The following is a 55,859-nucleotide window of genomic DNA, read 5'->3' as shown; positions in this document are numbered from 1 at the left end:
ACGGTGCGTTCCGCTGAGGAAAGGTATTTAAATCACGGCCCCGGACGATTCGAGGAGAGAACCGTCGTGGTCGATGAGGACGTCCGGACTGCCGTCGCCCGTCCCCCCGTCGTCGACGTGGCCGGTCCGAGCGGCTTCTCGGGTGCGACTGAACTCGATTTCGAGTAATACGACATCATGCAGGGACAAGCCCAACAGCAGGCGTACGACCGCGGAATCACGATCTTCTCACCTGATGGCCGCCTCTATCAGGTCGAGTACGCCCGGGAGGCCGTCAAGCGGGGTACGGCGAGCATCGGCGTCCGGACGCCGGAGGGCGTCGTCCTCGCGGCCGACAAGCGCTCTCGCTCGCCACTGATGGAGCCGACGAGCGTCGAGAAGATCCACAAGGCGGACGACCACGTCGGCATCGCCTCGGCGGGCCACGTCGCCGACGCCCGACAGCTCATCGACTTCGCGCGCCGGCAGGCGCAGATCAACCACCTCCGCTACGGCGAGCCGATCGGCATCGAGACGCTCACCAAGGAGATCACCGACCATATCCAGCAGTACACGCAGGTCGGCGGGGCCCGCCCGTTCGGCGTCGCACTGCTGATCGCGGGCGTCGAGAGCGGCACGCCACGGCTGTACGAGACGGATCCCTCCGGGACGCCGTACGAGTGGAAGGCCGTCTCGATCGGCGCTAACCGCGGCGACCTCCAGGAGTACCTCGAAGAACAGTACACGGACGATCTCTCGCTCGATCAGGGCGTCGAACTCGCGCTGCGGGCGATCGCCTCGACGAACGACGACGAGCTCGCGCCCGAGGGCGTCGACGTGGCGAAGGTACCGGCCGAGGACGCCACTTTCGTCCAGCTGTCGAACGACCACATCGAAACCCACCTCGCGGAGCTCGATCTCCTCCCCGACGAGGAGGCCGAAGACGACGAATCCGACGGCGCGGACGAGTAGCTCCCGCAGATACCACACCGGTTCCGGCCGTGGCAGGCTGCCATCTCTTTCGCCCCGGGCCCATCCATTTTCGGCGCTCGAAGCCCGTCTACCGACCGGTGCCCGGCACGACTCCGGAGTCGACTCGAGTGACGACGGGACCAGCCGTGTCGCGGTCGCTGTCGGAGTAGACGAACGGACGAACGGGGGAAGACAGCGCGGCGAGCCGCCGAGCGGCGTCGTACCTCCGGTCAGCTGATTCGGTCGCCCACCGGAGGCAGTGTCGGCCCGTGGCTCATCGGTTCGGTCCCATGCGGCCACCACCGCCCCCCGAGACGAGGACCACGCGTCCCGGCACGGGGTCTCAGAGGTCGTACTCCTCGTACGCGAGATTCATCAGCCACTGCGAGAACGCGTCGCTGTTCGCGTTGACTTCCTCCTCCCCGATGAACGGCGAGAGCAGATCCCCGGCCATCAGCAGCGAGAACTGGAGGTCGCGGACGGGCGGTTCGAGGTAGTAGGTGTTGTGGCCCTGGTAGACGGTCTCCTCGCGCTGGATGAGTTCGAGCCCTTCGAGCTTCTCTGCGATCCGGCTCCCCTGCCGCGAGGAGATGTCCAGCGCCTTCCAGAAGTCGCTCTGGTGGATCCCACCCTCCTCGCGGATGAGTTCGAGTGCCTGGCGCTCGTCGTCGGAGAGGTCCGCCTCGGCTTCGGCCGCGCTCATACACGTAGGACGTTCCGCGACCCGTTTAAACTTGACCTTCGCCGGCGTCGGCCCGCTCGCCGACGGCCGCCGCGACCGGTTCGTAGGACGTCTCACACGGCGGTCCATGCGCGAACTGGTAGTCGACGCGGCCGTCGTCGTGGACCGTCACGAGCGACGAGGAGCGAGTGCCGTACTCCCCGGCCGTGTCGGGGCCGTCGCTGTGGACGCAGACGCCGTAGTCGTGGTCGGCGAGGACGACCGATGCGCGGTCGAGCCACTCCCCGGGTCGTTCACCGGGCTCCGGCCAGAGCGTCTCCTGAACCCGAGTGGCGCTGTCGGCCTGTTCGGGACCCATCTCGGGGCGGTGTTCGGGCTCGAAGAACTCCCCGTCGGCCCCGACGTTGACGACGACGTGGACGCCGGGTGAGAGGTTCCGCACCCGTGCCTTGCCGTCCCACTCGACGAGCACCGCGGCGTTCTCGTCGGCGAGGACCAGGTTGAAACCGTCGTAGCGGTGCTCGCGGAGGGCGTTCTCGACGATCCGGGCGGCCGCCTCGGCGGAGGTCGCCCCGAGGGCGTCGCGGACGAGCAGTCCCCGGGAGCGCTCGCCGCCACCCGCGACGGAGACCCACCGGTTCGTGATACCGACGAAGACGCCGGCGTCGTTCACCCCGATCCACGTCCCGCCGGCCTCGGCGTCGCGCGGAGCGACGAAGCCAGGGGTGCCCCCGACCCGTGCGGGCGGCTCCGAGGGTCGATCCAGCGCCTCGTCACGGTTCGCGGCGACGACGACGGGCGCGTCGGCGAACGACTGCCACGCGATAGTGAGTGTGCACACGCGGGCGTCTACGGCGGCGACGATAATAACCCCCCGCTCGGCGGACGCGACGGCCACCGTCGACGGCGCCCCGCTCTCGTTCCCGTTCGACGCTAGAGTTTAGGTAGGAGACGGCGGCCACTCTGGCTCGGTGACGTAGCGAGCGCCGACGGACGTCCCGCGAACCGATGGCACGCCGTCCGTCCGGCACGGAGTGCCGTCTGTCCGCCACCGAGTGCCACCTGTCCGCCACCGAACAGTCGCCTCACGCCGCCTCGTTCGGGTCGTCGTCGGACGGCGGCCGGGTCCCTCTCGTCGTCGCGGCGACCCGAACCGCCGCGACGTTCTCCGAGACGTCGTGGACGCGGACGATCTCCGCGCCGCGATCCGCCGCCAGCGCCGTCGCCGCGACGGTCGCCGGTCCACGCTCCCCTGCGTCCCGGCCGACGAGGCCGAACATCGACTTGTGGGAGTGGCCGACGAGAACCGGACAGCCGAGCGCGTGGAACTCGTCGAGTCGGTCGAGGAGCTGGAAGCTCTCGGCCGCGCTCTTGCCGAAGCCGAGGCCGGGATCGACGACGACCCGCTCGCGTGGGATGCCGGCCTTCTCGGCCAGAAGCAGCGTCTCCGCGAGCTCGTCGACGACGTCGCCGACGACGTCGTCGTACTCGACGGGTTTGTCCGGAACGACGGGGGCGTCGATCGAGTGCATCACGACGACCGGCACCTCGTGCTCGGCGACGAGAAAGCGCATCTCGGGGTCGTCGAGGCCGGTCACGTCGTTGATGATGTCGGCCCCGGCGTCGAGCGCCGCGGCCGCGACGGCGGCCTTCCGCGTGTCGACGGAGACGAGGGCGTCGAGTTCCGCGACGGCTTCGATGACGGGGACGATGCGCCGTCGCTCCTCGGTGACCGGGATCTCCTCGGCCCCCGGACGCGTCGACTCCCCGCCCACGTCGATGATGTCGGCACCGGCGTCTACCATCGCCGCCGCCTGCGCGACCGCGTCGTCGACGTCGTAGTACTCGCCGCCGTCGTGAAACGAGTCCGGGGTGACGTTGAGGATGCCCATGACGACGGTCCCGTCCGACCACGGGTACTCCGACTCACCGCCTCGTGTCGGCGTCGCTCCTGTCCCGTCGCCGGACAGTAGCCGGTCGCGGATCCGATCACCGACCGCCGCGAGCCCGTACGGAGCCGAGTCGAGCGCGTCGACGAGCGTTGCGAACTGCGCGAGCGTCCCCATGACGACGACTGAGACGAGTTCGCCATCGTCCGCGTGGCCGGAGACGACGCACTGCCCGCCGGCCCGGATCGTCTCCCGGCGGACGAACTCCGCCTGCCGTCGTTCGAGGCGCGTCTCGACCACGCGATGGACGGCCTCGTCGCGGTGCTCGCGGATTTCGCGCTCCGGAACCGCCGCGTGCGAGAGAACCGTCGCCGCCTCGTCGCCGTCGCGGACGCGTTTCGGGACCACCCGACGGGTCCACGTCCGGCGCGCTTCGGCGACGCAGAACAACGACCCCGTGACGAGCACGCAGTCGCCGGGGTCGGCCCGGTCGCGAGCGGCCGCGACGGCGTCCGCGACCGATCCACCGGCCTCGACGCCGTCGACGCCGTGGGACTCGAACACACGCGCGAGGAGCTCGGGCGTCTCCGCGCGTTCGAGGTTCGGCCGGCACGTCACCACGCTGTCGGGCGTCGGCAGCGCCTCGACCATTCCACGGTGGTCCTTGTCGTTCATGGCCGCGAACACCAGGTGCAGGCGGTCGTAGTCGAACTCGGCCAGCACGGATGCGACCTGCTCGCACGCCCCCGGGTTGTGCGCGCCGTCGAGGACGACCCACGGCTCCCGTGACATCACCTCGAACCGGCCGGGCCAGTGGGCCCCTCTGAGGCCGCGGACGATCATCGCGTCAGTCAGATCGACGCCGAGCCGGTCGGTGACCTGCCGGACCAGCGCGACGGCGACACCGGCGTTGCGGGCCTGATGGACGCCGATCAGCGGGAGCGGCGAGTCGATCCGCCACCCGTCACCGTCGATGGCCACGCGCGCTTCGACCGGCGTCTCGCGGCCGTGGTATGTCGCCCGCACGTCGGCGTCGGCATCTCCCTCGGTGTCGACGCGAACGACGTCCCCGGCGCGGTCGCGGATGGTAGCGAGAGCCGTCCCGTCGGTCGCCGTCACGAGCGGCCCGTTCGACGGTGCGATTGCCGCCTTCGTCGCTGCGATCTCCTCGACGGTGTCGCCGAGGACGTCGGTGTGTTCGAGCGTGACGTTGGTCACGGCCGCTGCGATCGGATCGACGACGCTCGTCGCGTCGAACTCCCCGCCGAGACCGACTTCGAGCACGCCGACGTCGACGCCCACGCGGCCGAACTGCCAGAGCGCCAGCGCGGTGAGTGTCTCGAAGAACGTGAGCGGCTCGCCCTCGGCCGCCCGGTCGACGAGATACGGCCGCGCCTCCTCGACGAACGCCGCGACGGCCCGTTTCGGGATCATCCGCCCGTCGACGGTGACCCGCTCTCGCAGGTCGTCGAGGTGTGGCGAGGTGTACAGCCCGACCGAGAGCTCCGACTCCCTGAGGACTGACTCGACCATCCGGGCGGTGCTCCCCTTCCCGTTCGACCCACCGATCTGGACGAACGCGACGTCCTCGTGGGGATCTCCCAGCTGAGCGAGTAGTCCCCCGACCGCTTCGGTCCCGGGGTTCATCCTGAAGCGGCGCAGGTCGAAGAGGAAGTTCACCGCCTCGTGGTACTCCATACCTCCCAGACGCGGTGACCTCCCGTTAACCCTTCTTTTTCGGTCGGATCGCTCGGCGGAGACACGCCGTGTCGGCCGGTCGAACCGACCCGATTCGACGGTCGCGGACGCTTCAGTCGTCGCCGATGTGGACGACGAGAACCGGCTGTTCGGCGTTCTCCACGACGCGTTCTGTGACGCTGCCCATGTTGACGAGCTTGTCGCGGCCGGTCCGCCCGTGGGTGCCGATGACGATCAGATCGATGCCCTCCTCGTCGGCGTACCGCAGGATCTCCGAGTGCGGGACGCCGTCGCGGATCGTGGTGGTCGTCTCGACCCCCGCGTCCGCCGCCCGATCGCGCACCGCCACGACGGCGTCCTCGGCGTCGCTGGTCAGGCTCTCCAAGATCGCGTCCTGCTGGTCGCGGTCCGCCGAGAGGTACACCCGCCGGTCGACCACAGACAGGGCGTGGATCCGTCCGTCGCGGAGTGTCGCGATGTCGAGTGCGTGCGTCAGGGCTTCGTCCGTGCCGGCGCTCCCGTCGGTCGGAACGAGGATGTCGTCGTACATCTCGTGCGACACTCTCGGGCCCACCCGTTATAATGGGGGGTGTCGTTCCCGGTTGTTCGGACCGTCCTGACGTCTGCCCGTGTGAGGCCGTTCGCCGCTCTCCGCTCCGCACCCGCTTGCGGCGAGCAGTCGGCACAAGTGGTTCCGAAAGCACCGAAGCGCTCGTTCTACTCGCTCGTCAGCGAGCTTTCGTCACGATTGGTGGCGAAAGCACCGCGTCGGTAGAGCCGCCGCGAGCTTCCACCACTCCCTCGCTGACGCTCAGTCGTGGCGGAAACACCGCCGGCCGGTGAACACCATCGCCATGTCGTGTTCGTCGGCCGCCGCGACGACGTCCTCGTCGTTGACACTGCCGCCGGGTTGGATGACTGCCTCGATGCCCGCCTCGGCGGCCTCCTCGACGCCGTCGGGGAACGGGAAGAAGGCGTCGCTCGCCATCACCGCCCCCTCGGCGGACTTCCCCTCGGCGTGTTCGTCGGCTTTCATCGCCGCGAGCCGGACGGCGTCGACCCGGGAGACCTGCCCCATCCCGATCCCGACCGTCTCCGTCTCCGCGGCGAAGACGATCCCGTTCGATTTGACGTGTTTGAGGACGCGCCAGGCGAACAGCATCGACGCCAGTTGGTCGTCGGTCGGTTCGCGCTCCGTGACGACCTCAACGTCGTCGGCGTCGGGCGCCCACAGGTCGCGCTCCTGGACGAGTCGCCCACCGACGAGCCGTTTCTCGGTCAGGTCGTCCGTCGCCTCGCCCAGCGGCCCGACGTCGAGCACGCGGAGGTTCGTCTTCTCCCCGAGCACGTCCAGCGCCGCGTCCGTGTACGCGGGTGCAACGACGACCTCTTTGAACGACTCGACGATGGCCTCGGCGGTCGCGGTGTCGCACTCGCGGTTGAGCGCGACGATGCCACCGAACGCGCTCATCGCGTCCGTCGACAGCGCGCGCTCGTACGCCTCGGCGAGCGTCCCCGCCGTGGCACAGCCCGCCGGGTTGGCGTGTTTGATCACCGCCGCCGCCGGCTCGTCGAACTCCTTGATCAGCGAGAGTGCGGCGTCGGCGTCGTTGTAGTTGTTGTACGACAGCGCCTTCGCGCCCTCGTTCCGCTGTGTGGCGTGAACGACGTTCGCCTCCGCACAGCCGTCGTCGGCGTACACCGCGGCCTCCTGGTGGGGGTTCTCGCCGTACCGCAGGGTAGAGACGCGGTCGTCGGAGGCGAGCCGACGCTCCGGGAAGTCACCGCCCGCGTCGCCGCCGATCCGGACGCTCCCGTCACCGACCTCGACGCGGTCCTCCGCGAACCACCGGATCGCCCGGGGGTAGGCGGTGAACTCCGCCTCGTACAACACCCGTTCTTTCAGGCTCGCGGCGTCGTCGTCCTCGTAGACGGGGACCGCCTCCTGTGTGACGACCGGACCGCCGTCGACCGCTTCGGTGACGACGTGGACCGTACAGCCGGTCATTCTCACTCCCGAGTCGAGCACCTGCTCGTGGGCGTCCATGCCCGGGAACGACGGGAGGAGGGAGGGGTGGACGTTCAGCGTCGTCGGGGTCGAATCGAGGAACTCGTCGGTGAGGACGCGCATGTAGCCGTCGAGACAGACGAGGTCGACGTCGTACGCCGACAGCCGCGAGACCACCCGTCGCTCGTGTGCCTCCCGGGAGTCGTCACCGCGCTCGACGACTTCCGTGGGGATCCCCCGCTCGGAGGCGCGTTCGAGAACCGGGGCTCCCTCACGGTTCGTCAACACGACCGACAGTTCGGCACCGCCGGGCGCTCGGTCGGCGATGTGCAGCAGGTTCCGTCCACGGTTGCTCGCCAGCCCCGCGATCTTGAGCATGAGTGAGTCCCCTCGTGCGGGCGGAAAAACAGTTGCGGTCCGGCACCGGATACTATACACAATTGTGGGTACTACTCGGCGACAATCGGGGTATAAGGCCGACGAATATACACGGAAGTGTCACACGCCATCGACACCCTTTTGCCAGCGCCGGCGGCAGTTGCCGCCATGACCCTTCCCGCAGAACTCCCCCGGACGGACCCGCTCGCGGCGGTGTCGCCGCTCGACGGTCGGTACGCGTCACGGACGGAGTCACTCGTCCCGTACGCCAGCGAGTCGGCGCTGATGCGCGCTCGCGTCGAAGTCGAGGTGGAGTACCTGCTCGCGCTCGCCGCCCTCGACGCGACCCCGCTCACGGTCGACGACGCGACGCGGGAGCGCCTCCGTTCGCTGTTCCAGTCGTTCGGTGCCGACGACGCCCGACTGGTGAAGCGGATCGAGGTCGACGGGACCGAGGAGTACGAGGCCACGAACCACGACGTGAAGGCGGTCGAGTACTTTCTCCGCGTCCGCCTCTCGGAGACGGTCGACGACGCCGAACGGCTGTTCCCGTGGATCCACTTCGGTCTCACGAGCGAGGACGTGAACAACCTCGCCCAGCGGCTCCTCGTCCGCGGCGCGAGCGAGGAAGTCGTCCTCCCCGCGTTGGCCGATCTCAGGGACGCGCTCGTCGAGATGGCCCACGACTACCGCGACCTCCCGATGCTCGCCCGCACCCACGGCCAGTCCGCGACGCCGACGACCTTCGGGAAGGAGATGGCGGTGTACGCCGCCCGGTTGGCACGCGCGACGGGCCGGATCCGGCGGGCGACCGACGACCTCGCCGGGAAACTCGCCGGGGCCTCCGGCGTCTATGCCGCCCACGTCGCGGCGTACCCCGACGTCGACTGGCGCGCCTTCGCGCGGGAGTTCGTCTCCGGACTGGGGCTCGACCATCAGCCGCTCTCGACGCAGGTCAACCCCTGTGACGACCTCGCCGAACTTTTCGACGCCGTTCGGGGCGCGAACAACGTCCTCCTCGACCTCGACCGCGACGCGTGGCTGTACGTCTCGGACCGCTACCTCGGCCAAGAGACCGTCGCGGGCGAGACCGGCTCGTCGACGATGCCACACAAGGTGAACCCCATCGACTTCGAGAACAGTGAGGGGAACCTCTCGAAGGCCAACTCCGACCTCACGTTCCTCGCCGACTACGTCACCACCTCGCGCCTCCAGCGCGACCTCTCCGACTCGACGGTGAAGCGGAACGTCGGCGCGGCGTTCGCACACTGTCTCATCGGCTACTCGAAGGCCGGACGGGGGCTGTCGAAGGTCGTGCCGAACGAACAGGTGATGCGCGAGGAACTCGACGCGACCCCAGAGGTCCTCGGGGAGGCGATCCAGACGATCCTCAGACGGGAGGGCGACACGGACGCGTACGAGCGGGTGAAACGGCTCACCCGCGGCGAACGGGTGACGCTCGCAGACCTCCGGGACCTCTTCGAAGAACTCGACGTGTCCCCCGACGTCCGCGCGGAACTCGCCGCGCTCACGCCCGCGGGCTACACGGGGATCGCCGCGGCTCTCGTCGACGACCTCGACGGCCTCGACGGGTAACGACGCGGCCCTTCGCCCGCCATCCGCGCCGCCTGTCGGCCCGTGGTACGCGGAGTCACCGTTGGCTGGGGACAGACGTGGCTCGGTCGCGAGGGGTCGGAGCCGAGGCTCCCGTGATCCGTTCGAGAGGCGGCGCGCTCTGCAATGTGAGAACGGTGAGCGCCGACGGAACATGGCTAGGCTGGACTGGGCTGGAATCCGCGTGCTGCGGCGCGTCTGGGCTGGATGACGCGGTCGGCTGCTCACCTGCTCATAGTGTTTACTCACTATAGAATAAATCTTTTGGTGCTCCGGGTCAAACGGGAGGAGTATGAAAGCCATCGCAGTCCGGCGGGAGGACCCAGAGCCCGTCGTCATCGAGAAGCCCCGCCCTGACCCGGACGTGGGCGAGGTCCTCGTTCGGACGCTCCGTGTCGGCGTCGACGGCACGGACCACGAGGTCATCGCGGGGGGACACGGCGGGTTCCCCGCGGGCGAGGACCACCTCGTCCTCGGCCACGAGGCGGTCGGGGTCGTCGAGGATCCAAACGGGACCGACTTCGCGGTCGGCGACGTCGTCGTGCCGACCGTGCGCCGACCGCCGAACGGCACCAACGCCTACTTCGAGCGTGGCGAACCCGACATGGCCCCCGAGGGGGCGTACCACGAGCGCGGTATCGTCGGCGCGCACGGCTACATGTCCGAGTACTTCACGTCGCCGGCGGAGTACCTCGTGCGGATCCCCGACCACCAGACGCCGCTGGGCTTTCTCGTCGAGCCGATCTCCATCACCGAAAAGGCGCTCGAACTCGCGTACGCCTCGCGGTCGTCGTTCGAGTGGGACCCCGAGTCGGCGCTCGTCCTCGGCAACGGGGCGCTCGGGCTCCTCACCCTGGCGATGCTCGACCGGGTGTACGACCGCGTCTACTGTCTCGGCCGCCGGGACCGCCCCGATCCGACGATCGAGATCATGGACGAACTCGGCGCGACGTACGTCGACTCCCGACGGACGCCAGTCGACGGGGTGAGCGAGGCGTTCGAGCCGATGGACTTCGTCTTCGAGGCGACGGGGTACGCTCCCCATGCAGTGCAGTCCATCCACGCGCTCGCCCCGAACGGCGTCGTCGCGCTCCTCGGCGTTCCCGGCCCCACGGAGTACGAGTTCGACGTCGGCGCGATGCATGGCGAGATGGTCCTGCACAACAAGGCGATGGTCGGTAGCGTCAACTCCCACGTGCGGCACTTCGAGGCCGCGACGGACACGCTCGACGCCCTGCCGGAGTGGCTCCTCGACGATCTCGTGACGGGGATCTACCCCGTCGACGACTTCCGGAACGCGTTCGTCGACGACAACACCGTTATAAAAACGGCCGTCGAATTCAGCGCATATGAAGAACGTTAACGACCTCATCGAGAGCGCCGAGGAACTGGCCAACCGCGGGCTCTCGAAGGGCGAGATCGCCGACGAACTCAACGTCTCCCGGGAGACCGCGTCGTGGCTCGTCGAAAAGAGCGGTGCCAGCGGCGACACCGCGGTCGTCACTGAACCACGGAACGACGGCAGCCCCCACGACATCCACGTCGACTGGAGCGCGTTCGGTCGCGACAGCGCCCGACTCACCTACGCCGGCCAAGCGATGGCCGACCTCCTGTCGAAGGAGGGCAAGGAGGTCGACCTCACCATCGGGATCGAGAAGGCCGGCGTCCCGCTCGCGACGGTCGTCGCGCGCGAACTCGACACGGACATGGGGAGCTACGCCCCCGCGAAACACCAGTGGGAGGAGGGCGACATCGAGGAACTCGGCGGATCCTTCTCGCGCAACTTCGCCACCATTCGGGGCCGTGACTGCTACGTCGTCGACGACATCGTCACCTCCGGGACGACGATGAAAGAGACGATCGAAGCCATCCGCGAGGAGGGGGGCAACCCCATCGCCTGCGTCGTGCTCGTCGACAAACAGGGGGTCGACGAGCTGAACGGCGTGCCCGTCTACTCGCTCATCAACGTCGTCCGCGTCGGCGCGGACGGCTAACGGGCGGTTCGGACGAGCGGGCGGATCTCGTTCCTCGGGACGCGGGTAACGGGGGAAGACCGACCCGAGCGGTTCCCGCGGCGGGTCCGCGAGGGGAGCGAGAGTCCGCGGTCTCCACGACGACGCCGACTCTCTTTTCACTCACACGGCTGTCCGTCGACCAGTGCGCCGGTCACGGCGGCGGCGCACACGGCCCGACGGTGCACAAATTCGACGAGGGCGCAACGCCTTTGAACGCGCTCGTCTTAGACACGAGCATGACGTTCAGTCCCGAGTCGGAACTCTCCGCCGAGGAGGTCCAGGCACGCGTCGACCAGGCTATCGAGGACAACGAGGTCGTGGTGTTCATGAAGGGGAACCGGCTGATGCCGCAGTGTGGCTACTCGAAGCGTGCGGTCGAACTCGTCGGGAAGTACGTCGACGAGTTCGAGACCGTCGACGTGCTACCGGCGCTGCCGGAGTTCCGCGCGGCGCTGGAGTCACACTCCGGGTGGGAGACGACCCCGCAGACGTACGTCGAGGGCGAGTTCATCGGCGGCTCGGACATCCTCGCCGAACTGGACGAACGCGGCGAACTCGAACCGACGCTCTCCACCTGACGGCCCGACCGCCGACTCACACCACCGCCGTCTCCGGGTCTCGTGGGCTCGCCCGTGCGCCGCGACGAAAGGATAGCCCATATAAACCCGGACGACCTACCGTAACACGAGTACGACCGCAGTGCGCTCCGGCCGCTGTCCACCCCTCACCGCCAAACAATGTCAGGCCGCGTATTCCGACTCCATTCGACGCTGGAACTGCCGCTCGAAACAGTGACAGACTACTTCGAGGGAGACCCAGAGTTACCCCCCGAGATCGAGGACATCGACATCACTCGACGGAACAACACCCTCATCATCAAGGCCGTCGCCACGGACGAATCGCTCAGCAAGTACACGCCCACGGCCCAGCTGAAAGCGAGCGTGACAGAGAACCGAGTGTACGAGGAGGAGCCGCCCCGAGCCGGCGCGCCGCGCTGGGGCGAAGAAGAAGAGGAGATCCCCTCCGAACTCGTCGAGTTCGCCTGCTTCAAGGGCGACCGCGAGACCGTCCTCCAGAACACCGCACTCCAGTACCCAATGTTCCTCGTCCTCGTCGACCTCGCGCGACTCGCCGAGAAGGGGACGCTCACCGCCGTCACCGAGGACGACGGCGAACTCCACGCCACCCGCATCGTCGAGGGCGACGAGCGCGCCGCCTCCGTGGAAGTCGTCGAGAACCCCCAGCAGAACAACGGCGGCGGCAACACGGTCAACTGGCGCGACAACAAATTCATCAGCTAGTCCGGGACGGCCGACGTTTTTTGAGACGACGTAGCGACCACTGTCGAGAACTCCTCTCAACGGGTCGCTCGCTCCGGGATTGGAGTTCCGTCAGATATGTGAACGAAGACGAGGATAGGGGCAGACGCGATGCCCTCCAGACGTCGCTACCTCCGAGTCTGTGCGACCGGTCTCGCCGCGACTGCGGGCTGTGTGAGCGTCGGCGACCCGACACCGACCGACACTGGCCCGACACCAGCTGACAGTGACCCGACACCAGCTAGCAGTGACCCGACACCGGCTGACGGCGAACTGAACGACACCGAGGACCCGCCCGAGCGCGTCGGCACCGAGCGCGTCCGCTGGGAGACCGACGTGGCGTACAGCGCGACCAACCAACCGACGCTAGTCGACGGACGGCTATTCGCAGGTACCGCCAAAGGCGTGTCCACCCTGTCACCGACCACCGGCGACGTGCAGTGGTCGACGAAGACCGACTGGCCAGTGCAGGCACCGCCGCACTTGGTCGGGGAGACTCTCGTCGCTGTCATCGGCCGGTTCGGCGAGCACTACGCTGTCCACGGCTACGACCCCGAGACGGGCGAGCGCCGCTGGACGTTCGAACCACGCTCCCACCGGCTCCGCGTACTCGCAAGCGACGATGAGACCGTCTTCGTCGTGACGGCACCTCCGAACGAGGCGGGCGTATCCGCCTCTGAGACGCTCTTCGCGCTCGCGTCAGCAGACGGGAGCATCCGGTGGTCAGTCGACGTCAACGGCGAACACGACGCTCTCGTCGCCAACGAAACCGTGTACGTCGCCGGCTCGGAAGGTGTGGTGGCCGTCGAGACAGACGGCGCCCGTGCGTGGACGCACCCAGTCGACACCTACCAGTTGGGAACGCTGGGACGGGCGGTCGACACGCTCGTTTTCGTGACCGAGCCGGTTCAGCGGCAGCCGATGGTCCACGGTGTCGACATGGCGACTGGCGAACAGCAGTGGACGTTCGGCGACGACTGGCTCGCGTTCACGATCCGGGCGCAAGAGGGTCGACTGTTCGTCGGTGGGGAGCGTCTCGCTCGCCTCGACCCGGCGAGCGGCACGCCGACGTGGACAGTCGACAGTCCGGTCGCCCGACTGCTCCCCGGCTACGACGACAACCGCTGGGTCGACGCGTGGCGGAACGCCCTCTCGGACGCACCGCTCGTCGACGGAACGCTGTACGTCGGCGGTCCCGATGCGGTCGCCGTGGGGGTTGAAGCTGGAACCGTCGAGTGGCGACACGACTCGGACCTGGCGCTCGTCTCACCAGTCGCGGTCACCCGTGGCAACCTACTGCTCCGGGGGTCGCTGGGCACAGACGACCGGCGTCGACACCTCGTCTGTCTCGATACGGCCACCGGCGAGGCACGGTGGACGTTCGCCGGACGCTTCCGACTGACGGAGCCGGTTGTCGATACGGAGCGTGCGTACCTCGCTGAGTCGAGAAGCGGGCTACTCGCGCTCGAGGTCTAACGAGCGAAGCCCGAAGCCGAGCGCGTCGGTCGTGGACGGGTGGCGTAAACGTCTACTGACGTCTCAACGTGTGCTACCGAGGTACACGACGGCGCGCAGTCACAAAACCTTTGAAGCGCTGTAATTATATCTCATTATACGATGTCAGCGTTCCCCGACTACCTCGACGTCGACTACACCGACGGTGAGGGCGAAGAACCGGCGGACTACCCGAGCGTCGAACACAAGATCGAGAAGGCCATCGAGGTCACGAAGCAGGGGCTCGAACAGTACGAGAACCCCGTCGTGATGTGGACCGGTGGGAAGGACTCGACGCTGACGCTGTACTTCGTCAAGGAGGTCGCCGACCGCTTCGACCTCGAGGTACCGCCCGTCGTGTTCATCGACCACTACCAGCACTTCGACGAACTCATCGACTTCGTCAAGCACTGGGCCGACGAGTGGGATCTCGAAGTCATCTGGGCGCGCAACACGGACGTCGGCGACTACGTCGACGAGAACGGCCTCACCCCCGGCGACGACATCCCGGTCGAGGCCCTGTCGGAGCACAACCAGCACCACATCCGGAACCTGCTGGAGTACGAGGAAGACACCTTCCCGTTCCTGCTCGACACGTATGTCGGAAACCACCTGCTGAAGACGGTCGCGCTCAACGACGCGCTCGAGGAGTACGACGTCGACGGCGTCGTCTCGGGCGTCCGCTGGGACGAACAGGAGGCCCGCGCCGACGAGACGTTCTTCTCGCCGCGGCACGACCCCGACATCTACCCGCCGCACGACCGGATCCAACCCATCCTCCAGTTCGCCGAACCCGACGTCTGGGACGCCTTCTGGAACTTCGTCGTCCCCGAGACCGTGGAAGGGTACCCCGCCGGGCACGTCCCGCAGAACGACGAGGACCTGCCGGAGGGACTGGAGATGGCCGACATCCCCGTCTCGCCGAAGTACTTCGCCGGCTTCCGCTCCCTGGGAAGTGAGGTCTCGACCGACAAGTCCGCCGACGAGCCCGCGTGGCTGCAGGACATGGCGAACACGACCGAGCGCGCCGGCCGCGCCCAGGACAAGGAGGACCTCATGGAGCGCCTCCGCGACCTGGGCTACATGTAACGCACGTCCCGTACCCCTCTTGCCCCTCCTCTTCTGTCGGCGGAACCGACGGACGTGGATGCGGTAGGTATCGCCTACCGCTCCCGCGAGACGTGTAGTCCGTTCATATCTATATCCGGTCTGCGCGTCCCCTCACCGATGAACTCAGCTCTGGCTCACGTCTCCGTCGACTACGCGCTCGGAGCGGGACAGCGCGCCGCCGACTACCCCACGCTCGACGCCAAACTCGAACGGGCCGCCGAAGTCTCCCGCACCGCGCTCGAACAGTACGACCGGCCGGCCGTGATGTGGACCGGCGGGAAGGACTCGACGCTCGTCCTGTACGTCGTCCGCGAGGTCGCCGCCGACCTCGGCGTGCCGGTCCCCCCCGTCGTCTACATTGAACACTTCGAGGGGCTCGACGACGTCCGCGCGTTCGTCGACCGCTGGGTCGACGCGTGGGATCTCGACCTCGTCGTCGCCCGCAACGAGGACTTCTTCGACCGCGGCTGGGCGTTCGGCGACGAGGTTCCGGTCGCGGAACTGAGCGAGGACACGCGCCGGGAACTCGCCCGCATCGACTACGACGCCGAGACACTCGTCGTCGACCCCGACTCCTTCGAGGGGAACCACCTGCTGAAAACGGTCGCGCTGAACGACGCCATCGTCGAGTACGGCTTCGACGGCGTCTTCTCGGGCGTCCGCTGGGACGAACAGGCCTCCCGTGCGGACGAGACGTTCTTCTCGCCGCGGCACGACGCCGCAAAGTACCCGCCGCACGACCGCGTCAACCCCATCCTCCAGTTCACCGAGGCGGACCTCTGGGACGCGTTCTGGAGCTTCGTGGTGCCCGACTCGGTAGCGGGGTACCCCGCGGGGCACGTCCCGCAGTCCCGCGGAGACCTTCCCGCGGGAGTCGCCCTCGCGGACGTCCCAGTCCCGGAGAAGTACTTCGAGGGATTCCGCTCCCTCGGCACCGAAACCGGCTCCGAGAAGTCCGGCGACCGCCCTGCGTGGGTCCAGGACCTCGATAACACGACCGAACGCGCCGGCCGCGCCCAGGACAAGGAGAACCTGATGGAACGCCTCCGCGACCTGGGCTACATGTAACGGACCGACCCGGCCGGCGTCCGTCCGTGCCGTCCCCACGTCCCCAAGTCCACGCCTCCCGTTTCGTGCCCCCCGGTTCGACCACGGTGTCGGTCGTATCGACCGAACACAGCTCGCTCTCCGTGACACTGACCGGCACGGCTTTATGCTCCGACGGTTTAGGCATACCTAAACATGTCCCGAATCCTCTCGATCGTCTCGCGGATCGCTCCCCGTCCGGTCCCCCGCCGCTGCCGGGCGAACGCGTGGGCGTCAGTGTACGCCGAGATGTACGACGTCGAGCCGCGCCCCGACGGCGGCGAGGAGTAGCGGAACCGACGAGCGTTTACCCGCCTCGCGTCTACCCCGTGCAATGACGGACGACTGGGTCAGTCTCTTCTCCGGCGGCAAGGACTCCTCGTGGGCGCTGTACCGCGCGCTCGAAGCGGGGCTGAACGTGACGCGACTCCTCACCGTCCACCCCGGCGAGGGTTCGGACTCGTACATGTACCACGTGCCCGAGACGGGGTTGGCGAGACTCGCGGCCGAGAGCATCGGGATCGAGATCGTCGAGGTCGACCCGGGCGACCTCCGGGCGACGGCGGCGTCGGATTCGGCCGCACAGGGCGACGCCGAACTCGAACCGCTCGAAGCGGCGCTCCGTGATCTCGGTGACGAGGTCGACCTCGCCGGCGTCACGGCCGGGGCCATCGAGAGCGAGTTTCAGACCTCCCGCATCCGCGCGATGTGCGACCGGCTCGGGGTCGACCTGTTCGCCCCGCTGTGGCAGCGCGACCCCGAGGCGCTCGCCCGCGAGATGCTCGACGCCGGCTTCGAGATCACCATCCTCCAGGTCGCCGCGGCCGGCCTAGACGAGTCGTGGCTCGGCCGGACGCTCGACGCGGACGCGCTGGCCGAACTCCGTGAGCTCAACGAACGGTACGGCGTCCACCTGCTCGGCGAGGGCGGCGAGTTCGAGACGTTCGTCACGAACGGACCGCACATGTCCCGGCGGATCGAACTGGAGTACGAGACCGAGTGGGAGGGGACGCGGGGACGCATCAGGGTGACCGACGCACGGCTGGCCTGACGCGCGGTCGCAGGCAGGTCGGGGTCGGGGCTGTAAAACGAACGCAGCGTGCCGTTCAGTTCTCCGCACGTTGCTCGTCGAGCCACTCGTCGTACTCCTCTTGCGGGAGGACGGTGACCGTCCCGTGCATTCGGGTGTGGCCCACGCCACAGAGCTCCGCGCAGTAGAGGGTGTACTCGCCGGTCTCGGTCGCGCGGGTCCGTGCTTGTGTGCTCTGACCGGGGATGATGTCCTGTTTGAGGCCTAACTCGGGGACGTAAAACGAGTGGATGACGTCCCGTGTGACGAGCGAGAAGCGGACGTCGCGGTCGTTCGGCAACACCAACTGCGACTGACTGGTGACGTTCTCGCCCTGGTAGCGGAACTCCCAGCCCCACTGGTACGCCACGACCTCGATTTCGACGGCGCCGCCCGGGTTCGACGCGGCGTCCGGCGCTCCGGCGGCGGCAGCGGGACTGATGTACGGGTTCGCCAGCACGAAGAAGGCCGAGAGCCCGACGAACAGCAGGATGACGCCGGTCGCGGCGGTCCACGTAATCTCGAGCGCCGGGTCTTTCGTCGTCGGCTGTGGGTCGTCGTTGTTCCGGAAGCGGTAGAGCGCGTACACCAGCGTGATCTCGACGAACAGCACGAGCGGGAGCGCGACGTAGAGCAACTGCTCGTTGAGGTCGTCGATCGCGCTCCGGTTGGCCGACTGGGCGGCCGCGGGCGTCGAGAGCAACACCGCGACCACGACGACACCGACCACGGCGACAGCGAGCGGAGCGGCGACCTCTGCGATCCGACTGGCGCGACTACGACGCATCGGCCGTCTGTTCGGCTCCCCTCGTGTTATAGGTTAGTACCGTGACACGGGTGGTGTCGTCTCGACTCGACGAGCGTCACGCGCCTCAGCATATGGTTTTATACGTCCGGATATGTCAGTCAGTGTCAATGCGACTCCGGAGCCAAACTCGACCGCTCGGCGGAGGTCGGCCCCGATGATGAACCGTGCGATCGTCGAGGCGACGGCGCTCGGTGTCCTCCTCGCGGCCTGCCTCGCGGTGTGGTGGGGGGCGCGCGGTCGCCGCGTGCTGAGCGACGGCGGTGTCGTCGAGCGGGAGTCGATCCGCAACGAGTTCGACCGACTCCAGCGGGCCGCGCTCCGGTGGCTCACGACGACCGACCACAAGGACGTCGGCCTGCTGTACATCGTCTTCGGCACCGTCGCTGGGGTGTGGGGCGGGATCGACGCCATGATGATGCGGACGGAACTCCTGACGCCGGCCGCGGACATCTGGACCCCGGAGACGTACAACGCGCTCTTTACGACCCACGGGCTGACGATGCTCATTTTCTTCGCCGCACCCGTCTTCTTCGGCATCGGGAACTACGTCCTTCCTCTCCTCTTGGGCGCGGACGACATGGCGTTCCCCCGGGTGAACGCCATCGGCTTCTGGCTCCTCCCACCGGCGCTGTTGCTCGCCCGGGCCGGGCTGTTCATCCAGGTTGGCGGCCAACTCCTGAACCTCGTCCTGCCCGCGGAGCCGATCCGCTTTCTCCTCACGGTTCGGGAGGTGGGCGTGGGGTGGACGCTGTACGCGCCGCTGTCGATCCAGTCGCCGAACCCACAGCTCGACCTGCTGCTTCTCGGCCTGCATCTGAGCGGGATCGCGACCACCATCGGCGCGATCAACTTCATCGCGACCGTCTTCTACGAGCGTGCCGACGACGTCACCTGGGCGTCGCTCGACATCTTCTCGTGGAACATGCTCGTCACCAGCGGCCTCGCGCTGTTCGCCTTCCCCCTCCTGGGCAGTGCGATCGTCATGCTGCTTCTCGACCGCAACTTCGGCACCACCTTCTTCACCAGCGACGGGGGTGGTGCCCTGCTGTGGCAACACCTGTTTTGGTTCTGGGGCCACCCCGAGGTGTACATCCTCTTCCTCCCCGCGACGGGGCTGATGAGCCTCCTCCTGCCCAAGTTCGTCGGCCGGAAGCTGTTCGGCTTCCGCGCCGTCGTCTACTCCACGCTCGGGCTGAGCGTGCTCTCGTTCGGTGTGTGGGCCCACCACATGTTCGTCACGGGGATCGATCCGCGGATCGGCGCGTCGTTCATGGCGGTCTCGATCGCCATCGCCGTGCCGAGTGCGATCAAGGTGTTCAACTGGCTCACGACGATGTGGGACGGCAACATCCGCATGACCGCGCCGCTGATCCTCTGTGCCGGCGGCATCGGCACGTTCATCATCGGCGGGGTCACCGGCGTCTTCCTGGCCGTGATCCCGATCGACATCCTCTACCACGGCACCTACTACGTGGTCGGCCACTTCCACCTCATCGTCGTCGGCATCATCCCCTTTATGATGATCGCGGCGAGCTACTACTGGTATCCGCTCATCACCGGCCGGTGGTACGACCGCCGGCTCGCCCGATTCCAGTCCGTGCTCCTCGTGTTCGGGGGCACGGTCGCGTTCATGACGCTGTTGGTCATCGGCGGGCTTGGCCTGCCCCGTCGACAGGCCATCTACCCGGCGGAGTTCCAACTGGCCCAGCAGATCGCCACCGTCGGTTCGTACGTCGTCGGCATCAGCGCGCTCCTCTGGCTGTACAACATGCTCGCGTCGTACTGGCAGGGAGACCGGGTGGAGAGCACCGACCCCTGGAACCTGAAGAAGACGAACCAGTTCACCAACGAGTGGCAGTGGTTCGAGGCGCGCATGGTTGACCGCTACGACATGACCCCGACCGAACCCGAGACCGTCCGCCGGTCGTACGCGCCGGAGGCCGAGGCGGCCAGTTCGCTCTCGTCGGGGGCGGTCGGCTCAACGTGGCGGATCGTCGCCTCGAACGCCTCGCTCGCGGCCATCGGCGGCTTCGTCGGCACCGTTCTCATGGCGGGCGGGCTCGGGACGGCGGCGCTCGTCGGCGTCTTCGACCTCGTCTCGCTCATCGAACTCGCCGAACTGGTCGGCCTGCCGCCGAACCCGATCCTGGGCGTCGGGCTGTTCCTCGTCGGCGGGACGGTCACCTGGCCGCTGTTGTTCCTCGCCTTCTCGGACTACCTCCCCGGTCGCATGCTGTTCGAGACGGGGCTCGTCTTCGCGACGATCATCTCCTCGGGGTTCATACTCGCGTTCTACACGGGACAGAGCGGCCTGGCGCTCGTCGGTTACCTCGCGTTCGTGCTCGTTGCGCACTGGGCGTACGGACTCGGACTGACCGTGACGTTCCGCTACCTCCAGACGCGACGGCGCGACCGGCTCGAGGCGGGTGACGCCTGATGGCCGACGACGATGACGACTCCGAGACCGGATCGTTGCTGTTCACGTACGTGGCCCCCTTCGTCGGCGTCCTGCTGATCGCGATCGGGATCGGCGGGGCCGTCCCCGGCGGCTACGCACTCATCCAGGACGAACTCCGTGACTGCGACGAGCCCACCATCGCGGTCGAGTCGCCCGAACGCGTCGCGGAACTCGTCGACGACGGCGGCCCGCGCGTGGCCACCCTCTCGTTCGCGGAGCTGAGCCCGGCCGAGCGGACGGCGTTCACCGAGGCGCTCGACGCCCCGCGCGGCGAGGCCCACGTCTACGGATCGTTCCCCAACCGCCCGGCGTTCGAGAACGGCACGGTCGTCACGTACGAGGGTTCGCGCTACTACGCGACGATCGTCGCGGAGAACACCTGCTTCCGGGCCCCGGCGCTCGGCTTCCCGCTCGGGCTGTTCGCCATCGGCCTCGGAACCGTCGCCGTGCTCACCCCGCCGGCCTACCGGAAGCTCGTCGCGCTCGAACGGCAGGCCGGCGAGAACGAGCGGTCGGAGTAACGAGGGCGAGGGCGGTCAGCCGACGACCGCGCCGACGTAGAGCACGGCGACGAGGAAGACCCAGACGACGTCGACGAAGTGCCAGTAGAGCGCGACCGTCCGGACGCCCGTGTCGCGGCCCTCGACGAACTGCCCCTGAAGCGCACGCACGAGCACGGTCCCGAGCATCACGACCCCGAGGGTCACGTGGAGCCCGTGCAGTCCCGTGAGCCCGAAGAAGGCGCTGGCGAAGACGCCGCTCGACAGAGCGAACTCCTCGTGGACGACGAACTCGTAGTACTCGTATATCTGCCCGGCGACGAAGACGACGCCGAGCCCGACCGTCACCGCGAGCCACCGGACGAACCGCCGCCGTCGGCCGGCTTCGAGCGCGCCGTGTGCGAGGTGGATCGTCCCGCTGCTCACGACCAACACGAGCGTGTTCGCGAGCACGAGCGACCCGACGAGCGGCGGCAACTCCCCCGGCGGCCACGAGCCCACCCGGACGAACGCGTAGTAGACGAACCCCGCCGCGAACGTCGCCACGTCGGAGACGAGAAAGAGGATCATCCCGCCCATGTAGATGCGCGAGCGGTCCGCCTGTGTGGCCCAGTAATCGGCCACGAACGCCTCGTACGCCCACCCCGCCAGGCCGACGAACAGCACCACAACGCCCACGCCGGCGAGACCGAGCAGTGGGAGCCGCGGGAGCAGCGATCCGCCGGCGAGCACCAGGCCACCGCCGCCGTACAGCGTCGCCGCGCCGACGGCGGCGACGATCGGCCACCGGCTGGCGTGGTGCGTCTGCCCGCCCTCGCCGTGCGTCGCTACGTCGGGTGTGCCGTCCATACCCGTCAGTGTGCGCGGCGTGACAAATATCCACGTGCCTCCGGCCGATCCGTGCCCTACCTGGTCAGTCCTCGGTCGGGACGACCCGCCACGTCGTGGCGTTCGCGTACCCCCACTCGTCGATGTCGACCGTGGTCGCCGACCGCCGAACCTCGGGCATGAGCGCGCCGATCTCCTTGGTCGAGAGCCCCACCTCGCTTGCGATGAACTTGCTCTTGAAGTAGAACTCTCCCTCTTCGGCGCGCCGGCGGAGGTACGACTCCAGCCGGTCCCGTTTGCTCGCCGTCGCCGACTCGGCTCGGCTCACCGACGCTCACCTCGCGGGCGTCGCGGCCGGCCGTGGGGGGCGTGGTGACGACCGAGCACCAGCGCGACGACGTTTACGAGCCACAGCGACAGGACGAGCGGCGACGACGGGGGGATCCCGTCGGCGACCAGCAGCGGGACGTGGACCAGTGGGAGGGCGATCGCGCTCCAGAAGGCACTCCACCGGACGAGTGCGATGCCCCGGTCGACCGACCGCGTCACCAGCGGGGAGGCGATGCGAGCGTACTCTGACATACCCACCCCTACTCGTGGCGGTCATCAAAAGGTACCTAAGGCTCAACGACCGATTTGTGTGAAACGCTGACACGCGGCCGCCGTCCCCCCACACGGCGTTCGTCCCCCCGCAGACCGGCTGGTCGGGGTGGTAAAACGGGGATGTACCGGCGCTGAGTCTCCTCGAGACCCGGTGGGCCGGCAGTCGTAGTCGGTTCGTTACTCGGGCTGCAGACGGGAGTGCGCACCGATGAGCGCGCCGGAGAGGTCGAGGTCCTCGACGTGCGTCTCCTCGTCGATGATGGAGTCACGGATGTCGGAGTCGACGACGGTCGCGTTGGGGAAGACGACCGAGCGGTCGATCGTCGAGTTCTCGATGTGTGCGCCGGCCATGACGTGGACGTTCTCGCCGAGTTCGGAGTTCTCGATGACCGCGTCGTCGTGGATGTAGTTGTCGCCTTCGAGGTAGCCGGCGACCGCTTCGAGGTACGACTCGGGCGTCCCGATGTCGTACCAGGCGGTGTCGAAGGTGAAGGCGAACACGTCCTCGCGCTCCTGGAGCCACTGGACGAACCAGCCGGGCTCGTCGGGGTTGTTGTCGTTCGAGAGGTACTCGTCGAACAGCGGGAGCGTGTCGGCGGGGTAGACGTAACACGCGATCGAGACGAGCGTGCTCGCGGGGTCCTCGGGCTTCTCCTGGAAGTTCACCACGCGGTCGCCCTCCAGTTCGACCAGCCCGTACGATTTGGCCTTCTCCTTCGAGCCGACGTCGTAGGCGACGAGCGACGGCGATTGCTTCTCCTCGAAGTAGTCGATGAAGTTCGATAGCCCGAAGCTGATGAGGTTGTCACCGGCGACGATGAGCAGGTCGTCGTCGACCTCTTCGCGGTCAATGAGCTGGGCCATCGCACCGACGACGCCGAACTTCTCGTCCTCGGCGACGGTCTCCTCGACAGAGAGCGTCGGCTTCTCGTAGTCGCTCTCGTCGATGAACGTCCGGAACTCGTCGGCGAAGTACTCGTTGGTGCTGACGAACACCTCGTCGACCCGCTCGTCCGCCTCCAGTTCCTCGAAGATGGTGTCGATGACCGTCCCGTCGCCGATCGGGAGGAACATCTTCGGTCGGTGCCTCGTGATCGGCCAGAGCCGTGTGGCGTACCCGCCTGCAAGGACGACTGCTTTCATGATCCGTCCATCACTTCTCTCCGGGGTGTTTTCGTCTTTGCTATGTTCTCCTGATACGTCTCGCCGTGCCGTTGCCCGGGGTAAGACGTTTGCCCGTCCGTCGCCGAGTCGGCGTATGCCCCCCGACACGACGCGACAACGCATCGCCGAGGAACTCCGAACCGAGCAGGCGACCGCGAGCGAGCTGTCGACCCGCGTCGGCGTCCCCGCCTCGACGGTGTACGACCACCTCCGACACGTCGCACGTTCGCTCGACGGCGACGACGAACGGTTCCTGGTCGCCCCGCCCGAGTGTCGCAACTGCGGGTTCAGCGCCTTCGACGACCCCGTGAACTACCCCTCGCGCTGTCCGGACTGCCGGAGCGAGGGGATCGAAGAGGCGGTGTTCAAGATCGAGTGACGACACGTCGACCGGGGTTTCGTGGGGACGAGAGCGTCCGACAGCATGGCCGTCGCCGACGGGGACCGTGGCGCGGGTTCGCTCATGCACCCGCGACGCTTCGAGTCTCCACGCTCCGCTCGTGATCTCCCCTCCAGCCGACTCGTCCACTCGCCACCCGCACACCGACCGGCACAGCCGTGTGGGGGTGGCGCGTGGCGTCGCAGTACTTCTCGTCCGCGACGCGCGCGAGGGGAGAGGAACGGAGCCGCGAGCGGAGCGGGCGGCGAGGACCGCAGCCGGCTGGGGAGGACGTGGCGTCGCCACTCTGGTGACCGCTCGGTCCGCACGCCTCTCGCCGTTCGGCGGTACTTTCTCGCTGGGATTCCTCGGCGCAGGAGTTCGACCACGAGCATCAACCGTCCCGACGAATCAGCGGAGCCCGCGAACCGCCACGTTTTATTCCCCCCCTCTGGTACCGACGGCATGGACCAGTTGCGGCAGTCGCTCCTCGACGCACCAATCATCGAGAAAGAGGAGTATCAGTACTTCGTCCACCCCATCAGCGACGGGGTCCCGATGCTCGAACCGGAGCTGCTCCGCGAGATCGTCATCCGGATCATCCGGAAGGCCGAGATCGAGGACGTCGACAAGATCGTCACGCCGGCGGCGATGGGCATCCACATCTCGACCGCGGTGTCGCTCATGACCGACATTCCCCTGGTGGTCATCCGCAAGCGGCAGTATGGCCTCGAAGGCGAGGTGTCGCTCCACCAGACGACGGGCTACTCCGACTCGGCGATGTACATCAACGACGTGTACGAGGGCGACAAGGTGCTCGTCCTCGACGACGTGCTCTCGACGGGCGGAACGATGACGGCGATCCTCGACGCGCTGTCGCACATCGGTGCCGAGGTCGTCGACGTGGTCGCCGTCATCAAGAAGGCGGGGCCGAACAAGCTCGACGACACCGACCACTCGGTCAAGACGCTCATCAACGTCACCGTCGAGGACGGCGAGGTCGTCATCGTCGACGAGCAGGGCGACGGCTGACCTGCGACACACGAGACACGTCACACGAGACTCGTTCGCGACGATCGGACGGGCGGTCGCCGACCCCGATGCGGCCTCCCGTCTTCACCCACGTACGACCCGGTGAGGTGGACGTTTTCACGCGACTGACTCACCCCACCGATGGATATTTACTTTGGAGGCTGTTTTCACACACCATGCCATCCGGCTCCGGCGGCGACGATCGCCCGGACGCCCTGTACCGGCCGGGTCGAAGGGACCTGTTGAAGATTCTCGGACTGGGGGGTGCAACCGCGCTTGCGGGCTGTTCGAGCAACCAGGGTGGCTCGACCTCGTCGGAAACCGATACTCAGGGCACCGGCAACGACTACGTGAGTGCCTCGTCGGTCGACGCCTCCTCGCTCAACTGGATCTCGATCGCCGACCAGACGTCGGGCAGTTTCATCGGGCTCACGCTCGACGCCACCTGGGTCATCACGCCCGAACAGGAGGTGTTCCCGCTCTGGGCCGACATCTCCACCGAGGACGGCCGCGTCTACGAGGTCCAGCTCCGCGACAACCTCCAGTGGGGTGCCGGCTACGGGCAGATGACCGCCGACGACTGGGTCTACCTGATCCAGGAGGTGTTTCAGGACCCGGACAACTGGTCGGGCTACCCAAACGCCGACGACTGGATCCGCGACGGCGAGCCCATTCCGGTCGAACAGACCGGCGACCTCACCTTCACGCTCTCGCTGCCGGAGGTCGACCCGTCGTTCCCGTTCAAACCGGTGTTGTGGGGACAGAACTGTATGCCCAGGGGGATCCTCGAGAAGTACGCTCCCTCGGGCGACGTGGAGGGGCTCCAGCAGGACGAGGAGGTCAACACGCTCGCGTACAGCGGCAACCTCGGGCCGTACAGCTACGAGACGTGGGACCGCGAGTCGCAGTTCGTCGTGACGCGCAACGAGGACTACTACATGCGGGAGCTGGCGCAGAACGGCGAACTCGACTTCTCGGGGCTCGGTGGCATCCCCGACGGCTTCGCCGACGAGTGGGCCGACGCGCCGTACTTCGACCGGCGGATCGTCCGGGTGATCAAAGAGGAGAGCGCTCGGCTCGGGGCGCTCCGTCGGGGCGACGTCACGACCGCCGGCATCCCACCGAACAAGGCGAACCAGTTCCAGGACCTCGAGGACGTCTACCTCAACGTCACGCCCCAGCCGTTCGTCGCGGTGCTCGCGTACAACCAGCGCGCGAACGGCTGGGAGCCGTTCCGGCGCAAGGCGGTCCGGCAGGCACTGGCGCACGCGGTGGACAAACAGTCCATCGCGGAGAACATCTACCGCGGCTACGCGCAGGTCGCTCAGACGATGCAGCCGAAGTGGACGAAGTGGTACGTCGGCGACCGGATCACCGACTACGGGGTCGGCGAGAGCTACGGCCCCGAGGTCACCCGACAGGCGCTCGCCGACGCGCTGTCCGACACCGACTACGGCTACGACGGCGACACGCTGCAGAACGGCGACGGCGAGCAGGTCCAGCTCTCGCTGTACTTCGACCAGGGCCAGCAGACCGAGCGGACGACGGCGGAGTTCATCGCCCAGGAGTTCCAGCAGAACGCGGGCATCGCGGTGGAGCTCAGCCCAACCTCGTCGTTCATCGAGAAGTTCGCCACTAACAGCCCGCCGGAAGGCGAGGAGGCACCGTGGACCGGCGGGCAGTTCAACGGCGGCCCGCGCGACGTCTCGACCAGTCCCGAGCCGTGGGACATGTCGGTGAACCTCGGATTCAACACGTACCCGTACACGCCGACGTCGTCGAAGGCGTTCTTCGAGGAGCGCGGCGGCATCAACTACTACGGCTACGTCCCCGAGCGCGATATCGCCGGGCTCTACGAGGAGGCCTCCCGGACGGTCGACGAGGACGAACGGCGGGAACTCCTCGGCCAGGCGTTCGGCTACATCAACGAGGAACAGCCCTTCGGCTTCGTGACGATGTCGTCGTCGATCGGCGGCTACCGCTCGCAGGTCGTGGGACCGATCGAGGACTTCGCAAGCGGCTGGGACGCCCAGACGTGGTACTTCGAGTGACAGTGCGAGAGGGCCGACGATGAGCATGCGGTGGTACGTCGTCCGCCGGCTGCTGTGGACCGTCGTGGCGACGTTCATCATCCTCTCCGTCACCTGGGGGCTGCTGGCGGCGACCCCGAACCAGCAGGCCGCCCAGCTCCAGTTTCAGGTGGCCCAGAGCGGTGGGGACGCCGAGGCTGCCGGGGAGGCGTTCCGACGGGCGCGAGGGCTCGATCGCCCCCTCTGGGAGCGGTACACGACGTACATGACGAACATGGTGACACTCAACTGGGGGTGGTCCGACAGCCGGTCGCAACCGGTGACCGAGGCGATCTGGGCGGCGCTCCCGTACACCGCCATCTACTCCGTCCCGACGACGATCCTCTCGATCCTCCTCGGCCTCTCCATCGGGCTGTACTCGGCGACGCACCAGTACACCAAAACCGACTACGCGGCGACGTTCTTCGCTTTCTTCGGCTTCGCGATCCCGAACTTCTGGTTCGGCATCATCCTCTTGCTGGTGTTCGGCGTCCAGTTGGGCTGGTTCCCGGTCGTCTTCGACCCCGACGTGCCCTTCTTCTCGCTGGCGATGGCCCGGCAGCTGGTCCTTCCGGTGATCGTCCTCACGACCGGCACCATCGCCGGCCTGATGCGCTACTCGCGCGCACGGACGCTGGAGTTCGTCCAGGCGGACTTCGTCAAGACCGCCCGCGCCAAGGGCGCGAGCGAGTGGCGTGTCCTCACCCGCCACATCCTCCGCCCGGCCTCCCCGCCGCTGGTGACGATCCTCATCTCCGACCTCCTGGGTATCTTCATCGCGGCGTCGTATCTCGTCGAGGTCGTCTTCGGCATCCCCGGCCTGGGACAGCTGTCGTTCCGGGCCATCATCGCACAGGACACCGCGTTGGTCCTGGGAACGGTGCTCATCGGCGTCTTCATCGCCATCGTCGGCAACCTGTTTCAGGACCTCGCGTACACCGTCCTCGACCCGAGAATCGACTACGGTGATCGCTGATGGCGACCGAGACCGACTCCCGACAGGGGTACGGCGGCGAGCGGGGTCCGACTTCCGAGACGTTCGAGGACATCGACTGGTCCGAGGACGGCGGCCGCGCGGTCCTCTCGCGGCGGGATCTCGGCATGCTCGGCGTCCTCGCGGCCCTCGGGGTCGCGCTCGCCTACGACTACCTCGTCGTCCCGCCGAACGCCGCCACGGTCGCGTTTGCGCTCCCACCGGGGATGCCGCTGTTCGGCGATCGCTTCGTCTGGGACGTCAGCCAGCTCGACTGGCTCTTCCTCCTCACCCTCGTCGCGATGGTGTTTTACGTGGCCCTCCCGCTCTCGGACAACCGCCGGCTCACGGCGTACTACTGGCGGCAGTTCCGGAAGAACCGCCTCGCCGTCGTGAGCCTCGCGTACCTCGTCGTCGTCTTCCTGATCGGCACGCTCGGCCCCGTGTTCATCCCCGCACCTGAACTCGCGCTCGCCCAGCAGTACCAGCCGCCGGTGTTCACTACCGTGGACTCGTCGGTCCCGATCCAGTGCGTCGGCGAGGCTTCGGGTGGTGTCTGTCACGGCTCGTTCGCCCACCCGCTGGGGACCACCTCCGACGGCAAGGACATCCTCGTGCTCGTGATCTACGGCATGCAGGTGAGCATGAAACTTGGGCTCATCACGACTCTGCTGGTGATCTCGATCGGCACCGCCGTCGGGACGGTCGCGGCGTACACGGGCGGGACGGTCGACGAGCTGTTGATGCGTTACGTCGACATCCAGCTCACCTTCCCGACGTTCCTCCTGTATCTCCTGCTCGTGTTCCTCTTCGGTGGCTCGCTGTTCATGTTCATCGTCCTCTTCGGGCTCACGTCGTGGGGCGGCATCGCCCGCCTCGTCCGGTCGGAGGCGCTCCAGCTCCGGGAGGAGGAGTACGTCCTCGCGGCGAAAAGTGCCGGCGCGGACGCCGCCTACGTCATCCGACGACACCTCGTCCCGAACGTCTCCTCGACGGTCATCACCGCCGCGACGCTCGCCATCCCGGGGTACATCCTCGCCGAGGCGGCGCTGTCGTTCCTCCAACTCGGCGACCCGACGATCCCCTCGTGGGGCCAGGTGATCGCCGCCGGCCGCTCCGATCTCGACACGGCGTGGTGGATCTCGACGTTCCCCGGCTTCTTCCTCTTTTTCACTATCCTCGCGTTCAACTTCATGGGCGACGCGCTCCGCGACGCGCTCGACCCGAGGGCCGACAGATGACCGGGGAGCCGCTGCTCGAAGTCGAGAGCCTCCACACGCGGTTCCGCACCGACGACGGCGTGGTCCGCGCGGTCGACGGAGTCTCCTTTACCGTCGACCGGGGAGAGACCGTCTGTCTCGTCGGCGAGTCCGGCTCCGGGAAGACGGTCGCCTCCGAGTCGATCACCCGGCTGATCCGCACTCCACCCGGGGAGATCGACGGCGAGATCCGCTTCGAGGGACGCGAACTCTCCACCATGTCGGACGAGGAACTCACCGCGGTTCGCGGGGGCGAGATCGCCCACGTCTTCCAGAACCCGCAGGGGGCGCTCAACCCCGTCTACACCGTCGGCTGGCAGCTCGTCGAGGCGGTCCGGCTCCACGATGACTGCTCGAAGCAGACGGCGAAAGAGCGGGCGCTCGAACTCCTCGACCGCGTCGGAATCCCGGACGCCACGTCGCGGTTCGACGACTACCCCCACGAGTTCTCCGGCGGCATGAAACAGCGGGTCGTCATCGCGATGGCGCTCGCCTCGAACCCCAAACTGCTGATCGCGGACGAGCCGACGACCGCCCTCGACGTGACGATCCAGGCACAGATCCTCCGGCTCCTCGTCGAACTGCAAGACGAGTTCGACATGAGCATCCTCCTCATCACCCACGACCTGGGCGTCGTCGCCGAGGTCGCCGACCGCGTCGTGGTCCTCTATGCGGGAAAAGTGATGGAGTCCGCCGGTGTCTACGACCTCTTCGACCACCCGTCTCACCCGTACACCCGCGCCCTGCTCGACTGCCTGCCCGGCCGCGGCGGGCGGATGCGCTCGATCGGTGGGACGTTGCCGGACCCGACGGAGCCGCCGCTTGGCTGTCGGTTCGCCGACCGCTGTCCGCACGCAGTCGACGCCTGCACCGAGGGCGACCAGCCGCCGCTGTACGAGGTCGGGGACGGCCACGGTGCCGGCGAGACGCACGCGGACACCGACCACGGGGTCTCCTGTGTCCACTTCGGCCCGGGCGGCGATCCGGGCGTGGTGCTCGGCGAGACGGACCCGGCCACGGGCACGGGACGGCCCACCGGGTCGGACACCGAGACAGGAACAGGGACAGGGACAGAGACTGGCACGGGGTCGCCCACGGGGGACGACGACTGATGCCCCTGCTCGACGTGCGGAACCTCGAGAAGCACTACCCGATCACCGAAGGTCTCCTGAAGACCGAGGTCGGACGGGTGCGGGCGGTCGATGGGGTCTCCTTTACGGTCGAGCGCGGCGAAACACTGGGGATCGTCGGCGAGTCGGGCTGTGGGAAGTCGACGGCGGCCACCTCGCTCCTCCGGCTCGAAGAGCCCACGGGCGGCCAGGTGCTGTTCGACGGCGAGGACATCACCGGCTACGACGACCGGGAGCTGAAGCGGTTCCGCCGGCGGGCGCAGATGATCTTCCAGGACCCGACGTCGAGCTTCGACCCCCGGATGTCGGTCGGCGAAGCGGTCGCGGAGCCGCTCGTGATCCACGGTATCCGCGGTCGCGAGCGCCGCCGCCGGATCGTCGCGGATCTCCTCGAACGCGTCGGCCTCTCGGCCGGCGACTTCGACCGCTACCCCCACGAGTTCTCCGGCGGGCAGCGCCAGCGGATCGCGCTCGCGCGGGCGCTCGTCGTCAACCCAGATCTCGTGGTCGCGGACGAGCCGACGAGCGCGCTCGACGTCTCGGTGCAGGCGGAGATCCTCACGCTCATTGAGCGCGTCCAGGACGCGTTCGGCCTCTCGATCGTCTTCATCAGCCACGACATGGGCGTCGTCCGCGAGGTGTGCGACCGCGTCGCGGTGATGTACCTCGGCGAGATTGTCGAGATCGGCTCCACCGCGGCGGTGTTCACCGACCCACAGCACCCCTACACGCGGGCGTTGCTGTCGTCGATCCCCGAGCCGGACCCCCGATCCCGCGGGCTGGGAACCGTTCTCAGCGGCGACGTCCCCAGCCCGTCTAACCCGCCGTCCGGCTGTCGGTTCCACACCCGCTGTCCCGAGATCGTCCCGCCCGACGACTACGACCTCGGGCGCGAGGAGTGGCGCGCGACGATGGACCTCCGGATCCGTCTCGGAGGGAACGGAATCGACGTCGACGCCGTCCGGGAGTTCGTCGCCGCCGAGGCCGGCGGTGTTGCCGACGCCGTCGGGGACGACCAGGTCGCCGCCGCGGTGCGCGCGGAGTTCGGTGTCCCGGAGACGCTGTCGGATTCGCGCGCCGAACGCGTGCTCCGCGACGCGCTCGACGACCTGGTCACGGGCGACCCCGCCGCGGCGCACGACCGACTGGTCAAGGCGTTCCCGACCGTCTGCGCGAACGAACGGCCCGCGCTCGGCCCGACCGGGGGAGAGAACGAGGCGGCCTGTCACCTCCACGACCCCGCCTACGCCCCGGCCGACGACCCGGGACGCGGTGGCGAGGCGGACACGAAAGCGCCGGGTGCCGACGAGTAGCTGATCGGCCCCGCTCGCGACCGCCCCGATTTCCGCGGCCCGGTCGCTTTTGCGCGTGGACCCCCTCGTTCGAGGCGATGACGAACGCGCTGTTCATCGTTACGGAGGAGGGGTACTGGGGAGAAGAGTGCATCGAGCCGCTGCAGACGCTCACCGACGCGGGCGTCGACTGCACGGTCGCGACGCCGACGGGGAACCCGCCGGTCGTCGACGAGCGCTCCGTCGACCCCGCCGAGGTGGGCGAGGAGTTGGCCACACGGGTGACGGAGTGCGACGCGAACGACGAGCGGCTGAACGACCCCGAGCCGCTGGCGTCGGTCGACGCATCGACGTACGACGCCGTCGTCTTCCCCGGGGGCCACGGCACCGAGTGGGACATCAACCAGGACCGTCACGCCCGTGCCGCACTGCGTGAGGCGATCGAGGGCAGCGGGAAGGCGCTCGTCGTCTGTCACGCGGTCGGCCTCCTCGCGTTCGCCCGCGACTCGGAGGGTGGTTTCCTCGCCGCCGGCCGGGACGTGACGGGCTTCCCGAACGCGTGGGAGGAGGGGATCGTCGACGACCTCGACCGGATGCCCGACGGCCGGAAGCTCCCGTACTGGGTCGAAGACGAGGTGAAGACTGTGGGCGCGAACTGGGACGCCGAACTCGACGCCGACACCTCCGTCACGGTCGACGGCGACCTCGTGACCGCACGCGGCCCGCCGTCGTCGCACGAGGCGGCGCTGACGCTTCTGGCGGAGCTGGACGTCGCAGCGCCGAGTGCCTGACGCGGGGGCACCACGGAGCACCGGGTGACGCCGTCGTGCCGGACCACTCCGTCTCGCGGAGCCGTGAACGACACGCCGACCGGAGTGGATCCCCCCGACGCTCCTCCCTCGGCAGCGGCGAGAACTGCACCCACTGTAGCCCCGATACCACGGGGAAAAGAAACGCTTTAATTGGTATGGGGGAACCCCTAGACAAGGTATCGATGTCAAGCGTTCACGCTCGGACTGCTGTCCGTTCACCGTGGAGGTGGTCCCGCTGACTGGCGCCCGGTTACTCGTTCCAGTCTCCAAGTCGAGCACCCTCCGGAACGCAGTCGCGTACGCCGTCCGGTACGCGCTCGAACGCGCGGACGAGACCGGCCAGGAGCCGTCAGTGCACTTCGTCTACCCGGTCTCTCAGCGCTCGATGTCCGGCGCGGAGACGGCCGAGTTCGAGGCGGCCCGGACTCTCCTCGACCGGGCCGTGGTCTGGGCCACCGAGGACTGCGGGGACGACGCCGACGCGGTCGCCATAGAGACGGCGCTGATCGGGGGGCGCGAGTACCTGTTCAGCCCGGGCGATTACGCCGACGTACTCGCCCGCTACGCTCGCGAGAACGACCTCGATCTCGCCGTTGTCGACCCTGGCTTTTCGCCGCTCGGCACGACGCCGCTGCTCCCCCCGCTCGAAAACGAGATGCGGCGGGCGGGCCTCGACATCCACGAAGCGCCGATCCAGCGAGAGCGGCGGAGCCCCCTGCTCGTCCGCTCCGGAACCATCACACAGTTCCTCGGCCTCTTCGCGGTCTCGTTCCTGTTCTACCTGCTCCTCGCAGGGTCGGTCGCGACGTTCGAGCTGGTGACGGGCGCGATCAGCGCGGCCGTCGTCGCCGTCGCGCTGTGGGGCGTGTCGCTCACCACGCCGATCCAGCCGCTCCGGACGATCCGACAGCTCGCCCGGTTCGGCCTCTACGTGCCGTACCTGCTGTGGGAGATCGCGAAGGCGAACGTCGATATCGCCTACGTCGTCCTCCACCCCTCCCTGCCGATCGACCCCGAGATGGTCGAGTTCGACGCCGCCGTCTGGTCGGCACTGCCGGTCACGACGCTCGCGAACAGCATCACGCTCACGCCGGGGACGCTGACCGTCGACGTCTCCCGGAGCCACTTCACCGTCCACACGCTCACTCCCAGCTCGCGCGAGGACCTCTTCGCCGGCTCGTTAGAGCGTGCCGTCCGGTTCGTGTTCTACGGGCGGGAGGTCGCACGCATCCCGAGCCCCCTCGAACGCCGCGAGGAGCAAGGTGAACGATGACGCTCGTCGGAGACGTCCTCGTCGCCGCGGCCGCGGCGTTCGTCGTCGCCTCGCTGGTCGGCGTCTACCGGATCGTCCGCGGACCGACGATGCCCGACCGGGTCATCGCCGTCAACGTCATCGGCTCCAACACCGTTATCATCATCGCGCTGCTCGCGGCCGCGATCGGCGAGCCGGGCGCGCTCGACATCGCGCTCGTCTACGCGCTGTTGAACTTCGTGTTGTCAATCGCCATCTCGAAGTTCTCCGTCGAACGCGGGGGGGTGCTCTGAGCGATGACGCCGCAGGAGATCGCCGTCGTGATCCTCGCCGTCGGCGGCGTCTTCTTCGCCGCCGTCGCGGCCATCGGGCTCGTCCGCCTGCCCGACCTCTACACCCGCGCCCACGCGACCTCGAAGAGCGAGACGCTCGGGGCGGTGCTGGCGCTCGCGGCCGTCGCGCTCGTCGTCGACACGGGCCTGTCGACGGTGAAAGCCGCACTGTTACTGTTGTTCATGTTCCTCACGAACCCGACCGCCGCCCACGCGATCACCCGGGCCGCCGCCGAACAGGGTATCGAGCCGTGGACTACGGACGCCGACTCCGAGACGGAGACCGAACCCGAGACGGGGACCGACACCGGGTCCGACTCCGCGACCGGAACGCCGGCGGGGGAGGTGACTGAGTCGTGATCACGCCGCTGGAGATCGGGCTGTTCGTGTTCGTCCTCGGCTGTGCGGTCGCGGCCGCGCTGCTCCGTGACGTGCTCGGTTCGATCATCGCGTTCAGCGCGTACAGCCTCGGGATCGCCATCATCTGGGTGTTCCTGCGAGCGCCCGACGTGGGGCTCACGGAAGCCGCGGTCGGGGCCGGGGTGATGACGATCCTCTTCCTCCTGACCATCGCGAAGACCGTCCGCCCAGCCGGCGAACAGACGTTCGAGCGCGTCGACCTCCCCGCAGCCGGCGTGGCCGTCACCCTCGTCGCCGTGCTCTCGACGACGCTCCTCGCGCTCCCGGCGGTCGGTTCCGACGACTCTGCGGTCGCGACCGACGAGGTGACGGCCTACTACCTCGCCAACGCCTACTCCGAAGCTGGCGTCGAGAACGCCGTCACCGCCGTGTTGGCGGCGTACCGCGGGTTCGACACACTCGGGGAGGCCGTCGTCGTCTACGCGGCCGGCGTCGGGCTGTTGCTCGTCCTCAACCGGGAGGTGTTCGGATGAGCGACGCTGAGGGACGCGCCGACGACTCCGCCGGGAACGACGCGATCAGCCCGTACGTCGAGAGTCCGATCATCATGACGACGGTCCGCGTCATCACGCCGTTCGTCTTCACGTTCGGGCTGTTCGTGATGTTCCACGGCGCGGACTCCTCGGGCGGCGGCTTCCAGGGGGGTGTCATCGTCGGGACGGTCGTCCTCATGCTCGGGCTGGCGTTCGGCATCGAAACGACGCGGCGGTGGGTCGGGCCGAAGCTCCCGGCCGCGCTCGTCGGGTTCGGCGTCCTCGTGTTCCTCCTGATCGGCTTCGGCTCCGTCCTGCTCGGGGGGGACTTCCTGCAGTACACCACCTACGGGATCAAGGACGCCTCGAAGTACGGGATCGAACTCGTCGAACTCGCTATCGGGCTCATCGTCGCAGGGGTCGTCACCGGCCTCCTGTTCGTCATCGCCGCCGGCTCGCGGGGCGACGAACACGAGTACGAGAACGAACACGACCGCGAACGCGGGGGTGACGCCGCGTGATCGACCTCGTCGTCGACCGCCTCTACTACCTCGTCGCCTTCCTGCTGTTGGGCGTCGGGACGTACACGATGATCGGGAGCCAGAACCTCGTCAAGAAGGTAATCGGGATGAACGTGTTCCAGACCGGTATCTTCCTCTTTTTCATCGTGACCGCGTTCGTCGAGGGGGGGAGTCCGCCGCTGTTGACCGCTCCCGAGCCGTACGTCAGCCCGCTTCCGCACGTGTTGATCCTTACCGCCATCGTCGTCGGCGTGAGCCTCACCGCCGTCGCGCTCGGGCTGATCGTCCGCATCTACGGGGAGTACGGCACGCTGACCGAGGAGGGGATCCAGAAGGTGATCGCCGATGAATGACCTCCCCGCCCTCCTGGTCGCACTCCCGATCCTGGGCTCCGTCGTGGTGTTGCTCGTCGGGCTCGTCCGCTCGGAGACCGGTTGGCCTATCGCGGTCGTCGCGTCGGCAGTCCAGACCGCCGCGGCCGTCACGCTCGCCGTCGACGCGTTCGGCAGCGAGCCGGTCCGGTACGTCGTCGGCGGCTTCACCGCACCCTTCGGCATCGAACTCGTCGTGGACGGGTTGTCGGCCACGATGGCCGTCCTCGTCGCCGTGGTCGCGCTCGGCGTCCTCGGCTACGCCCGACGTGCGGGCCCCCGGTCGAACGCCTTCTACGCGACGTACCTGCTGTTGGTCGCCGGGTTGACGGGAATGAGCATCACTGGCGACGTGTTCAACATGTACGTCTTCTTAGAGATCACCGGCCTCGCGGCGTACGCACTCGTCGCGAGCGGCGAGGGGGGTCGCTCCGCCCGCGCCGCGCTGAAGTACCTCCTCGTCGGGACCGTGGGGGCGTCGCTGTTCCTCCTCGGGATCGGCTACGCGTACGTCGCGACGGGGACGCTCAACATGGCCGACCTCTCGGCGCAGCTCGCGGCGGTTGGGTACACGTCGACGCTCGTCCGCGCGTCGTTCGGGCTGCTCGTCGTCGGCCTCTTCGTCAAGATCGCCGTCTTCCCCGTCCACACGTGGCAGCCGGCCGCGTACGCCGGGGCCCCCGACACGGTGAGCGGGCTCATCTCGGCGCTCGTCTCGACGGTCGCGGCGTACGCGCTGATCCGCATCGTGTTCACGGTGTTCACCGTCGACTTCCTCGCGGCGAACGAGTTCGCACGGACCGTCCTCGTCGCTGGGGCCGTGGTGAGCATCGTCCTCGGCAGCGTCCTCGCGGTGACCCAACGCGAGATCAAGCGGATGCTGGCGTACTCGTCGGTCTCGCAGTTCGGCCTCGTCGTCGGTGCCATCGCGGTGGCCAACGGCACGGCCCTGACGGGCGCGATGATCCACCTCGTCGGCCACGCCATCATGAAGGGCGGGCTGTTCCTGACGAGCGGGCTGATCGCCGAGGAGACCGGCGCGCGAACCGTCGACGCCTACGAGGGGCTGGCCGAACGCACGTCGATCGGCGCGGCCGCCTTCGGCGTCCTCGCGCTCGCGATGGTCGGCGTGCCGCCCGCGGTCGGCTTCGTCGGCAAGTGGTACATCGCACTGGGCGCGGTCGAGGGACGCGCGTGGCCGCTCGCGGTCGTCATCCTCGTGAGCACGCTATTGACGCTCGCGTACTTCGCGCGGATCCTCGAACGGATCTACTTCCGCGAGTCGACGGGGTCGACCGCCGGGGCTGACACCGATGTGGACGCCGACAGCGGGTCGCAGACCCGGACCGCCGTCGCCGACGGGATCGGGACGGACCCCGTCACCGAGCCCTCGGCGGTGTCGACCGGGATGCGGGCGACGGTGCTGGCGGCGGCCGTCCTGGCGGTCGTCCTCGGCGTCTCCGCGTTCGAGTACGGACAGCTCCTCGAACCGACTATCCAACGACTTCTCGCATGACTGAAATCACGTCTCTCAGACCGCTCGCCGCGGTGCTCGTCTCGGCAGTGATCATCCTCCCGATCCTCGCGTCGCGCGGACGGCCGAACCTGCGGGAGGCCTGGACCGTTCTCGCGGCCGTGACGAAACTCGGCCTCGTCGCCAGCATGGTCCCCGGCGTCCTCGCCGGCGACGTGTACGTGACGAACCTCGGGACGTTCGTCCCCGGGGTGGACTTCGCGCTCCGGGCCGACCCGCTGGGGATCCTCTTCGGCCTGCTCGCGAGCCTCCTGTGGCTCGTGACGAGCTTCTACAGCATGGGGTACATGCGCGGTCTCGACGAGCACGCCCAGACGCGGTACTTCGCGGCGTTCGCGGGGAGCCTCTCGGCCGCCGTCGGGGTCGCGTTCGCCTCGAACCTGCTCGTGCTGTTCGTCTTCTACGAACTGCTCACGGTCGCGACGTACCCGCTCGTCACGCACGACGAGACGGACGAGGCGCGGGCGGCCGGCCGGAAGTATCTCGCGTACACGTTCGGCGGCGGCGTCGCGGTCCTCGCGGGGGCGCTCCTCGTCTTCTGGCTCACGGGATCGGGTGGGGCCCCGGGGACGACGGCGTTCGCTCCCGGCGGGATCGCCGCGCTGTCGACGGCCGACCCGACGTTCGCCCGCGCCGCGTTCGCGCTGTTGGTCGTGGGGTTCGGCGTGAAGGCCGCACTCATGCCCCTGCACTCGTGGCTGCCGGACGCGATGGTCGCACCGACGCCCGTCTCCGGGCTCCTGCACGCGGTCGCGGTCGTCAAGTCCGGCGTGTTCGGCATCGCGCGCGTGATCCTCGACGTGTTCGGCCCCGACCTCGTCGCCGACCTCGGCGTCGGCGTCGTGCTGGCGACCGTCGCGGCGTTCACGCTCGTCGCCGCGAGCGTCATCGCGCTCCGACAGGACAACCTCAAGCGTCGGCTCGCCTTTTCGACGGTGAGTCAGCTGTCGTACATCGTGCTCGGACTGGCGGTGCTCGACCCGTTCTCGCTGGTCGGCGGACTCCTCCACATCCCCGCCCACGCGTTCATGAAGCTCACCCTCTTTTTTTGTGCCGGCGCGCTTCACGTCGAGACCCACACCGACGACATCAGCAACATGGCGGGGATCGGCAGACGGATGCCGCTGACGATGACCGCCTTCGGCGTCGCCGCGTTGGGGATGGCCGGCATCCCGCTGATCGCGGGCTTCGTCAGCAAGTACTTCCTGCTCATCGGGACGGTGTCGGCCGGCGACGTCGTGTTCACTGCCGCGCTGTTAGTCTCGGGCGTCCTCAACATCGCGTACTTCTGGCCGGTCGTGTACACGGCCTTTTTCGAGTCGCCCGGCCACTCGGACCCGAAACCCATCGTCGAGAACACGCTCGGCGGCCGCTACGGCACGTCCGAGGCGGCGGCCGACGGCGGCGCTCCGTCCGACGACGAGCACGACTCCGACGCCCTCCGGGACGATCACGGCTACGCCGCGGACCACGAGGGACAGGGTGCGATCGACGAGGCGGAGGCCGCAGCACAGATCGACGCCAGCCACGGACACGACGCGAGCCCCGCGTGGGAACACCGCGCGTGGAACGGGGCGGAGTCGACCTGGTTCATGCTCGGACCGATCCTCTTCGCGGCGACCGGGTCGATCGTGCTCGGTATCGTCCCTGACGCCGCCGTCTTCCTGCGGATCGTCAGGCTCATCGTCGCCGGCGCGACGGGGGTGACCGTCTGATGGTCGCGATCGAGCCGCTCGTCCCGCCGTTCGTGCCGGTGTTGCTGGCGGCGCTCGTGATCCCGTTCCTCGGTCGGCGGGCCGCCCACCTCCTCGGCATCGTCGCGACGGGCGTCGTCGTCCCGTACGTCTGGTTCACACCCGAGGGAGCGCACCTCCCGGTCGCGCTGTTCGGGTTCGACGCGGTGCTGTACAACGTCGACCCGTTCTCGACGCTGATGGGGCTCGTCTTCGGCTTCATTGGGGCGGTTGCCGTGCTCTACTCGTGGTACTCGGAGGCAGCGCCGATCCAGACCGCCTTCGCGCTCTCGTACGTCGGGACGAGCCTCGGGGCGGTCTTCGGCGGCGACTGGCTGACGCTCGTCTTCTTCTGGGAGCTCATGGCGGTCACCAGTACGCTGCTCGTCTGGTACTACGGCGGGCGAGCGGTGCGGGCGGGCTACCGGTACGCCCTGCTGCACGGCGTCGGCGGGACGCTCCTCCTCGGTGCCGTCGTCTGGCACTACGTCGAGGTCGGGTCGTTCCTGTTCACCGCGGCCGACGGCGGGATGGCGGGGCCCGTCGCGCCCGTCCTCGCGGCGGTCGGCATCGGGGTCAACGTCGGCTTCGTCGGCCTCCACGCCTGGCTGCCGGACACGTATCCGCGGCCGCACATCGCAGCGAGCGTCTTCCTCTGCGTGTTCACGACGAAGACGGGCGTCTACGGCATGTACCGGGCGTTCCCCGAGGGGCAACTCGCGATCGCGTACATGGGCGGGATCATGGCCGTCTTCGGGGCGACGATGGCGCTGTTCCAGAACGACATGCGGCGGCTGCTCTCGTACCACATCCAGTCGCAGGTCGGCTACATGATCGCCGGCGTCGGCATCGGCACGACGCTGGCACAGGCCGGCGCGTTCGCCCACGTGTTCAACCACATCCTCTACAAGGGGCTGTTGTTCATGACCGCCGGCGTCGTCATCTACCGGACGGGGACCGAGAGCCTCAAGAAGCTCGGCGGACTTGGCCGTGAGATGCCGCTGACCGCGGTCGCGTTCGTCGTCGCCGCGCTCTCCATCGCGGGCTTCCCGCTGTTCAACGGCTTCGTCAGCAAGGGGATCGTCATCTCGGCCAGCCACTACGACTTCGCCGACGGGCCCCTCGCGTTCGGCGGCCGCACCACCCTCGAGTGGCTCCTCCTCGTCGGGGGCGTCGGGACGTTCATGTCGTTCATCAAGTTCGGCTACTACGCGTTCTTCCACGGCGAGTACGACGAGAGCGTCGCCGACGCCAACGTCGGGCAGTCGATCGCGATGGTCGGGGTCGCCGCGCTCTGTGTGTTCTACGGCGTCTTCGACTCGGCGCTGTTCGCGCTGCTCCCGTACGACGTGACCACCGAACCGATCGTCTCGCACGCCTACACCACGTACACCGTCGGCCACATCGTCGAGGGAGTCGCCCTCGCCGTCGTCGGGCTCGTGGGGTTCGTCCTCGTCAAGAAGCCACTGTCCGCGGTGGGGCGGGTCCCCGACATCGACGACCTGTACAACCCCGCCGTGCTGTACGGTACCCGGCTCCTCGTCGTCGGGACGACGGAGCTGTACGCCGCAGTGGACCGGGCCGCGGTGACGCTGACCCGCGTTGCGAACAGCGTCGTCACCGACCCTCGCTCGACGATCGGGCGGGTCACCGGCCGGGTGCCGACGCGGCTGAGCGCCGACATCGGGACGAGCATCGTGCTCGTGACGCTCGTCGTCGTGGCGACGGTCGCCGTGTTGCTGATGTGAGCGACGCGGCACGGCACCTCCACGGCGGCCCGACGGGGGCAGTCACCGCCGTTCGTCGCCCGGCGACCGGACCCGGACCCGAACCCGAACCCTGAATATCCTCGCGTGGCATCTCTCAGTGATGGACGACGACTGGTTCGACGACTCCGAGAGCCTGTATCCGGACGGGATGGACGGGCCGACGATCGAGGCTCCGTCGGTCGACGTCCCGACGGCGGCCGGGGACATCTTCCAGCAGTCGAAGGTCGCGCAACTGTTCGTCCTCCACGTGTTCGTCTGGAACGCCGTCGTCCTGCTCGTGAGCCTCGGTGCGATGTTGATCTATTTCCGCAACGACTGGACGACGGGTAGCCGGCTGCTCGTCGCCGGCGGTGTCCTGACCGCCTACGGGCTCTACCGGTGGCCCCGCGGGACCGACGAGAGCGACACCGACGTCGAGGACGCCGACGTGGATAACGCAGACGTGGATAACGCAGCGGACGACGAGAGCGACGGTGATAGAGAGGGTCCCGATGCCGACGGCGATGCCCCGATCGAGCCCTGACCCTCACGCCGCGTCACGGCTCGTCGTCCCCGGTCACGTCCTCCGTGAGGACGCCGACCAGTTCGTCGGCGATCCGCTCTCCGAGCGCCAGCTTCGACCCCACGAACGTGTCGGACGACGCTCCCGAGACGACGAGCGCCCGCGTCTCCTCGGTGCCCATCACGCTCGCGTCGTTGGCGACGACGAACGCGAGGTCGGCCCGCGACATGATCCGTCTCGCCTCCCGCGCCATGGCCTCGTCGTCGCCCGACGTCTCGGCTTTGAAGCCGACGATCGGCAGCGCCGGGTCATCGTCGCGGACGCGGTCGATGAGCTTCGGCGTCGGCCGGAGGTCGAGCGTTCGCGGCTCGCCCGAGCGGATCTTCTCCGCGCTCGCGTCGACGGTGAAGTCCGAGATGGCCGCCGCCGACAGGAGGGCGTCGGCGTCGTCGCAGGCGGCGCGCGTCGCCGCCAGCATCTCCGCGCCGGTCTCGACCCACTCCGTGTCGGCGTAGTGCGTGTCGACGTCGGGTCTCGAACTCCCCGTCCCGTGGACGAGCGTGACGTCGGCCCCCTGCACGTGACAGGCGCGGGCGAGCGCCCGACCCGTCCGCCCCGACGAGCGGTTCGTCAGCACGCGGACCGGGTCGAGCGGCTCGGCGGTCGCTCCCGCGGTGACGACGACGTGCCGGCCGTCGAGTCCGCCCCCCGAGACCGCCCGCGCGACGCCCGTCACGATCGCCGCCTCGGTGGCGATCTTCGCCTTGCCCTCCTCCAGCCGGGGGTCGACAAACGCGACCCCCCACTCTTCCAACTGGGCCAGCGCGTCGAGCACGCCCGGGTGGTCGTACATGGGCTCGTGCATCGCGGGCGCACACACCACGGGGACGTCCGCGCCGAGCGCCGTCGTCGCACACGTCGTCACGGGCGTGTCGTCGACCGCGCCGGCGATCTTGCCGACCGTGTTCGCCGTCGCGGGCGCGAGCAGGAGGACGTCGGCCCACCCCTCCCGGCCGCAGAGGTCGACGTGCTCGACGCGGCCGGTGATCTCCGTCACGACGTCGCGCTCGGTGGCGAACTCTAGCGCCCACGGGTGGATGATGCCCTGCGCCGCCGGGGTCATCACGCCGCGGACCGCGGCCCCGTGTCGCCGGAGTTCGTGGGCGAGTTCGACGACTTTCACCGCCGCGATGGACCCCGAGACCCCGAGCGCGACGTTGACTCCTTCGAGCATGCGGCCACGTTGGGCCGGTGGCGAGTAAAAGCCGCCCGGTGCGAGCGGCGGCGTCTCGTGACTGTCGTGTCGGTGACTATCGTGCGGACTCGCTGTCTACGAGCCCTCGATCTCCCACGCCTCGTCGACTCTCCCCTTCTCGTCGCCGACGAGCGACGGGTGGGTCCGCTGTCGCTCCCGATGCGGCTCGGCGAAGCGTTCGCGCATCAGCTCCCGGGACGCGGCCTGTCGCCGCCGCTGTTCGGCTGGACCGATCTCCTCACACCCCGGTGGCACCTCCCGCCCGCGGTCGGTGAAGTAGCCCTCGGGGGTGACCCAGTCGTGGTAGAAGGGGGTGTCGGAGTCGTGGACGAGCGTGATCCCCACCTGGGCACCGTGACCGGCGGCGACGACCGCCTGGTGGTACGTCTCGGCGAGGCGGCCGGCGGCGTACAGCCCCGCCACCGAGGTCCGGCCGACGCCGTCCTCGTCGACGAACGTCTTCGAGCCGGCGGTGCGTCGGTCGACCCCCGCGGGGAGGTACGAGGCGTCGCTCCAGGAGGCCGCGACGACGTATCTCGCCCGGCGGCTGTCGCCCGCGGCCGTCCGGACGTCGATCCAGGGGTCGTCGTCGCCCGGTTCGATCGCGGCGACGCGGGCCGACTCGATCACGACGCCGTTCCGCTCGGCCTGTTCGGTCAGGAGATCCGCGAACAGCCGCGGGTTCACCCCCGCGGGGAAGCCGGGGACGTTTTCGAGGTGTGCGTTCCGCCGGAGGATCGATTCGCCGTCGTTCAGCACGAGCGTGTCGAGCTCCGCCCGAGCGGTGAACGTCGCCGCAGTGAGGCCGGCGACGCCACCGCCCACGACGAGTACGTCCGTGGTGGGTTCGGTGACGGTCACACCCACGCTTGGTGGGGGACCGTGATGTGCGTACCGTCGTCGGCCGGCCGTCGGGCCGCTCCGACACCCACCCGCCGGAGGCCCACAGGGTTTTGTCCCCGGACGCCTACCCTTGGTCGTGGACGAGATCGTCGTCAGCACCGTCGTCTACCTCCCGCCCGACGAGGTGTACGAGTTCCTCGAGGACTTCCCTCGGTACGCGCGGTACTCCGAGTACCTCAAGAACGTGCACCAGCGCGGCGACGGTGGACCGGGGACGCGCTACGACCTGCGCTTCGCGTGGTGGAAGCTCACCTACACCGCCCGCTCGGAAGTCACCGACGTCGACCCGCCGTGGCGGATCGACTGGCGCATCGTGAAGGACCTCCACGCCCACGGCCAATGGCGCGTCGAGGAACTCGACGACCTCCCGGCCGACGCGCCGGCCGACGCCGACGTGGCCTGTCGCGTCACCCTCGGCGTCGAGTTCGACGCGCAGACCGCGCGGGACGGCACGCTTGACCTCCCCCGGTTCGTCTCGTTCGACTTCGTGGTCGGAAAAATAAAACCGGTCCTCGTGAAGGAAGCCCAGCGGGTCGTCGAACGGATCGTCGCCGACATCGAAGGGCGGAGCCGCGAGGTCGAACTGGTGGTCGAACGCCGACCGTCGTGAGACACCGGAGTAGTCCGTCCGCCACCGACGGTAGTTGACCATACAGCCAGCCAACTCCGATATAATCACTCACTCGATATATTTTACACGATCTGTCGCAAAATATCTGCCGTCCGACACGCTTTTGCGTTGTATTCAACACTGTTCGACTATGGAGCTCGAAGACGTCCCCGTCGACAGGCTCATGACCGACCAGGTCGTCACCGTGACGCCCGGGACGCGTCTCACCGACGCCGCGGAGACGATGCTGGCGCACGGGATCGGGTCGCTGGTGGTCGTCGACGACGACGCACGGCTGGTCGGCGTCCTGACGGGGACCGACTTCCTGGACATCATCGCGTCCGGCCGGGCCCGACCCGACGCGACCGTCGAGCAGTACATGACCGACCAGGTCGTCACCGTCGGTGCCGAAGACGATGTCGGCGACGCGGCGGCCACGATGATCACCAACGACATCCAACATCTCCCGGTCGTCGACGTGGACGCGGGCGTCGTCGGGCTGCTGTCGACGACGGACCTCACCGCGTACCTCTCGTACGGCCGGGGAACCGACGTATGAACCGTCCGGCGGCGTGACCCGATCGGGTCGCCCGCGCTCCATCCAGGCGGTCGCGTGTCGAAAGGAAATACTCATACACCGGCCCCGATGATGGATGTGGCATGGGTGGCAGCCGGTGCGCGTAGTCATTATCGGTGCCGGACAGGTCGGGTCGTCGATCGCCGCCGACTTGGACGACACGCACGACGTCGTCGTGGTCGAACGCGACCCCGAGCGGGCCGAGGAACTCAACTACTCGCTCGACGTGCTGGCGATCCGGGGCGACGGGACCGCCGTCTCGACGCTCGAGGAGGCCGGCGTCGACGAAGCGGACATGGTCATCGCCTCGACCGACAACGACGAGACCAACATCGTCGCCTGCTCGACGGTGAAGGCGGTCTCGGACGCCTTCACCATCGCCCGCGTCAAGAACACCGAGTACCTCTGGACGTGGCGGCGCTCGGAGAAGGCCTTCGGCGTCGACTTCATGGTGTGTACGAACCTGCTCACCGCCGAGGCCATCGTCCGCGTCGTCGGATTGCCCGCGGCGCGGGACGTCGACCCCTTCGCCGGCGGTCGCGTCCAGATGGCCGAGTTCGAGGTCGACGAGGGGAGTCCCGTCGCCGACCAGACCGTCCAGGAGGCCGACCGCTTCGACGCGCTCACGTTCGCGGCCATCCTCCGCGACGGCTGCGTCGAGATCCCTCGCGGCGAGACGACGATCCGCGCCGGCGACCGCGTGGTCGTCATCGGTTCGCCCAAATCCGTCCAGGAGTTTGCCGCGTCGGTCGCCCCCGAGGAGTCGCCCGGCACCGCCGAGGAGGTGGTCGTCGTCGGGGGATCGGAGATCGGCTACCACGTCGCCCGCCTTCTGGAGGAACGTGGCTTCAGCCCGCGACTCATCGAACAGGACGGCGAACGCGCCCGCGAACTCGCCGAGGAACTCCCGAAAACGGTCGTGATGGAGTCCGACGCGACGGATCTGGACTTCCTCGAACGCGAACACGTCGGCGAGGCCGACATGCTCATCGCCACCCTCGACTCCGACGAGAAGAACCTGCTCGTCTCGCTTCTGGCCGCCAGACTCGGTGTCGAGCGCACGGTGGCGGTCATCGACACGCCGACGTACGTCGAACTGTTCGAGGCGGTCGGCATCGACGTCGGCGTCTCCCCGCGCGAGGTTGTCGCCGAGGAGATCACTCGCTTCACCCGCGAGGGTGGCGCGGAGAACGTCGCGCTCATCGAGTCGGACAAGGCCGAAGTGCTGGAGATCGAGATCGACGCCGACAGCGTCCTCGCGGGCCACGCGATCCGCGATTCGGTCTCGGAGCTCCCCGAAGGCGTCGTCATCGGGGCGATCACCCGCGAGCGCGAGTTCGTCGTTCCGCGTGGGGATACCGTCATCGAACCCGGCGACCACGTCGTCGTCTTCGTCGACACCGCCGTCAGCGACCGCGTGGCGTCGCTCCTGTAGGCCGTCTCCTACGTCCCTCTGTCGCTGTCGTCGTCGGTTCCGTCGGTGAGCCGCGCGGTCGCCGTCCGGACCGTTTCGATCGTCGACGCCTGCTGTTCGTTCGCGGCCGCGATGTCGGTCACGCCCGACGACACCTCCGCGGCGGTCTCGGCGACGTCGTCGGCCATGCTCGCGACCGCCTCGGTGCTCGACGCCTGTTCGTCGGTCGCCTCGGCGACGTTGCGGATCCCGTCGGCGGTCTCGCGGACGGCGTCGGCGATGTCGTCGAGGTCGGACTGCACCCCGTCGACCTGGTCGAGCCCCGCCTCGACGCGCTCGGTGGCACGGTCGAGGCTCGCCGCCGTCTCGGCCGTGTCCGTCTGGATCTCCGCGACCGTCGTCTCGATCCGCCGCGCCTGTGACTGTGCCTCCCCGGCGAGGTTCTTCACCTCGTCGGCGACGACGGCGAAGCCGTCGCCCGCTTCCCCCGCCCGAGCGGCCTCGATCGAGGCGTTCAGCGCGAGGATGTTCGTCTGATCGGCGATCGAGTCGATGACCTCGACGACGTCGTCGATGTGGTCGACGCGCTCTTCGAGCGCCTCGACGTCGGCGGCCACGTCGGTGGCGGCGTCGCTCACGTCCGCCATCGCGTCGGCGGCGGCCGTCGCCGACTCGTGGCCCCGTTCGGCGAGTTCCTCCGCGTGGGTGCTCGTCGTCTCGACCTCGTCGGCGGTCGCGGCGATCTCCTCGACCGTCGCGCTCAGGTTCGACGCCTCCGCGGTGACCGTCCCCGCGCGCTCGGTGAGCGCGCTGGCGTGGTCGTCGATCCGCCCCGACCGGTCAGCGACGCGCGCCGACGCCTCGCGGAGCTCCTCGATCGGCGTCTCTACCTCGCGCTCGACGTCCCGCGCCAGTTGCTCGTGGCGGTCGAGGGCGGTCTCCAGCCGCGAGGCGTACGAGTCGATGTACGTCTCCATCGCGATCGCCTGGTCGAGCGTGACGATCTTCAGAAGCGACGTGACGCGGTCGACGACCTCCCCGACGGCCCGTTCGACGGCGTCTTCGCCCTCGTGCCGGGAGACGGCGTCGTCGCCGATCGCCCGGACGAGTCCCTCCGTGTAGACGGTGTACGCGCCGAGATACAGCTCCGGCCCGAGCCCGATCATATCGTGTATCTTACCGATCCGCGCGCGGCGGGCCACGTAGTCGAGGTCGTACGTCCCGGAGACCAACCCCCTGAGATACGCCTCCTGCGAGCGCTTCAACGCCGCCATCGGGAGCGACGACCGCTCTAAGATCCCCGCCGCCTCCTCGTCGGTTCGGAGTCGGTCGTAGAAGTCGTCGACGAGGTCGGCCGCGACCCCGTCGACGACGCCGTCCATCCCCGCCAGCCGGTCGACGTCGGCGTCCGTCAGGTCGAAAAACTCCTCGCGCCGCGCGAGTTCCTGTCGGTCGATACCGATGTCGGCAGCCAGCGCCTGGCCGTCGAGATTCCGTCTGTCGGCGTCCGTCACACCGGTTCGGTCCGTCGAATCTGTAGTAGCTCGTGACACGCGTTGTAGTCCCGTCGGCCCGCCCCCGAGGCGGACCACTTGTGGTGTGTACCGATCCGACGTCGTTCTAGTTCACTGCTCGGCCGCAGTATCACGGTGTTTTATATATTGGGTATCATCGCTGAGAGCCGGACGTGAACGCTTTTCACCGATCCCCGTCCGCCGTGAGTCATGACTGAGGGGATCCGCGTGGAACTCGCCGTCGCGTGCGACAGCCACTGTCCGGTCGCCGCCGCCTCCCGGGACGTCGACGGCGAGATCACCGACGTGTCGCGGGCGGTCGTCGACGGCCACCGCGTCGACGAGTATCGCGTGGGACGCGACGCACGGGACCCGGTCGGGACGCCCGTGTTCGAGACGCGCGAGGCGGTCGTGTACCGCACCACCCAGCCGTGCGGGACGGGCTGTCCCTGTGAGGTGATCGAGGCACAGGGCTGTCCGGTCGCCGGCGTTCGGGGCGTCGACGGACGGCTCGTCGTCGCCTTCTACGCCCCGGGCCGGGCGACGGTTCGACGCGTCGTCGACGCGCTCTCCGAGTCGTTCGATGTCAGCCTGCGGCGACTGGTCGCGGGCGACGGTGCGGCCGGCCGGGCGGGAGACGCGACGGTCGTCGACCGGGGGCGGCTCACCGACCGCCAGCGGGAGGTCGTCGAGACCGCCCACCGGATGGGCTACTTCGAGTACCCCAGGGGAGCCACGGCGGAGGCGGTCGCGTCGGCGCTGGGCGTCTCACCGTCGGCGTTCGCGGAGACGCTTCGAGCCGCCGAGCGAGCGCTCCTTGACGAGTGTCTCCCCGGCGCGTCCGGGCACGGCGACCCCGTCCGTGCCGCCGACAGTCGGCCCTGACGGTACTTCAGTAAGTTGAAGACGCGCTCGGGACACGTCCGGGTGTGTATCCGATGGACGGTGGGGGGCCGTGAAACTCCGCGTCAACTACCGGGCGAGCCTCAGCCTCGTGGGGAGCGTGCTAAAGTATCTCGCGGTCCCGCTTTGTATCCCCGTCGTGACCGCGCTGGCGTACGGTGAGGCGGTCGCCCCGTTCGTCGTCACCATCGCCCTGACCGTCGCGGTCGGCGTCGGCCTCGAACGGCTCGAGCCCGACCCCGACATCCTCGCCCGCGAGGGCTTTCTGATGGTCGGGGCGACGTGGCTCGCGGTCAGTCTCGTCGGGGCCGTCCCATATCTCGTCGAGGCGCACGGCCTCCCGCCGGTCCTCGCGGCCACCCACCCCGAATCGACGCTCGCGAACCCCGCGAACGCGCTGTTCGAGTCGATGTCGGGCTTCACCACGACCGGGGCGACCGTCCTCGGCGACATCTCCTTCGAGAGCCACGGCCGCGGGATCATGATGTGGCGACAGCTCACCCAGTGGCTCGGCGGGATGGGGATCGTCGTGCTCGCGGTCGCGATCCTCCCGGAGCTCTCCGTCGGCGGCGCACAGCTCATGGACGCCGAGGCCCCCGGCCCGGGCATCGAGAAGCTGACGCCGCGGATTGCCGAGACCGCCCGAGCGCTCTGGGGGGCGTACCTCGGCTTCACGATCCTGGAGATCGGGCTCCTCTACGCGTTGCACGTCGGCGGGCTCGCGCCCAACATGAGCGCGTACAACGCCATCGCCCACGGCCTCACGACGATGCCCACTGGCGGGTTCTCGCCCGAAGCGCGGAGCATCGAGGCGTTCTCGGCGGCGGTCCAGTGGCTCGTGATCCCCTTCATGGTCGCGGCCGGGACCAACTTTGCGCTGTTTTGGCACGTCCTCACGGGCGACTCGGGCCGGCTGTTCCGCGACGCCGAGTTCCGCTTTTACGCCGGCACGCTGGCGGTCATCACCGCGCTGGGGGCGGGGCTCCTGTTCACCGGGAGCGGGCTCGTGACGAGCGTCCCGCCGGGCGAGACGTACGACGCGGCGTACCTCGACGCGTTCCGCGGCACGATCGTCGGCGGGGCCGAACCGGCGCTCAGACACGCCGCGTTCCAGGCCGTCTCCATCGTGACCACCACGGGCTACGCGAGCATGGACTTCAACTCGTGGTCGGCACCCGCCCAGTACCTCCTGCTGTTCGCCATGTTCATCGGCGGCTCCGCCGGGTCGACCGGCGGGTCGGTCAAGATCGTCCGCTGGTACGTCATCCTGAAGTCCGTGCGGCGGGAGCTGTTCACGACGGCCCACCCCGACGCGATCCGCCCCGTTCGTCTCGGCGGCCGGACGATCGACGAGCGGGCGATCCGCGGGATCTACGCCTTCACGCTCCTCTACATCGTGCTGTTCTTCGTGGCGACGGCGCTGCTGTTCGCCGACGCGACGCGCATCGGCCAAGAGCTGTCGGTGCTGGAGGCGATGAGTGCCGCCGCGTCGACGCTCGGCAACGTCGGCCCGGGCTTCGGGACCGTCGGCCCGATGGGGTCGTACATCGACTTCTCGAACCTCGGCAAGCTGTTCATGATCGCCCTGATGTGGGCCGGCCGCCTGGAGATCATCCCCGTGCTCGTGCTGTTCACCCCCGAGTACTGGCAGCGGTGACCGACCGCCGTGGGCGTGGGTCGTCGACGGTCGACGCCGTCCGGCGGCCACGGTCGACGACGCGGTCGGGGGCCGATTCGCCGGATCGGGCGAAGTTCACAAAGGATTTAACGTGATAGGTCGACGCCACGACGTAGTCCCGCACTCCTCCACGCGCCCACCCTCGCGGGACGGTCCCCACCCATGTCGTCACGTTACGCAGCCACTGACTCCCCCGCCCTCGGCATCGTCTGGCCCGCCCTCGTCGCGTACTCTCTCGTCGTCTGTGCGCTTCACTTCGGCGGCCTCGCGTACGAGGTGTACACCAGCGTCTGGTGGTGGGATCTGCTCACCCACTCGCTGTCGGGCTTCGGCGTCGCCGCCTGGCTCTGTCTCGTCCGCGTCACGCCGTTCGACTCGCGCCAGTTCGTCGCGCTCCCGCTCGCCGTCCTCGCCATCGGGGCGGGCTTCGAGGTGTACGAGTACCTGTTCAAGGACTTCTACGTCGACTGGACGGTGGCGTATAGTGCCTAGTGGAAGTTATGAAGGTGGAATCTGATGTCTGAGGTATGTCTGGAGATCGCCGCAAAGAGATCGTCCGTCACCTCAGTGAGGACGATCTCGATCGACTCCTCACGGAGTCTACAGATGAAAAACTCACTGAGCGGCTGATCTTCATCAAGCGGTTGTACAAGGGTGCGACCTTGGAGGACGCTGCCGACGATGTCGGCAGGTCCTCCGCAACAGGAACACGTTGGGCCCGCCGATGGAACAAGGGTGGCCTCGGACTTTTGATGCCGAACTTCGGGGGCGGCAGGCCCCCGAAGCTCGGCGAAGAACAACAGGAACGCCTCTTGGAACTGCTCCGTGAGGGCCAACCGTGGAAGAAACAGGAGATACAGCACCTCATCAACGAGGAGTTCGACGTTGAGTTTCACCCAGGCCACCTCACTACGTTCCTCGAAAAGCTCGGCCTCTCCTACGCAATTCCGCGGACTAAGCGTCCATCACGGCCAGAGGATGCCGAAGAGATCCTCGACGAACGCGTCGGCGACGCGTTCGACGAGGGATCTGATGAGCCGCACAACAAACGCGACGGAGACGACGAGGAAGGCTGGGTCGTTGACGAAGAGATCCGGACGGACGGTGGAACTGTGCTTGGATTTCTCGACACATCGCATCCACAACCGTGGGATAACTCACAGCGACTCTACACCGTCGACGACCCTCACATTACCCGACCGCTGGTTCGTCTAACTTCACCAGCGGTCGGGTTCTATGCACTCTCTGGTGAGAGTGTACTCCAGTTCCCGACTACTCAGGAGAAAGAGCGAATCTGCGAGTGTCTCGAAGGGATCCGCGAGCAGAATCCGAGCCAGCGGATTCTGCTCGTCTTGGATAACTTCTCTTCACACGTGTGCGAGTACACACGCAAACGAGCTCATCAGCTTGGGATTGACCTCGTGTTTCTCCCCGTTGGCTCACCGGATCTTAATCCGATCGAGCAGGTCTGGAAGAGTCTGAAATGGGAAGCGTCACCATTGATTGTGGAGAGCGCGGCAGAATACCGCGCTCTCCTCACCGAGCTCTTCGAGAAGCTCACGACCCAGCTAAGTTTCGCGGCCTCTTGGATCGACAATTATCTCGGCGGCTATCTTCAGAAGTTACGCTAAGTACTATACGCCACCGACACGGTGATCGACCTCGCACTCGACACGCTCGGTGCCGTCGCGTTCGCTCTCTGGCACGCCCGCCGGTCCGACGCCGGTGACGCGGAGGCGTCGATGGCGACGCAGTCGTCGCGCTGACGGCCCGGCACCGTCCGATTCCGCCGGCGAGCGAGCCACACCGGTATCGCTGGACAACTCCCCCCTCAGCCACCGCTACGGGAGATACTCACGGTCGGGCCGTCGATTCTCACCGACGGAGAACGACGGTCGCCGTTGAGGTGTGCCCGGCACCGATCTGAGGTATGAACCGCTGGATCCACGCCGAGGTAGACGGCCTTGTGGACGCGCTGTTCGACGCGGGCTGGATCGACGCCGACACCGCGGCCCGGGCGCGAGAGCTCCTGGAGGCGGGACGGCCGACGAGTGCCCTCGATCTGGTGCGAGCGGCCGCACTCTCAGTGGCCACCGCGGCCGCCTGAGCGCGACGCCTTCGGAACCGCCTGCCGTCGGGTTCGACCCGGAGCGACGGCGCTGACGGTCCGCCCACGCGCGAGGACGGACACTGGGCTCCGCGGTTCGGGGTCGTTCTCAGCGGCTGGGAGCGCACACCCGGGTTGAAACGGTCGCGTGTGTGACGTTTACGCATGGCACGAGATCCGTACGGACAGTGGACGGGCACGCCCATGGACGACGCGGACGTCGACGCCCTCTTGGAGTCGAACGGGTGGGGCGTGCTCGCACTGGCCGACGACGACGAACCGTACAGCATCCCGATCTCGTTCGGGTACGACGGGCAAGACGTCTACTTCTCCTTCCTCAGGACCGGGGGAGCGAGCCGTAAGTCGACGTTCATCGCGGACGGGAAGACCGCACGGCTCCTCGTGACGACCGTCAGGGCCCGCTTCGACTGGCAGTCCGTCGCCGTGACCGGTCCGGTCGCATCGATCGACTCCCACGGCGACGACTGGGAGACGCTGGTCGGCCTCCTCGAACGGAACCCCTGGTTCTCCTCGGCGTTCGAAGACGCCGAGGATGTCGAGGGAATCCGGGGGTGGCGGCTCGCTCCGACGTCGGTTCACGGCGTCGAGGTCCGCCCCGGCCGCGACTGACGCCGAGTCGACCGCCGCCGCTCACTCTTCGACTGCGCTCGCCGCCCGGATCATCGTCGCCTCGTCGAACTTCGGGGCCACGAGCTGTAACCCGACGGGGAGCCCGTCGGCGTCGCCCGCCGGCACCGAGATCGCGGGGAGGTTCGCCAGGTTCACCGGGACGGTGTTGGCGTCCATCAGGTACAGTTGGAGCGGGTCGTCGAGGCTCTCGCCGAGTTCGGGCGGGAGGACCGGCATCGTCGGCGAGGCGACGAGGTCGACCGACTCGAAGACGGTCTCGAAGTCCTGGCGGACCCACGCGCGGGCGTCCTGGGCCTTCTTGTAGTACTTGTCGTGGTAGCCGGCCGAGAGGGCGTACGTCCCCAGGAGGATCCGGCGTTTGACCTCCGCTCCGAACCCCTCGTCGCGGACCGCCGCGAACGCCTCGTTCCAGTTGCCCGCTTCACTCGAGAGCCCGTAGCGGACGCCGTCGAACCGCGCGAGGTTCGAGGATGCCTCGGACATGGCGATGACGTAGTACGCCGCCAGCGCGTGCTCGACGGATTCGAGCGAGACCTCCTCGTACGTCGCCCCCTGTGCTTCGAGCCGCGAAACCGACTCCCAGAACGTCTCGACGACGCGCTCGTCGGCCCCCTCGACGAGTTCGGTGGGGATCCCAAGCGTGAGCCCGTCGACGTCGCCGTCGGCGGCAGCGGCGTAGTCCGAGTCGTCGCCCTCGTCGACGGTCGTCGAGTCGCGTTCGTCCGCGCCTGCGAGCACGTCGAGGAGCGCCGCGGCGTCCTCCACCGTGGGGGCGATCGGCCCGATCTGTTCGAGGGAGTTGGCGTAGGCGACGAGCCCGTAGCGGGAGACCAGCCCGTACGTCGGCTTGATGCCGACGACGCCGCAGAACGCCGCGGGGCACCGGATCGACCCGCCGGTGTCGGAGCCGAGCGCGAGGTCGACCGCGCCGGCGGCGACGGCCGCCGCCGACCCGCCCGAGGAGCCGCCGGGGACCCGGTCGGTGTCGACGGGGTTGCGCGTGGGGCCGAACGCGGACGTCTCGGTCGTCGTCCCCATGCCGAACTCGTCCATGTTCGACTTGCCGACGATGGTCGCGCCGGCCGCTTTCAGTCGAGACACGACCGTCGCATCGTACGGCGGAACGTAGTCGGAAAGCATCGCCGACCCGCAGGTGGTCCGGACGCCCTCGGTCGAGATGTTGTCCTTGACGGCGACCGTCGAGCCGGCGAGGGGGCCGTCGTCGGCGCCGGCCACCTCGGCTTCGGTGATGAACGCGTTCAGTTCGCCCATCTCACGACACCCGCGGCCCCTTGAACTGGCCCGCCTCGGTCTCCGCGGCGTTGCGGAGCGCCTCCTCCTGTGAGAGCCCCTCGCGGACCTCGTCGGGCCGCATCACGTTCACGAGGTCCTCGTCGGCCTCGATCTCGGGAACGTCGTCCAGCGTGTCGAAGTACGACAGGATGTCGGCGAACTGGGCGGCGAACTCCTCGACTTCCGCGTCGGCCAGGTCGACACGCGCCAGATCGGCGACGTGACGCACCTCCTCGCTGTCGACGGGCGAATCGCTCATGCCTGATCGAAACCACAGCGCGGGAGTAAGGGTTTCGGTGCCCCGTCGACCTGCTCGCGGCCGCGATCGGCCGGCGCAACGTTCATATATTCGTCCCCGCTCACCCAGCGTAATTCACGCGCACGGCGAATCGTGTCGTCTGCCGGCCGTCTCAACCGCACCGTGTGGTATTTTTCAGCACCGATCCACGGATACGAATACCCTATCTTTAATAACGTGGACGTGCTACTCTTATTCCGATAACGGCTGCCCTGCAGTCACTTCTCCCCCAACCAATGACCGAAAGCGTGAGAAGCTACGACCGAAACCGGAGTCGCGCACGCGCGCGCGAAAGCGAGGATGAATCGACGGAGTCCACCGAGGAGTCCCTCCACTGCCCCGAGTGCAACGGCCCGCTCGCGACCGACACGGAGCACGGCGAGACCGTCTGCGAACACTGCGGCCTCGTGGTCGAAGAGGACGAGATCGACCACGGCCCCGAGTGGCGGGCGTTCGACTCGAAGGAGAAAGACCAGAAGTCCCGTGTCGGCGCGCCCACGACGAACATGATGCACGACAAGGGGCTGTCGACGAACATCGGCTGGCAGAACAAGGACGCCTACGGCAACTCCCTGTCGTCCAGGCAGCGCGAGAAGATGCAACGACTTCGCACCTGGAACGAGCGCTTCCGCACGCGCGACTCGAAAGAGCGTAACCTCAAGCAGGCGCTCGGCGAGATCGACCGCATGGCCTCGGCGCTGGGACTCCCGGACAGCGTCCGCGAGACCGCGTCGGTGATCTACCGCCGAGCGCTCGGTGAGGATCTCCTCCCCGGCCGCTCGATCGAGGGCGTCTCCACCGCCTCGCTGTACGCTGCGGCCCGACAGGCCGGCACCCCCCGATCGCTCGACGAGACCGCCGCCGTCTCTCGCGTCGAGAAGGACGAGATCGCCCGGACGTACCGCTACATCGTCCGCGAGCTCAAACTCGAGATCAAGCCCGCCGACCCCGAGCAGTACGTCCCGCGGTTCGCCAGCGACCTCGACCTCTCCGACGAGTCCGAGCGCCGCGCCCGCCAACTCCTCCAGAACGCCAAGAAGCAGGGCGTCCACTCGGGCAAGTCCCCGGTGGGGCTCGCCGCCGCCGCGGTGTACGCGGCCTCGCTCCTCACGAATGAGAAGGTCACCCA

General features: G+C 68.2%; 57 protein-coding genes (2 of these 57 only partly in view). 42 read left to right on the top strand and 15 right to left on the bottom strand.

What is annotated here, in order from left to right; all coding sequences use genetic code 11:
* Both NKJ07_RS09380 and psmA read left to right on the top strand, forming a co-directional pair.
* Positions 1 to 168, top strand: partial view of an Rpp14/Pop5 family protein gene (locus tag NKJ07_RS09380; protein WP_318570322.1) — the end only. The gene continues 312 nt to the left of window position 1, outside the view; 168 of the gene's 480 nt are visible here — the last part of the coding sequence; its start codon lies beyond the left edge, outside the window; the stop codon is at positions 166 to 168.
* 9 nt (positions 169 to 177) lie between these two features.
* Positions 178 to 951 carry an archaeal proteasome endopeptidase complex subunit alpha gene (psmA, locus tag NKJ07_RS09375; protein ID WP_318570321.1) on the top strand — a complete coding sequence of 258 codons (774 nt, stop codon included), beginning with the start codon at positions 178 to 180 and terminating at the stop codon, positions 949 to 951.
* A gap of 343 nt (positions 952 to 1,294) precedes the next feature.
* Here the strand turns inward: psmA and NKJ07_RS09370 are convergent, their stop codons facing one another.
* The 5 genes from NKJ07_RS09370 to purH all read right to left on the bottom strand — a co-directional run bounded on the left by NKJ07_RS09370 (position 1,295) and on the right by purH (position 7,606).
* Positions 1,295 to 1,654, bottom strand: a complete 360-nt coding sequence (locus NKJ07_RS09370) for a helix-turn-helix transcriptional regulator (protein WP_318570320.1) — start codon at positions 1,652 to 1,654, stop codon at positions 1,295 to 1,297.
* Between the two features lie 25 nt (positions 1,655 to 1,679).
* Positions 1,680 to 2,474, bottom strand: coding sequence for an NRDE family protein (locus NKJ07_RS09365; protein WP_318570319.1), 795 nt, complete (start codon positions 2,472 to 2,474; stop codon positions 1,680 to 1,682).
* A gap of 244 nt (positions 2,475 to 2,718) precedes the next feature.
* Positions 2,719 to 5,220: a dihydropteroate synthase gene (gene folP, locus NKJ07_RS09360; RefSeq protein ID WP_318570318.1), complete on the bottom strand. Its 2,502-nt coding sequence runs from the start codon at positions 5,218 to 5,220 to the stop codon at positions 2,719 to 2,721.
* A 112-nt stretch (positions 5,221 to 5,332) separates the two neighbouring features.
* Positions 5,333 to 5,770, bottom strand: a complete 438-nt coding sequence (locus NKJ07_RS09355) for a universal stress protein (RefSeq protein WP_318570317.1) — start codon at positions 5,768 to 5,770, stop codon at positions 5,333 to 5,335.
* 261 nt (positions 5,771 to 6,031) lie between these two features.
* The gene (gene purH, locus NKJ07_RS09350; RefSeq protein ID WP_318570316.1) at positions 6,032 to 7,606 is read right to left on the bottom strand and encodes a bifunctional phosphoribosylaminoimidazolecarboxamide formyltransferase/IMP cyclohydrolase; all 1,575 of its coding nucleotides are present in this window, start codon (positions 7,604 to 7,606) and stop codon (positions 6,032 to 6,034) included.
* Positions 7,607 to 7,774: 168 nt separating this feature from the next.
* Here purH and purB point away from each other — a divergent pair, with 168 nt between their 5' ends.
* The 10 genes from purB to NKJ07_RS09300 all read left to right on the top strand — a co-directional run bounded on the left by purB (position 7,775) and on the right by NKJ07_RS09300 (position 17,295).
* Entirely contained in the window at positions 7,775 to 9,202 is a 1,428-nt protein-coding gene (gene purB / locus NKJ07_RS09345) for an adenylosuccinate lyase (protein ID WP_318570315.1), read from the top strand.
* 310 nt (positions 9,203 to 9,512) lie between these two features.
* Positions 9,513 to 10,583, top strand: coding sequence for a glucose 1-dehydrogenase (locus NKJ07_RS09340; RefSeq protein ID WP_318570314.1), 1,071 nt, complete (start codon positions 9,513 to 9,515; stop codon positions 10,581 to 10,583).
* Complete coding sequence (gfcR, locus tag NKJ07_RS09335; protein WP_318570313.1) at positions 10,570 to 11,214, top strand: transcriptional regulator GfcR; 645 nt, start codon at positions 10,570 to 10,572, stop codon at positions 11,212 to 11,214. The genes NKJ07_RS09340 and gfcR overlap by 14 nt, the downstream gene beginning before the upstream one ends.
* Positions 11,215 to 11,471: 257 nt before the next feature.
* Complete coding sequence (locus NKJ07_RS09330) at positions 11,472 to 11,813, top strand: glutaredoxin family protein (protein ID WP_318570312.1); 342 nt, start codon at positions 11,472 to 11,474, stop codon at positions 11,811 to 11,813.
* A gap of 159 nt (positions 11,814 to 11,972) precedes the next feature.
* Positions 11,973 to 12,536: a DUF7110 family protein gene (locus tag NKJ07_RS09325; protein WP_318570311.1), complete on the top strand. Its 564-nt coding sequence runs from the start codon at positions 11,973 to 11,975 to the stop codon at positions 12,534 to 12,536.
* A gap of 129 nt (positions 12,537 to 12,665) precedes the next feature.
* Complete coding sequence (locus NKJ07_RS09320) at positions 12,666 to 14,030, top strand: outer membrane protein assembly factor BamB family protein (protein WP_318570310.1); 1,365 nt, start codon at positions 12,666 to 12,668, stop codon at positions 14,028 to 14,030.
* Between the two features lie 141 nt (positions 14,031 to 14,171).
* Positions 14,172 to 15,137: a phosphoadenosine phosphosulfate reductase family protein gene (locus NKJ07_RS09315; RefSeq protein ID WP_318570309.1), complete on the top strand. Its 966-nt coding sequence runs from the start codon at positions 14,172 to 14,174 to the stop codon at positions 15,135 to 15,137.
* A 138-nt stretch (positions 15,138 to 15,275) separates the two neighbouring features.
* Entirely contained in the window at positions 15,276 to 16,226 is a 951-nt protein-coding gene (locus NKJ07_RS09310) for a phosphoadenosine phosphosulfate reductase family protein (protein ID WP_318570308.1), read from the top strand.
* A 174-nt stretch (positions 16,227 to 16,400) separates the two neighbouring features.
* Entirely contained in the window at positions 16,401 to 16,535 is a 135-nt protein-coding gene (locus tag NKJ07_RS09305) for a hypothetical protein (RefSeq protein WP_318570307.1), read from the top strand.
* Positions 16,536 to 16,578: 43 nt separating this feature from the next.
* Positions 16,579 to 17,295: a diphthine--ammonia ligase gene (locus NKJ07_RS09300; protein ID WP_318570306.1), complete on the top strand. Its 717-nt coding sequence runs from the start codon at positions 16,579 to 16,581 to the stop codon at positions 17,293 to 17,295.
* 55 nt (positions 17,296 to 17,350) lie between these two features.
* Here the strand turns inward: NKJ07_RS09300 and coxB are convergent, their stop codons facing one another.
* Positions 17,351 to 18,100, bottom strand: coding sequence for a cytochrome c oxidase subunit II (gene coxB, locus NKJ07_RS09295; RefSeq protein ID WP_318570305.1), 750 nt, complete (start codon positions 18,098 to 18,100; stop codon positions 17,351 to 17,353).
* Between the two features lie 175 nt (positions 18,101 to 18,275).
* On the opposite strand from coxB, the gene NKJ07_RS09290 reads away from it, so the two are divergent.
* Together NKJ07_RS09290 and NKJ07_RS09285 are read left to right on the top strand one after the other, a co-directional pair.
* Entirely contained in the window at positions 18,276 to 20,558 is a 2,283-nt protein-coding gene (locus NKJ07_RS09290) for a DUF6789 family protein (RefSeq protein WP_318570304.1), read from the top strand.
* Entirely contained in the window at positions 20,558 to 21,100 is a 543-nt protein-coding gene (locus tag NKJ07_RS09285) for a DUF7979 domain-containing protein (protein WP_318570303.1), read from the top strand. Before NKJ07_RS09290 ends, NKJ07_RS09285 begins: the two co-directional genes overlap by 1 nt.
* A 15-nt stretch (positions 21,101 to 21,115) precedes the next feature.
* On the opposite strand, the gene NKJ07_RS09280 is transcribed toward NKJ07_RS09285, so the two are convergent.
* The 4 genes from NKJ07_RS09280 to NKJ07_RS09265 form a co-directional block, all read right to left on the bottom strand.
* On the bottom strand, positions 21,116 to 21,928 hold the full coding sequence (locus NKJ07_RS09280; RefSeq protein WP_318570302.1) for a cytochrome c oxidase subunit 3: 813 nt from the start codon (positions 21,926 to 21,928) through the stop codon (positions 21,116 to 21,118).
* A 64-nt stretch (positions 21,929 to 21,992) separates the two neighbouring features.
* Entirely contained in the window at positions 21,993 to 22,235 is a 243-nt protein-coding gene (locus NKJ07_RS09275; RefSeq protein WP_318570301.1) for a DUF7123 family protein, read from the bottom strand.
* The gene (locus NKJ07_RS09270; protein ID WP_318570300.1) at positions 22,232 to 22,489 is read right to left on the bottom strand and encodes a DUF8028 family protein; all 258 of its coding nucleotides are present in this window, start codon (positions 22,487 to 22,489) and stop codon (positions 22,232 to 22,234) included. Before NKJ07_RS09270 ends, NKJ07_RS09275 begins: the two co-directional genes overlap by 4 nt.
* Before the next feature lie 198 nt (positions 22,490 to 22,687).
* Positions 22,688 to 23,653, bottom strand: a complete 966-nt coding sequence (locus NKJ07_RS09265) for a nucleotidyltransferase family protein (RefSeq protein WP_318570299.1) — start codon at positions 23,651 to 23,653, stop codon at positions 22,688 to 22,690.
* 115 nt (positions 23,654 to 23,768) lie between these two features.
* Between NKJ07_RS09265 and NKJ07_RS09260 the strand changes: the two genes are divergently transcribed.
* The 18 genes from NKJ07_RS09260 (at position 23,769) to NKJ07_RS09175 (ending at position 41,548) form a co-directional block, all read left to right on the top strand.
* Positions 23,769 to 24,053, top strand: coding sequence for a transcriptional regulator (locus NKJ07_RS09260; RefSeq protein WP_318570298.1), 285 nt, complete (start codon positions 23,769 to 23,771; stop codon positions 24,051 to 24,053).
* A 465-nt stretch (positions 24,054 to 24,518) separates the two neighbouring features.
* Complete coding sequence (hpt, locus tag NKJ07_RS09255; protein ID WP_318570297.1) at positions 24,519 to 25,085, top strand: hypoxanthine/guanine phosphoribosyltransferase; 567 nt, start codon at positions 24,519 to 24,521, stop codon at positions 25,083 to 25,085.
* Positions 25,086 to 25,261: 176 nt separating this feature from the next.
* The gene (locus tag NKJ07_RS09250) at positions 25,262 to 27,136 is read left to right on the top strand and encodes an ABC transporter substrate-binding protein (RefSeq protein ID WP_318570296.1); all 1,875 of its coding nucleotides are present in this window, start codon (positions 25,262 to 25,264) and stop codon (positions 27,134 to 27,136) included.
* Between the two features lie 25 nt (positions 27,137 to 27,161).
* On the top strand, positions 27,162 to 28,130 hold the full coding sequence (locus tag NKJ07_RS09245; RefSeq protein WP_425504755.1) for an ABC transporter permease: 969 nt from the start codon (positions 27,162 to 27,164) through the stop codon (positions 28,128 to 28,130).
* On the top strand, positions 28,130 to 29,368 hold the full coding sequence (locus NKJ07_RS09240; protein WP_318570294.1) for an ABC transporter permease: 1,239 nt from the start codon (positions 28,130 to 28,132) through the stop codon (positions 29,366 to 29,368). The genes NKJ07_RS09245 and NKJ07_RS09240 overlap by 1 nt, the downstream gene beginning before the upstream one ends.
* On the top strand, positions 29,365 to 30,498 hold the full coding sequence (locus NKJ07_RS09235; RefSeq protein ID WP_318570293.1) for an ABC transporter ATP-binding protein: 1,134 nt from the start codon (positions 29,365 to 29,367) through the stop codon (positions 30,496 to 30,498). Before NKJ07_RS09240 ends, NKJ07_RS09235 begins: the two co-directional genes overlap by 4 nt.
* A complete protein-coding gene (locus NKJ07_RS09230; RefSeq protein WP_318570292.1) occupies positions 30,498 to 31,829 on the top strand; it encodes an ABC transporter ATP-binding protein in 1,332 nt (443 codons plus the stop codon). Before NKJ07_RS09235 ends, NKJ07_RS09230 begins: the two co-directional genes overlap by 1 nt.
* Before the next feature lie 77 nt (positions 31,830 to 31,906).
* Positions 31,907 to 32,599: a type 1 glutamine amidotransferase domain-containing protein gene (locus NKJ07_RS09225; RefSeq protein ID WP_318570291.1), complete on the top strand. Its 693-nt coding sequence runs from the start codon at positions 31,907 to 31,909 to the stop codon at positions 32,597 to 32,599.
* A 247-nt stretch (positions 32,600 to 32,846) separates the two neighbouring features.
* Positions 32,847 to 33,893, top strand: a complete 1,047-nt coding sequence (locus NKJ07_RS09220; RefSeq protein WP_318570290.1) for a monovalent cation/H+ antiporter subunit E — start codon at positions 32,847 to 32,849, stop codon at positions 33,891 to 33,893.
* On the top strand, positions 33,890 to 34,165 hold the full coding sequence (locus NKJ07_RS09215; RefSeq protein WP_318570289.1) for a cation:proton antiporter: 276 nt from the start codon (positions 33,890 to 33,892) through the stop codon (positions 34,163 to 34,165). Before NKJ07_RS09220 ends, NKJ07_RS09215 begins: the two co-directional genes overlap by 4 nt.
* A 3-nt stretch (positions 34,166 to 34,168) precedes the next feature.
* The gene (mnhG, locus tag NKJ07_RS09210) at positions 34,169 to 34,564 is read left to right on the top strand and encodes a monovalent cation/H(+) antiporter subunit G (protein WP_318570288.1); all 396 of its coding nucleotides are present in this window, start codon (positions 34,169 to 34,171) and stop codon (positions 34,562 to 34,564) included.
* Positions 34,561 to 35,097: a DUF4040 domain-containing protein gene (locus NKJ07_RS09205; RefSeq protein WP_425504741.1), complete on the top strand. Its 537-nt coding sequence runs from the start codon at positions 34,561 to 34,563 to the stop codon at positions 35,095 to 35,097. The genes mnhG and NKJ07_RS09205 overlap by 4 nt, the downstream gene beginning before the upstream one ends.
* On the top strand, positions 35,094 to 35,618 hold the full coding sequence (locus tag NKJ07_RS09200; RefSeq protein WP_318570287.1) for an MnhB domain-containing protein: 525 nt from the start codon (positions 35,094 to 35,096) through the stop codon (positions 35,616 to 35,618). The genes NKJ07_RS09205 and NKJ07_RS09200 overlap by 4 nt, the downstream gene beginning before the upstream one ends.
* Entirely contained in the window at positions 35,615 to 35,971 is a 357-nt protein-coding gene (locus tag NKJ07_RS09195) for a cation:proton antiporter subunit C (RefSeq protein ID WP_318570286.1), read from the top strand. Before NKJ07_RS09200 ends, NKJ07_RS09195 begins: the two co-directional genes overlap by 4 nt.
* The gene (locus NKJ07_RS09190; protein ID WP_318570285.1) at positions 35,964 to 37,505 is read left to right on the top strand and encodes a monovalent cation/H+ antiporter subunit D family protein; all 1,542 of its coding nucleotides are present in this window, start codon (positions 35,964 to 35,966) and stop codon (positions 37,503 to 37,505) included. Before NKJ07_RS09195 ends, NKJ07_RS09190 begins: the two co-directional genes overlap by 8 nt.
* The gene (locus tag NKJ07_RS09185; protein WP_318570284.1) at positions 37,502 to 39,238 is read left to right on the top strand and encodes a cation:proton antiporter; all 1,737 of its coding nucleotides are present in this window, start codon (positions 37,502 to 37,504) and stop codon (positions 39,236 to 39,238) included. The genes NKJ07_RS09190 and NKJ07_RS09185 overlap by 4 nt, the downstream gene beginning before the upstream one ends.
* Positions 39,238 to 41,004 (top strand): Na(+)/H(+) antiporter subunit D, encoded by a 1,767-nt coding sequence (locus NKJ07_RS09180; RefSeq protein WP_318570283.1) that lies wholly within the window; start codon positions 39,238 to 39,240, stop codon positions 41,002 to 41,004. The genes NKJ07_RS09185 and NKJ07_RS09180 overlap by 1 nt, the downstream gene beginning before the upstream one ends.
* A 121-nt stretch (positions 41,005 to 41,125) precedes the next feature.
* Positions 41,126 to 41,548 (top strand): DUF7322 domain-containing protein, encoded by a 423-nt coding sequence (locus NKJ07_RS09175; RefSeq protein WP_318570282.1) that lies wholly within the window; start codon positions 41,126 to 41,128, stop codon positions 41,546 to 41,548.
* Between the two features lie 13 nt (positions 41,549 to 41,561).
* On the opposite strand, the gene coaBC is transcribed toward NKJ07_RS09175, so the two are convergent.
* Positions 41,562 to 42,761 carry a bifunctional phosphopantothenoylcysteine decarboxylase/phosphopantothenate--cysteine ligase CoaBC gene (coaBC, locus tag NKJ07_RS09170; RefSeq protein WP_318570281.1) on the bottom strand — a complete coding sequence of 400 codons (1,200 nt, stop codon included), beginning with the start codon at positions 42,759 to 42,761 and terminating at the stop codon, positions 41,562 to 41,564.
* Between the two features lie 96 nt (positions 42,762 to 42,857).
* Positions 42,858 to 43,643, bottom strand: coding sequence for an FAD-binding protein (locus NKJ07_RS09165; RefSeq protein ID WP_318570280.1), 786 nt, complete (start codon positions 43,641 to 43,643; stop codon positions 42,858 to 42,860).
* Positions 43,644 to 43,761: 118 nt separating this feature from the next.
* Between NKJ07_RS09165 and NKJ07_RS09160 the strand changes: the two genes are divergently transcribed.
* The 3 genes from NKJ07_RS09160 to trkA all read left to right on the top strand — a co-directional run bounded on the left by NKJ07_RS09160 (position 43,762) and on the right by trkA (position 46,307).
* Positions 43,762 to 44,295, top strand: coding sequence for an SRPBCC family protein (locus tag NKJ07_RS09160; protein WP_318570279.1), 534 nt, complete (start codon positions 43,762 to 43,764; stop codon positions 44,293 to 44,295).
* A 151-nt stretch (positions 44,296 to 44,446) separates the two neighbouring features.
* Entirely contained in the window at positions 44,447 to 44,854 is a 408-nt protein-coding gene (locus NKJ07_RS09155; protein WP_318570278.1) for a CBS domain-containing protein, read from the top strand.
* A 115-nt stretch (positions 44,855 to 44,969) separates the two neighbouring features.
* Entirely contained in the window at positions 44,970 to 46,307 is a 1,338-nt protein-coding gene (trkA, locus tag NKJ07_RS09150) for a Trk system potassium transporter TrkA (protein ID WP_318570277.1), read from the top strand.
* 8 nt (positions 46,308 to 46,315) lie between these two features.
* On the opposite strand, the gene NKJ07_RS09145 is transcribed toward trkA, so the two are convergent.
* A complete protein-coding gene (locus NKJ07_RS09145) occupies positions 46,316 to 47,800 on the bottom strand; it encodes a globin-coupled sensor protein (protein ID WP_318570276.1) in 1,485 nt (494 codons plus the stop codon).
* Positions 47,801 to 48,010: 210 nt separating this feature from the next.
* On the opposite strand from NKJ07_RS09145, the gene NKJ07_RS09140 reads away from it, so the two are divergent.
* From NKJ07_RS09140 to NKJ07_RS09115, 6 genes are all read left to right on the top strand, one after another.
* The gene (locus tag NKJ07_RS09140; protein WP_318570275.1) at positions 48,011 to 48,685 is read left to right on the top strand and encodes a helix-turn-helix domain-containing protein; all 675 of its coding nucleotides are present in this window, start codon (positions 48,011 to 48,013) and stop codon (positions 48,683 to 48,685) included.
* A 70-nt stretch (positions 48,686 to 48,755) separates the two neighbouring features.
* Positions 48,756 to 50,360, top strand: a complete 1,605-nt coding sequence (locus NKJ07_RS09135) for a TrkH family potassium uptake protein (protein WP_318570274.1) — start codon at positions 48,756 to 48,758, stop codon at positions 50,358 to 50,360.
* Positions 50,361 to 50,543: 183 nt separating this feature from the next.
* On the top strand, positions 50,544 to 50,873 hold the full coding sequence (locus NKJ07_RS09130) for a DUF2238 domain-containing protein (RefSeq protein WP_425504740.1): 330 nt from the start codon (positions 50,544 to 50,546) through the stop codon (positions 50,871 to 50,873).
* Positions 50,874 to 50,908: 35 nt separating this feature from the next.
* The gene (locus NKJ07_RS09125; RefSeq protein WP_318569508.1) at positions 50,909 to 52,012 is read left to right on the top strand and encodes an IS630 family transposase; all 1,104 of its coding nucleotides are present in this window, start codon (positions 50,909 to 50,911) and stop codon (positions 52,010 to 52,012) included.
* 299 nt (positions 52,013 to 52,311) lie between these two features.
* Positions 52,312 to 52,488 carry a hypothetical protein gene (locus tag NKJ07_RS09120; protein ID WP_318570273.1) on the top strand — a complete coding sequence of 59 codons (177 nt, stop codon included), beginning with the start codon at positions 52,312 to 52,314 and terminating at the stop codon, positions 52,486 to 52,488.
* Positions 52,489 to 52,653: 165 nt separating this feature from the next.
* Positions 52,654 to 53,118 carry a pyridoxamine 5'-phosphate oxidase family protein gene (locus tag NKJ07_RS09115; RefSeq protein ID WP_318570272.1) on the top strand — a complete coding sequence of 155 codons (465 nt, stop codon included), beginning with the start codon at positions 52,654 to 52,656 and terminating at the stop codon, positions 53,116 to 53,118.
* 21 nt (positions 53,119 to 53,139) lie between these two features.
* On the opposite strand, the gene gatA is transcribed toward NKJ07_RS09115, so the two are convergent.
* Both gatA and gatC read right to left on the bottom strand, forming a co-directional pair.
* Positions 53,140 to 54,411 (bottom strand): Asp-tRNA(Asn)/Glu-tRNA(Gln) amidotransferase subunit GatA, encoded by a 1,272-nt coding sequence (gene gatA / locus NKJ07_RS09110; RefSeq protein ID WP_318570271.1) that lies wholly within the window; start codon positions 54,409 to 54,411, stop codon positions 53,140 to 53,142.
* Position 54,412: 1 nt separating this feature from the next.
* Positions 54,413 to 54,691, bottom strand: a complete 279-nt coding sequence (gene gatC, locus NKJ07_RS09105; protein ID WP_318570270.1) for an Asp-tRNA(Asn)/Glu-tRNA(Gln) amidotransferase subunit GatC — start codon at positions 54,689 to 54,691, stop codon at positions 54,413 to 54,415.
* A 275-nt stretch (positions 54,692 to 54,966) separates the two neighbouring features.
* Here gatC and NKJ07_RS09100 point away from each other — a divergent pair, with 275 nt between their 5' ends.
* Positions 54,967 to 55,859, top strand: the 5' portion of a protein-coding gene (locus NKJ07_RS09100) for a transcription initiation factor IIB (RefSeq protein ID WP_318570269.1). It continues 97 nt past the right edge of the window; the window shows 893 of its 990 coding nt (coding positions 1–893); its start codon is at positions 54,967 to 54,969; the stop codon falls past the right edge of the window.

The organism is Salinigranum marinum (assembly GCF_024228675.1).
Taxonomy (GTDB): Archaea; Halobacteriota; Halobacteria; order Halobacteriales; family Haloferacaceae; genus Salinigranum; species Salinigranum marinum.
The sequence above is the reverse complement of the archived record's forward strand: the minus strand, read 5'-3'. Positions and strand labels throughout refer to the sequence as shown.

Excerpts from the sequence above, each read along its gene's own strand:
- NKJ07_RS09185 (WP_318570284.1), top strand. The coding sequence starts at position 37,502 with ATGACTGAAATCACGTCTCTCAGACCGCTCGCCGCGGTGCTCGTCTCG.
- gatA (WP_318570271.1), bottom strand. The coding sequence starts at position 54,411 with ATGGGCGAACTGAACGCGTTCATCACCGAAGCCGAGGTGGCCGGCGCC.
- NKJ07_RS09260 (WP_318570298.1), top strand. The coding sequence starts at position 23,769 with ATGCCCCCCGACACGACGCGACAACGCATCGCCGAGGAACTCCGAACC.
- NKJ07_RS09140 (WP_318570275.1), top strand. The coding sequence starts at position 48,011 with ATGACTGAGGGGATCCGCGTGGAACTCGCCGTCGCGTGCGACAGCCAC.
- mnhG (WP_318570288.1), top strand. The coding sequence starts at position 34,169 with ATGACGCCGCAGGAGATCGCCGTCGTGATCCTCGCCGTCGGCGGCGTC.
- coaBC (WP_318570281.1), bottom strand. The coding sequence starts at position 42,761 with ATGCTCGAAGGAGTCAACGTCGCGCTCGGGGTCTCGGGGTCCATCGCG.
- NKJ07_RS09370 (WP_318570320.1), bottom strand. The coding sequence starts at position 1,654 with ATGAGCGCGGCCGAAGCCGAGGCGGACCTCTCCGACGACGAGCGCCAG.
- NKJ07_RS09355 (WP_318570317.1), bottom strand. The coding sequence starts at position 5,770 with ATGTACGACGACATCCTCGTTCCGACCGACGGGAGCGCCGGCACGGAC.
- NKJ07_RS09315 (WP_318570309.1), top strand. The coding sequence starts at position 14,172 with ATGTCAGCGTTCCCCGACTACCTCGACGTCGACTACACCGACGGTGAG.
- NKJ07_RS09290 (WP_318570304.1), top strand. The coding sequence starts at position 18,276 with ATGATGAACCGTGCGATCGTCGAGGCGACGGCGCTCGGTGTCCTCCTC.
- NKJ07_RS09305 (WP_318570307.1), top strand. The coding sequence starts at position 16,401 with ATGTCCCGAATCCTCTCGATCGTCTCGCGGATCGCTCCCCGTCCGGTC.
- psmA (WP_318570321.1), top strand. The coding sequence starts at position 178 with ATGCAGGGACAAGCCCAACAGCAGGCGTACGACCGCGGAATCACGATC.
- NKJ07_RS09285 (WP_318570303.1), top strand. The coding sequence starts at position 20,558 with ATGGCCGACGACGATGACGACTCCGAGACCGGATCGTTGCTGTTCACG.
- NKJ07_RS09265 (WP_318570299.1), bottom strand. The coding sequence starts at position 23,653 with ATGAAAGCAGTCGTCCTTGCAGGCGGGTACGCCACACGGCTCTGGCCG.
- NKJ07_RS09300 (WP_318570306.1), top strand. The coding sequence starts at position 16,579 with ATGACGGACGACTGGGTCAGTCTCTTCTCCGGCGGCAAGGACTCCTCG.
- NKJ07_RS09270 (WP_318570300.1), bottom strand. The coding sequence starts at position 22,489 with ATGTCAGAGTACGCTCGCATCGCCTCCCCGCTGGTGACGCGGTCGGTC.
- NKJ07_RS09225 (WP_318570291.1), top strand. The coding sequence starts at position 31,907 with ATGACGAACGCGCTGTTCATCGTTACGGAGGAGGGGTACTGGGGAGAA.
- NKJ07_RS09215 (WP_318570289.1), top strand. The coding sequence starts at position 33,890 with ATGACGCTCGTCGGAGACGTCCTCGTCGCCGCGGCCGCGGCGTTCGTC.
- NKJ07_RS09230 (WP_318570292.1), top strand. The coding sequence starts at position 30,498 with ATGCCCCTGCTCGACGTGCGGAACCTCGAGAAGCACTACCCGATCACC.
- NKJ07_RS09320 (WP_318570310.1), top strand. The coding sequence starts at position 12,666 with ATGCCCTCCAGACGTCGCTACCTCCGAGTCTGTGCGACCGGTCTCGCC.
- NKJ07_RS09250 (WP_318570296.1), top strand. The coding sequence starts at position 25,262 with ATGCCATCCGGCTCCGGCGGCGACGATCGCCCGGACGCCCTGTACCGG.
- NKJ07_RS09115 (WP_318570272.1), top strand. The coding sequence starts at position 52,654 with ATGGCACGAGATCCGTACGGACAGTGGACGGGCACGCCCATGGACGAC.
- gfcR (WP_318570313.1), top strand. The coding sequence starts at position 10,570 with ATGAAGAACGTTAACGACCTCATCGAGAGCGCCGAGGAACTGGCCAAC.
- purB (WP_318570315.1), top strand. The coding sequence starts at position 7,775 with ATGACCCTTCCCGCAGAACTCCCCCGGACGGACCCGCTCGCGGCGGTG.
- purH (WP_318570316.1), bottom strand. The coding sequence starts at position 7,606 with ATGCTCAAGATCGCGGGGCTGGCGAGCAACCGTGGACGGAACCTGCTG.
- NKJ07_RS09155 (WP_318570278.1), top strand. The coding sequence starts at position 44,447 with ATGGAGCTCGAAGACGTCCCCGTCGACAGGCTCATGACCGACCAGGTC.
- NKJ07_RS09280 (WP_318570302.1), bottom strand. The coding sequence starts at position 21,928 with ATGGACGGCACACCCGACGTAGCGACGCACGGCGAGGGCGGGCAGACG.
- NKJ07_RS09310 (WP_318570308.1), top strand. The coding sequence starts at position 15,276 with ATGAACTCAGCTCTGGCTCACGTCTCCGTCGACTACGCGCTCGGAGCG.
- coxB (WP_318570305.1), bottom strand. The coding sequence starts at position 18,100 with ATGCGTCGTAGTCGCGCCAGTCGGATCGCAGAGGTCGCCGCTCCGCTC.
- NKJ07_RS09340 (WP_318570314.1), top strand. The coding sequence starts at position 9,513 with ATGAAAGCCATCGCAGTCCGGCGGGAGGACCCAGAGCCCGTCGTCATC.
- NKJ07_RS09245 (WP_425504755.1), top strand. The coding sequence starts at position 27,162 with ATGCGGTGGTACGTCGTCCGCCGGCTGCTGTGGACCGTCGTGGCGACG.
- NKJ07_RS09235 (WP_318570293.1), top strand. The coding sequence starts at position 29,365 with ATGACCGGGGAGCCGCTGCTCGAAGTCGAGAGCCTCCACACGCGGTTC.
- NKJ07_RS09120 (WP_318570273.1), top strand. The coding sequence starts at position 52,312 with ATGAACCGCTGGATCCACGCCGAGGTAGACGGCCTTGTGGACGCGCTG.
- NKJ07_RS09240 (WP_318570294.1), top strand. The coding sequence starts at position 28,130 with ATGGCGACCGAGACCGACTCCCGACAGGGGTACGGCGGCGAGCGGGGT.
- NKJ07_RS09175 (WP_318570282.1), top strand. The coding sequence starts at position 41,126 with ATGGACGACGACTGGTTCGACGACTCCGAGAGCCTGTATCCGGACGGG.
- NKJ07_RS09330 (WP_318570312.1), top strand. The coding sequence starts at position 11,472 with ATGACGTTCAGTCCCGAGTCGGAACTCTCCGCCGAGGAGGTCCAGGCA.
- hpt (WP_318570297.1), top strand. The coding sequence starts at position 24,519 with ATGGACCAGTTGCGGCAGTCGCTCCTCGACGCACCAATCATCGAGAAA.
- NKJ07_RS09130 (WP_425504740.1), top strand. The coding sequence starts at position 50,544 with ATGTCGTCACGTTACGCAGCCACTGACTCCCCCGCCCTCGGCATCGTC.
- gatC (WP_318570270.1), bottom strand. The coding sequence starts at position 54,691 with ATGAGCGATTCGCCCGTCGACAGCGAGGAGGTGCGTCACGTCGCCGAT.
- folP (WP_318570318.1), bottom strand. The coding sequence starts at position 5,220 with ATGGAGTACCACGAGGCGGTGAACTTCCTCTTCGACCTGCGCCGCTTC.
- NKJ07_RS09190 (WP_318570285.1), top strand. The coding sequence starts at position 35,964 with ATGAATGACCTCCCCGCCCTCCTGGTCGCACTCCCGATCCTGGGCTCC.
- NKJ07_RS09125 (WP_318569508.1), top strand. The coding sequence starts at position 50,909 with ATGTCTGGAGATCGCCGCAAAGAGATCGTCCGTCACCTCAGTGAGGAC.
- NKJ07_RS09200 (WP_318570287.1), top strand. The coding sequence starts at position 35,094 with ATGAGCGACGCTGAGGGACGCGCCGACGACTCCGCCGGGAACGACGCG.
- NKJ07_RS09325 (WP_318570311.1), top strand. The coding sequence starts at position 11,973 with ATGTCAGGCCGCGTATTCCGACTCCATTCGACGCTGGAACTGCCGCTC.
- NKJ07_RS09180 (WP_318570283.1), top strand. The coding sequence starts at position 39,238 with ATGGTCGCGATCGAGCCGCTCGTCCCGCCGTTCGTGCCGGTGTTGCTG.